Source organism: Ottowia thiooxydans (assembly GCF_040548795.1).
GTDB lineage: Bacteria > Pseudomonadota > Gammaproteobacteria > Burkholderiales > Burkholderiaceae_C > Ottowia > Ottowia thiooxydans_A.
Genome location: NZ_JBEPSH010000014.1, coordinates 57672 through 115342 on the forward strand (window position 1 = coordinate 57672; position 57671 = coordinate 115342).

The 57671-nt window shown below is 57.4% G+C and carries 46 protein-coding genes, 1 other RNA gene and 1 pseudogene (2 of these 48 cut by a window edge); 20 read left to right on the top strand and 28 right to left on the bottom strand.

Features of this window, described 5'->3' with window-relative positions:
- Positions 1 to 286: the 3' end of a bifunctional methylenetetrahydrofolate dehydrogenase/methenyltetrahydrofolate cyclohydrolase FolD gene (gene folD, locus ABIE13_RS25690; protein WP_354448839.1), read on the top strand. It extends 569 nt beyond the left edge of the window; only the last 286 of its 855 coding nucleotides appear in the window; its start codon lies off the left edge, out of view; it ends in the stop codon at positions 284 to 286.
- 57 nt (positions 287 to 343) lie between these two features.
- On the opposite strand, the gene ABIE13_RS25695 is transcribed toward folD, so the two are convergent.
- Positions 344 to 1339, bottom strand: coding sequence for a Bug family tripartite tricarboxylate transporter substrate binding protein (locus ABIE13_RS25695; RefSeq protein WP_354448841.1), 996 nt, complete (start codon positions 1337 to 1339; stop codon positions 344 to 346).
- Positions 1340 to 1423: 84 nt separating this feature from the next.
- Positions 1424 to 2569, bottom strand: a complete 1146-nt coding sequence (locus ABIE13_RS25700) for a M20 aminoacylase family protein (protein WP_354448923.1) — start codon at positions 2567 to 2569, stop codon at positions 1424 to 1426.
- Between the two features lie 167 nt (positions 2570 to 2736).
- Here ABIE13_RS25700 and ABIE13_RS25705 point away from each other — a divergent pair, with 167 nt between their 5' ends.
- Entirely contained in the window at positions 2737 to 3714 is a 978-nt protein-coding gene (locus tag ABIE13_RS25705) for a LysR family transcriptional regulator (protein ID WP_354448843.1), read from the top strand.
- Here the strand turns inward: ABIE13_RS25705 and ABIE13_RS25710 are convergent.
- The 4 genes from ABIE13_RS25710 to ABIE13_RS25725 all read right to left on the bottom strand — a co-directional run bounded on the left by ABIE13_RS25710 (position 3711) and on the right by ABIE13_RS25725 (position 11651).
- Positions 3711 to 6404 carry an ankyrin repeat domain-containing protein gene (locus ABIE13_RS25710; protein ID WP_354448845.1) on the bottom strand — a complete coding sequence of 898 codons (2694 nt, stop codon included), beginning with the start codon at positions 6402 to 6404 and terminating at the stop codon, positions 3711 to 3713. The genes ABIE13_RS25705 and ABIE13_RS25710 overlap by 4 nt on opposite strands.
- Before the next feature lie 577 nt (positions 6405 to 6981).
- A complete protein-coding gene (locus ABIE13_RS25715; RefSeq protein WP_354448847.1) occupies positions 6982 to 8976 on the bottom strand; it encodes a peptidase U32 family protein in 1995 nt (664 codons plus the stop codon).
- Positions 8977 to 9027: 51 nt separating this feature from the next.
- The gene (locus ABIE13_RS25720; protein WP_354448849.1) at positions 9028 to 9984 is read right to left on the bottom strand and encodes a Bug family tripartite tricarboxylate transporter substrate binding protein; all 957 of its coding nucleotides are present in this window, start codon (positions 9982 to 9984) and stop codon (positions 9028 to 9030) included.
- A gap of 695 nt (positions 9985 to 10679) precedes the next feature.
- Positions 10680 to 11651, bottom strand: coding sequence for a hypothetical protein (locus tag ABIE13_RS25725; RefSeq protein WP_354448851.1), 972 nt, complete (start codon positions 11649 to 11651; stop codon positions 10680 to 10682).
- A gap of 487 nt (positions 11652 to 12138) precedes the next feature.
- On the opposite strand from ABIE13_RS25725, the gene ABIE13_RS25730 reads away from it, so the two are divergent.
- Together ABIE13_RS25730 and ABIE13_RS25735 are read left to right on the top strand one after the other, a co-directional pair.
- Entirely contained in the window at positions 12139 to 14169 is a 2031-nt protein-coding gene (locus ABIE13_RS25730) for a M3 family metallopeptidase (protein WP_354448853.1), read from the top strand.
- Between the two features lie 188 nt (positions 14170 to 14357).
- Complete coding sequence (locus ABIE13_RS25735) at positions 14358 to 15071, top strand: glutaredoxin family protein (RefSeq protein WP_354448855.1); 714 nt, start codon at positions 14358 to 14360, stop codon at positions 15069 to 15071.
- Positions 15072 to 15123: 52 nt separating this feature from the next.
- Here ABIE13_RS25735 and rpiA read toward each other — a convergent pair whose 3' ends face one another.
- Complete coding sequence (gene rpiA / locus ABIE13_RS25740) at positions 15124 to 15816, bottom strand: ribose-5-phosphate isomerase RpiA (protein ID WP_354448857.1); 693 nt, start codon at positions 15814 to 15816, stop codon at positions 15124 to 15126.
- Between the two features lie 42 nt (positions 15817 to 15858).
- On the opposite strand from rpiA, the gene ABIE13_RS25745 reads away from it, so the two are divergent.
- From ABIE13_RS25745 to ABIE13_RS25755, 3 genes are all read left to right on the top strand, one after another.
- Positions 15859 to 16920: a quinone-dependent dihydroorotate dehydrogenase gene (locus tag ABIE13_RS25745; protein ID WP_354448859.1), complete on the top strand. Its 1062-nt coding sequence runs from the start codon at positions 15859 to 15861 to the stop codon at positions 16918 to 16920.
- Between the two features lie 96 nt (positions 16921 to 17016).
- Positions 17017 to 17349: a thioredoxin family protein gene (locus ABIE13_RS25750; protein ID WP_354448861.1), complete on the top strand. Its 333-nt coding sequence runs from the start codon at positions 17017 to 17019 to the stop codon at positions 17347 to 17349.
- Between the two features lie 63 nt (positions 17350 to 17412).
- Entirely contained in the window at positions 17413 to 18636 is a 1224-nt protein-coding gene (locus ABIE13_RS25755; RefSeq protein ID WP_354448863.1) for an MFS transporter, read from the top strand.
- Between the two features lie 211 nt (positions 18637 to 18847).
- Here the strand turns inward: ABIE13_RS25755 and ABIE13_RS25760 are convergent, their stop codons facing one another.
- From ABIE13_RS25760 to ABIE13_RS25775, 4 genes are all read right to left on the bottom strand, one after another.
- Positions 18848 to 20293, bottom strand: a complete 1446-nt coding sequence (locus ABIE13_RS25760) for a phenylacetate--CoA ligase family protein (protein WP_354448865.1) — start codon at positions 20291 to 20293, stop codon at positions 18848 to 18850.
- 149 nt (positions 20294 to 20442) lie between these two features.
- Complete coding sequence (gene rnhA / locus ABIE13_RS25765; RefSeq protein WP_354448866.1) at positions 20443 to 20880, bottom strand: ribonuclease HI; 438 nt, start codon at positions 20878 to 20880, stop codon at positions 20443 to 20445.
- Positions 20877 to 21713: a class I SAM-dependent methyltransferase gene (locus tag ABIE13_RS25770; RefSeq protein ID WP_354448925.1), complete on the bottom strand. Its 837-nt coding sequence runs from the start codon at positions 21711 to 21713 to the stop codon at positions 20877 to 20879. The genes rnhA and ABIE13_RS25770 overlap by 4 nt, the downstream gene beginning before the upstream one ends.
- 274 nt (positions 21714 to 21987) lie before the next feature.
- Positions 21988 to 24168 carry a hypothetical protein gene (locus tag ABIE13_RS25775; RefSeq protein WP_354448868.1) on the bottom strand — a complete coding sequence of 727 codons (2181 nt, stop codon included), beginning with the start codon at positions 24166 to 24168 and terminating at the stop codon, positions 21988 to 21990.
- 890 nt (positions 24169 to 25058) lie between these two features.
- Here ABIE13_RS25775 and ABIE13_RS25780 point away from each other — a divergent pair.
- The 6 genes and pseudogenes from ABIE13_RS25780 (at position 25059) to ABIE13_RS25805 (ending at position 32190) form a co-directional block, all read left to right on the top strand.
- Complete coding sequence (locus tag ABIE13_RS25780; RefSeq protein WP_354448870.1) at positions 25059 to 25859, top strand: response regulator transcription factor; 801 nt, start codon at positions 25059 to 25061, stop codon at positions 25857 to 25859.
- A 178-nt stretch (positions 25860 to 26037) separates the two neighbouring features.
- Positions 26038 to 27051, top strand: a pseudogene (locus tag ABIE13_RS25785) (GGDEF domain-containing protein); the annotation flags it as partial.
- Between the two features lie 21 nt (positions 27052 to 27072).
- Entirely contained in the window at positions 27073 to 28083 is a 1011-nt protein-coding gene (locus tag ABIE13_RS25790; protein ID WP_354448927.1) for a sensor histidine kinase, read from the top strand.
- 353 nt (positions 28084 to 28436) lie between these two features.
- Entirely contained in the window at positions 28437 to 29531 is a 1095-nt protein-coding gene (locus ABIE13_RS25795; RefSeq protein WP_354448872.1) for an acyltransferase family protein, read from the top strand.
- Between the two features lie 248 nt (positions 29532 to 29779).
- On the top strand, positions 29780 to 30550 hold the full coding sequence (gloB, locus tag ABIE13_RS25800; RefSeq protein WP_354448874.1) for a hydroxyacylglutathione hydrolase: 771 nt from the start codon (positions 29780 to 29782) through the stop codon (positions 30548 to 30550).
- A complete protein-coding gene (locus tag ABIE13_RS25805; protein ID WP_354448876.1) occupies positions 30547 to 32190 on the top strand; it encodes a transglycosylase SLT domain-containing protein in 1644 nt (547 codons plus the stop codon). The genes gloB and ABIE13_RS25805 overlap by 4 nt, the downstream gene beginning before the upstream one ends.
- A gap of 63 nt (positions 32191 to 32253) precedes the next feature.
- Here the strand turns inward: ABIE13_RS25805 and ABIE13_RS25810 are convergent, their stop codons facing one another.
- The 4 genes from ABIE13_RS25810 to dnaX all read right to left on the bottom strand — a co-directional run bounded on the left by ABIE13_RS25810 (position 32254) and on the right by dnaX (position 36754).
- On the bottom strand, positions 32254 to 33276 hold the full coding sequence (locus ABIE13_RS25810; RefSeq protein ID WP_354448878.1) for an ABC transporter substrate-binding protein: 1023 nt from the start codon (positions 33274 to 33276) through the stop codon (positions 32254 to 32256).
- A 288-nt stretch (positions 33277 to 33564) separates the two neighbouring features.
- Entirely contained in the window at positions 33565 to 34152 is a 588-nt protein-coding gene (recR, locus tag ABIE13_RS25815; protein ID WP_354448880.1) for a recombination mediator RecR, read from the bottom strand.
- Positions 34153 to 34230: 78 nt separating this feature from the next.
- A complete protein-coding gene (locus ABIE13_RS25820; protein WP_354448881.1) occupies positions 34231 to 34563 on the bottom strand; it encodes a YbaB/EbfC family nucleoid-associated protein in 333 nt (110 codons plus the stop codon).
- 43 nt (positions 34564 to 34606) lie between these two features.
- A complete protein-coding gene (dnaX, locus tag ABIE13_RS25825; RefSeq protein ID WP_354448883.1) occupies positions 34607 to 36754 on the bottom strand; it encodes a DNA polymerase III subunit gamma/tau in 2148 nt (715 codons plus the stop codon).
- Positions 36755 to 37373: 619 nt separating this feature from the next.
- On the opposite strand from dnaX, the gene ffs reads away from it, so the two are divergent.
- Positions 37374 to 37470, top strand: an RNA gene (ffs, locus tag ABIE13_RS25830) — signal recognition particle sRNA small type.
- A 91-nt stretch (positions 37471 to 37561) separates the two neighbouring features.
- The gene (locus ABIE13_RS25835; RefSeq protein WP_354448885.1) at positions 37562 to 39001 is read left to right on the top strand and encodes a hypothetical protein; all 1440 of its coding nucleotides are present in this window, start codon (positions 37562 to 37564) and stop codon (positions 38999 to 39001) included.
- 13 nt (positions 39002 to 39014) lie between these two features.
- Here ABIE13_RS25835 and ABIE13_RS25840 read toward each other — a convergent pair whose 3' ends face one another.
- The 9 genes from ABIE13_RS25840 to ABIE13_RS25880 all read right to left on the bottom strand — a co-directional run bounded on the left by ABIE13_RS25840 (position 39015) and on the right by ABIE13_RS25880 (position 47064).
- On the bottom strand, positions 39015 to 39263 hold the full coding sequence (locus tag ABIE13_RS25840) for a hypothetical protein (RefSeq protein ID WP_354448887.1): 249 nt from the start codon (positions 39261 to 39263) through the stop codon (positions 39015 to 39017).
- Positions 39264 to 39292: 29 nt separating this feature from the next.
- The gene (locus ABIE13_RS25845; protein WP_354448889.1) at positions 39293 to 39592 is read right to left on the bottom strand and encodes a nitrogen fixation protein FixH; all 300 of its coding nucleotides are present in this window, start codon (positions 39590 to 39592) and stop codon (positions 39293 to 39295) included.
- 30 nt (positions 39593 to 39622) lie between these two features.
- Complete coding sequence (gene ccoG / locus ABIE13_RS25850) at positions 39623 to 40990, bottom strand: cytochrome c oxidase accessory protein CcoG (protein ID WP_354448929.1); 1368 nt, start codon at positions 40988 to 40990, stop codon at positions 39623 to 39625.
- Positions 40991 to 41183: 193 nt separating this feature from the next.
- Positions 41184 to 42143, bottom strand: a complete 960-nt coding sequence (gene ccoP, locus ABIE13_RS25855) for a cytochrome-c oxidase, cbb3-type subunit III (RefSeq protein ID WP_354448891.1) — start codon at positions 42141 to 42143, stop codon at positions 41184 to 41186.
- Between the two features lie 34 nt (positions 42144 to 42177).
- The gene (locus ABIE13_RS25860; RefSeq protein WP_354448893.1) at positions 42178 to 42315 is read right to left on the bottom strand and encodes a cbb3-type cytochrome oxidase subunit 3; all 138 of its coding nucleotides are present in this window, start codon (positions 42313 to 42315) and stop codon (positions 42178 to 42180) included.
- A gap of 19 nt (positions 42316 to 42334) precedes the next feature.
- On the bottom strand, positions 42335 to 42952 hold the full coding sequence (gene ccoO / locus ABIE13_RS25865; RefSeq protein WP_354448895.1) for a cytochrome-c oxidase, cbb3-type subunit II: 618 nt from the start codon (positions 42950 to 42952) through the stop codon (positions 42335 to 42337).
- Between the two features lie 17 nt (positions 42953 to 42969).
- Positions 42970 to 44406, bottom strand: a complete 1437-nt coding sequence (gene ccoN / locus ABIE13_RS25870; RefSeq protein ID WP_354448896.1) for a cytochrome-c oxidase, cbb3-type subunit I — start codon at positions 44404 to 44406, stop codon at positions 42970 to 42972.
- Positions 44407 to 44472: 66 nt separating this feature from the next.
- Positions 44473 to 44610, bottom strand: a complete 138-nt coding sequence (gene ccoS, locus ABIE13_RS25875; protein ID WP_028605189.1) for a cbb3-type cytochrome oxidase assembly protein CcoS — start codon at positions 44608 to 44610, stop codon at positions 44473 to 44475.
- A 3-nt stretch (positions 44611 to 44613) separates the two neighbouring features.
- Positions 44614 to 47064 carry a heavy metal translocating P-type ATPase gene (locus ABIE13_RS25880; RefSeq protein ID WP_436278487.1) on the bottom strand — a complete coding sequence of 817 codons (2451 nt, stop codon included), beginning with the start codon at positions 47062 to 47064 and terminating at the stop codon, positions 44614 to 44616.
- A gap of 246 nt (positions 47065 to 47310) precedes the next feature.
- Here ABIE13_RS25880 and ABIE13_RS25885 point away from each other — a divergent pair, with 246 nt between their 5' ends.
- Positions 47311 to 47754: a universal stress protein gene (locus tag ABIE13_RS25885; protein ID WP_354448898.1), complete on the top strand. Its 444-nt coding sequence runs from the start codon at positions 47311 to 47313 to the stop codon at positions 47752 to 47754.
- A 97-nt stretch (positions 47755 to 47851) separates the two neighbouring features.
- Here ABIE13_RS25885 and ABIE13_RS25890 read toward each other — a convergent pair whose 3' ends face one another.
- Positions 47852 to 48457, bottom strand: coding sequence for a LapA family protein (locus ABIE13_RS25890; protein WP_354448900.1), 606 nt, complete (start codon positions 48455 to 48457; stop codon positions 47852 to 47854).
- Positions 48458 to 49102: 645 nt separating this feature from the next.
- Between ABIE13_RS25890 and ABIE13_RS25895 the strand changes: the two genes are divergently transcribed.
- From ABIE13_RS25895 to ABIE13_RS25910, 4 genes are all read left to right on the top strand, one after another.
- Positions 49103 to 49621, top strand: a complete 519-nt coding sequence (locus ABIE13_RS25895; RefSeq protein ID WP_354448901.1) for a sigma-70 family RNA polymerase sigma factor — start codon at positions 49103 to 49105, stop codon at positions 49619 to 49621.
- A 10-nt stretch (positions 49622 to 49631) separates the two neighbouring features.
- A complete protein-coding gene (locus ABIE13_RS25900) occupies positions 49632 to 50669 on the top strand; it encodes a FecR domain-containing protein (RefSeq protein WP_354448903.1) in 1038 nt (345 codons plus the stop codon).
- Between the two features lie 119 nt (positions 50670 to 50788).
- Positions 50789 to 53314, top strand: coding sequence for a TonB-dependent receptor (locus ABIE13_RS25905; RefSeq protein WP_354448905.1), 2526 nt, complete (start codon positions 50789 to 50791; stop codon positions 53312 to 53314).
- A 2-nt stretch (positions 53315 to 53316) separates the two neighbouring features.
- Complete coding sequence (locus ABIE13_RS25910) at positions 53317 to 54561, top strand: PepSY-associated TM helix domain-containing protein (RefSeq protein ID WP_354448907.1); 1245 nt, start codon at positions 53317 to 53319, stop codon at positions 54559 to 54561.
- A 40-nt stretch (positions 54562 to 54601) separates the two neighbouring features.
- Here ABIE13_RS25910 and ABIE13_RS25915 read toward each other — a convergent pair whose 3' ends face one another.
- The 3 genes in view from ABIE13_RS25915 to ABIE13_RS25925 are tightly spaced (at most 23 nt apart) and all read right to left on the bottom strand, a layout consistent with a single transcriptional unit that may run on beyond the window.
- Entirely contained in the window at positions 54602 to 56167 is a 1566-nt protein-coding gene (locus ABIE13_RS25915) for a malonate--CoA ligase (RefSeq protein WP_354448933.1), read from the bottom strand.
- A gap of 18 nt (positions 56168 to 56185) precedes the next feature.
- On the bottom strand, positions 56186 to 56977 hold the full coding sequence (locus ABIE13_RS25920) for an enoyl-CoA hydratase/isomerase family protein (RefSeq protein WP_354448909.1): 792 nt from the start codon (positions 56975 to 56977) through the stop codon (positions 56186 to 56188).
- A gap of 23 nt (positions 56978 to 57000) precedes the next feature.
- On the bottom strand, positions 57001 to 57671 hold the 3' portion of the coding sequence (locus tag ABIE13_RS25925) for a Bug family tripartite tricarboxylate transporter substrate binding protein (RefSeq protein WP_354448911.1). 349 nt of this gene lie beyond the right edge of the window; 671 of the gene's 1020 nt are visible here — the last part of the coding sequence; its start codon lies off the right edge, out of view — the gene reads right to left on this strand; the stop codon is at positions 57001 to 57003.

Here is a 57671-nt window from a genome sequence, read left to right on the forward strand (position 1 = left end):
CGCCACGCAAAACCTGAAGGCCCACACACTGCAAGCCGATGTGATCGTGGCCGCAGTGGGTCGGCGAGACACCCTCACGGCCGACATGGTCAAACCCGGTGCGGTGGTGATCGATGTGGGCATGAACCGCAATGACCAGGGCAAACTCTGCGGCGACGTGGACTTTGCCAACGTGAAAGAGGTGGCCGGCTGGATCACCCCGGTGCCGGGTGGTGTGGGCCCCATGACCGTCACCATGCTGCTGGTCAATACCCTGGAAGCGGCCGAGCGCGTAGCCGCCCATTAGGGCGCGTTAACACTAAATTCGCTGCGCTTCGTCTGCGCCGCCTCGCGCGGCGCTATCTCAGTCACGCATGTTCGCGAACTTCACCAATCCAAGGTATTTGTTGGTGTCTTCGCGCATGATGCGCGTGAGATCTTCCTGGCCGGTCGCCGGAATGGAGCCGCCCTCCTCCAGGCGGCGCTGGTAAGCTGGCTCCGCCAGGCCCGCCTTGAGCGCCGCGCTCAGCTTTTGTGCAATTTCGGGTGGCAAACCTTTGGGCGCTGCCAAAGCAAACCAACCGGTCAACTCATAGCCTTTCAACTGCGCGTTTTCACCCAAGGCAGGGACCTGCGGCAGCGTGGGAAAGCGCTTGGCTGAAGTCAAACCCAATGCTGTTATTCGGTTGGACTTGATGAAGGGCGCGGCGGCAGTTGGAGAGATGATGGCGAAATCCAGCGAGCCGCCCACCAGGTCGGTGGTCAGAGCCGCAGTTCCGCGGTAAGGGATATGGGTCATGAAGACCCCCGCACGCTGCTTGATGAGTTCGCCCGCAAAATGCAAGGTGGAGCCGACACCCGAACTACCGTAGCTGTACTTGCCCGGATTGCGTTTGACCAAGGCGATGAATTCATCGACATTCTTGACGGGGACCTTGGGCCCAGCCACTAGCATCACGGGTGCCGTCGCCACCAGACCCAAGGGCGTCAGGTCCACAAGCGCGTTGTACTTTTGCGCCGGGTTTACCAGGCCAGTGGCCGCCATTTCGTTGCTTGAACCTACCAGCAGTGTGTAGCCATCTGCAGGGCTGCTCACCACTCGTTGGGCAGCCAGCACGCCTGCCGCGCCGGGCGCGTTGTCGACCACTACCGCGCCGCCCAGCTTGGCCGTCAGGATGTCAGCCACCACGCGTGCGGCCATATCCACCGAGCCACCAGGCGCGTAGCCCACCACCAGCTTGACTGGTTTGGACGGATACGTTGCCTGGGCCCATGCGGGGACCGCGAACGCTACGGCCGCTGTGCCGCACGCAGCCAGCACCAGACGGCGAGAAAAGGAAGAAAGTCGGCGAGTGGTCATGGTGTGGGTTTGAGGTGAGAGTTGGAAAAAAGCGCCAGGAACGACGAGAGCGCCAGAAACGGCCAACGCTGGAAGTCAGCCTGCTCAGGCAGGAGATACGAGGAATCGCCGCGCCAGTTGCACCCAGTAGCTGGCGGCTACAGGCAAGATGGCGTCATTGAAGTCATAGCCGGGGTTGTGGACCATGCAGCCACCCGTGGCGTGATGATCGCCCTCGCCATTGCCCACAATCAGATAGCTGCCTGGACAATGCTCCAGCATGAAGGAAAAGTCTTCGCTCCCCGTCAGCGGCTGCAAAGGCGGGAGCAAGCCTTCTTCACCCAGCCAATCCAGGGCCACCTGGCGAGCAAACTCGGTGGAAGCCACATCGTTGACGAGAGCGGGATAGCGCCAGTGGTAGTCCACTTCAGCGGTCACGCCTAACGTGGTGGCCTGCGATTGCACCAAGGCTGTGATGCGCTCACGTAACATGGCCCGAATTTCTGGCCGGTAAGCGCGGACAGTCAAGCGCATCAGCACGCTACCAGGTATGACATTGGGCGCATCACCGCCGTGAATCGCCCCGACCGACACCACAGCCATGTCGCGTGGATCCACGTTGCGCGACACAATGGTCTGCAACGCCACAATGATGTGCGCCGCCGCAACAACGGGATCAGCCGCCAGGTGTGGAGAAGAACCATGCCCGCCACGGCCATGTACCGTGACGGTGACGGAATCAGAAGAGGCCATGAACGGGCCTTCCTTGAAGCCAAACTTACCCACGGGAAAGCCAGGCATGTTGTGCAACGCAAAGATGGCATCGCACGGAAACTGATCGAACAGACCGTCTTCCACCATCCGGCGCCCGCCACCCAGGCCCTCTTCTGCGGGTTGGAAGATCAGGTGCAAGGTGCCATCGAACGCGCGCTCCTGTGCGATGCAGCGCGCCGCTGCCAGCAGGATGGCGGTATGGCCATCGTGGCCGCAAGCGTGCATTTTGCCCGGCACCTGGCTGGCATAAGGCAGGCCTGTGGTTTCCTGGATAGGCAGCGCGTCCATATCGGCGCGAATACCCAGCCGGCGTGGTCCATGACCCAGTTTCAGGGTACCGACCACACCAGTGCCGCCCAGGCCACGATGCACCTCATAACCCCAAGCCTTCAGGCGCTCGGCGACCAGATTGCTGGTGTCGAATTCCTCGAACGCCAATTCAGGGTGAGAGTGGATCTGGTGGCGCAGAGCCACCATCTCGGAGGCCGTGCTGGCCACTTCGGGTAACACCTTGTCCACTGCTGCGGCTTGATCGATTGTGAATGTCATATGACACGCAGTCTAGAAACAGCCCGCATGATTCGATAGACAGGCTATACCTTTCAAAGAATGGCGTTACCTTTCACCGAGGGATAATGAAGCGCATGAAAGTTCATCAGCTTCGGTACTTGACCGTTGTGGCTTCGGAGGGCAGCATCCGGGCGGCCGCGCGAACGCTGGGGGTCACCCAAGCCACGGTGACCCAAGGGCTGCGAGAGCTGGAGGCTCATGCGCAGATTGCCTTGCTGACCCGGCACGGAGGTGGCGCCAGCCTCACGCCGGCCGGGCTCGATCTGGTGTCGCACGCACAACGCGTCTTGGCGCAATTGCGTCAGGCCGATGAGACCCTGGCACGCCACCGCGACTCAGCGACTCCGCAGCGGCTTTCTATAGGTATTACGCCCTGGGTGGCCCAAACTCTGATTCCGCTCACAGTCCCCTTGTTTCGCCAGGCGCTGCCGCACGTTCAGTTGGAGATGTTCGACGGTCTTTCCGCGCTGGCCTACCCGCGCCTGCGAGAAGGCAGCCTGGACTTGATGGTTGGGCGTATCGCACCGGATTCCGCTATGCGCGGGCTGCAGGCGCTGCCCTTGTTCAGCTATGAGATGACAGTGGCAGCCAGTAGAACCCACCCTCGCGTAGCAGCGCAGTCGATCGCCGAACTGCTGGAAGATGACTGGATCCTTAACTTTACGCCCAGCGAGCAGCCTACCCTGATGCACAACCTGTTCCGGCAACATGGCCTGGAGCAGCCGTTGCACCGTATCCACCTGGCGCATTCGGCTTCCTTGATGCTCACGCTGGTCAAGCGCACGAACATGCTCACATTCTGCCCCTGGCCATTGGTGGAAACCGACGAGCTTCGACATAGCCTCGCGGCCCTTCAACTCAAAGAGAGTTTCAATACCAACGTGGTCGGGCTCGTGCGCCGAGCCCATGAAGCTCCAAGCCATGCAGCAAGCTTGTTTATCGAGTTTTTCCTTCGCCAAGTCAGCGCTTGGGAAAGCTCACAGGACGCTCAATTACGACGGGTATTGCACACAGTGGACTTGCTGAATAGCTCTGCCTGGACGTCTTATTAGGCTTCGAGCTCCGGAAGGAAACCCAGATAAGAGCCAAGCGCATTCATGGCGTGTTTAATTCTTTGAAGAGGCTCAGATGCGTTAGTCAACTCATACAGGGATTGAACGGATTCATAAACATCAAATACAAAATTTCTCCTCGGTTGAAGTTGAAGGAGCATTTGGATCACAGCGGCGTTATTTTCATGATAGGCGCTGCTCGCAGCTTCCTTCAGGGCAGACTCTATTTGCGTCGGCTTAATGCCCCGCATCCAATCTTCATTCGCAAGAATGAGTTCTACCATTTCCAGATCACCATATGCAGCCGAGGCAATCAATGCCTCTCCAATCCTCCAGTGGTTCGTTTCGAGTCCGATAAGTATTCTGACCAGCTCCCCGTACCCGGCGGAAGCTGCGGTCACCAAGTGCTGATCAAGGTCAACGACAGTTCCCGATTCGACCAGTATTTTTACGATCTCAAAATGATTTGAATATACAAAATGGTCGAATTTTGGCTTAATGCAATCCAAACTGACACCATTTTCATGCAGAAAATGAACAACCCTCCCATGGCCGTTTGTAGCGGCCGCTACCATTGCAGACTCACGCTCTTGTAGAGAAACATCTGGACTGAACAGTATCGAAAGCATTTCGACATGCCCACCGCCCGCGATGACCGCAAAATATGGCAATGCTTCGTCGATGCTCGCGCCATTAGCGCTGAGAATATTCACAAGCTCCCAGTGCCCTTCCCTTGCAGCTGATACAAGAGCAGACTGTAATTTTTCATCACTCGCGTCTGCAATAAGAAAATTCACCATCTCCGTGTGACCACGACCCGCTGCCTCGACAAACTCCGATAGAGCAACACTCCGCTTACACCCTTTTTGAAGAAAGTAGTCCAGCACTTCCACATGCCCAGTTCCCACAGAATACCGAAGGTATTTACTCAGCTCGTTAGGGTAGGATCCACGATCAAACAAGTTCGTCAGCACATCGAGCCGCCCGTGATCAGCGGCAACGCGGAAGCAGAGTTCAAATAGGTCGTAATTGATGGACTTAGCAGATTGAAGCAGTAAATTCAATGCATCCCAGTGAAGGTTCATGCTCGCTGCAGAAATAGCCTGCTCAAGTACGAGTTGAGGGATAGATGCTATTCGGCGGGAATATTCCAGGAGCACGCCCAATATGTCAACATATCCTTTGCCAGCGGCATTTAGTGCAGCGGCCCTCAATAAATTCGGGGACAACCGCAGTTCCTTACTAAAACTCAGGAGCATCCGGAAAGCATCTACTCTATCAAAACTGACGGCGAAAGTAAGAGCTGTGAACCCCTGTGGCGACTCTTGACTGAATCCAGTCACAGGTCTGCCTGAATTCAAATCAGTCAGCACAAGCTCCCTCAAAACAAATTCCAACAAGTCGGACTTTTCATGTTGGATTGCACCTTTAACACAATTCCATACAAAATAATCACGACTTTGATCATCAACCAACTCGGCTAAATGCTTGACAACTTCGATCTGTCCATTTTGAGCCGCATAGTAAGCGCAACTTTCCTTCTGGCAATTTACGCCATTAATATCCGCACCCCTATCTAACAAATGGTTTATCAGATCAATATTTCCGATCTTACAAGCCACCATAATAGGGGCTTCATAAATTCCATTTACCCACACCACACATTCTGGCTTCTCTACCGCCATTATTTTCGCTGCAGCAACCAGATTAAGATCCAGCGCAAGTATCAGCGGATTAATTCGCAACCGCACATCCAGCGGGTCTTCGCCTGTACTCGAATACTTATAAGCTATCGACTCCGGAAAGGGCCGCTTCAGAATATTTTTCTCAATATCATCGTATAACTTGAACCCGAACCTCGAGAGAGTCAGCAAGCCCTCCCATTTATCTGTCTGGATACACTGTTTGATCAGGCGTCTGTCGACAAGGCCGGGCATTGAATTCACATCTGATTCATCTTTGGACACCACTGCTTGAGCCACCAACTCGACCAGTTGCGCGTCATTGGAGTTAAGGGCAATGTCCAGCAAGGACACTCCACGGGGGCCTCGTACATGAGGGTCTGCACCCGCCTCCAAAAGCATTTTTACTACGTTGGTATGCCGCCCCTCGACAGCCAGCATCAGTGCGGTCCGACCCTCCATATTCTTGTTGTTCAGCAAGCTTGAGAGCGTGTGCGAGGACTTTTCATGGGCCAGTAATTTTTCCAGCACTGACGCATGCCCCAGGCGACATGACCAGGTCACCGCTGTATCACCAAAGCTGTCTGCCATATCCCGGTTTGCGCCTTTTTCCAGCAGCAGGCCCAGGGCTGGAAGGTTGTTCCTTTCCGCCGCACAAACCAAAGCAGTCTTCCCCTTGGAATCTTGCGCATCTACGCTTAATCTGTTTTTTTCAGAATTCAATAGCATTTCGGTAATATCTGCATTGTTATACATTACCGAGAAAATCAATGGCGTCAGACCTTCTTTATTTTTCGAATTGACATCAACGCCAGAATTCTCAAGCAGCCTGAACAAATTCCACTTATCATTCCGCTCCAGAACAAAATGCAAATTGACGTCCTCTTGAACATCGTCAAAACCAGGAATTTCTTCTGACACATCAAAAATTGGCACTTGTTTGTATTGCATGAAATCACGCGCCAATGCAAACGGAAACTCGAAATCTGTCTTACCAGGGAGCTGCATAAAAATTGTTTTCTCTAGGGATCGATAAAAATAGAGGAAAGAACCGGATGTCAGAATCTGAAAAACTCACGCGCAGTCAAAGGCTGCACCCGCCAAGGTGCGCACACATTCACTCGTACAAGAGCTCTGTGGTTGGCGCAGGATCCTCGAACGTCCCACGCTGCATGCGGACGTTTTGACGGAAGTCCTGCGGGATCAGGCTGAGTTGTCCTCTGAGAAAGCGGTGCGGCCCGACCCGGGTCTTCAAGTCGCGACCAACGCTTTTCTAGATCTTTAAGGGTACAAAAGACCTAGTTTCAACTAGTCAAGTAGGTAATTTTACCTATATTCCAGAACCGCAACCCGCCACTGGTGAGGTAAGAGGGGCACAGCCGGGCCGTGGCGCGCCCTGGATTGGCCTCAGATAGTGGATTTGTCCCTCGGTCGGGGGGCTGGGCGAGAATACGAAGCGCCCCGCGTGGGATTCGGAGGCACTCAGAACAAGGCGGGGCTGGTGCGGTGGTTGGGCCGGCACCTTGTGCCCAGAGAGGGACGGCACGGCCCCAGCCGGCCAGCCTTGGCTACTAGCGTTGGTCCGTCAGTTCGCTGTGGACTTCTTGTAAAACACCAACGAATGCTCCGCCGCCTCGCGCGCGCCATGAGCCAGAATGCCTCGCTTTATCTTGCCGACCACATGCATCTCGCACGGCTTGCAGTCGAAGCGCAAGGTAAGCTTTTCCTTGCCATTGACCAGCTGCAGCGGTTCTGCCTTGATAGTGCCCTTGACACCGATCACCCCTTTGGCTTGCTTGGGACACAGGCTCAAGGAAAAACGCACGCAGTGCTTGGTGATCATGAGGCTGACTTCGCCCTCTTCCTGCTGACTCTCGTAAGCGGCATCTATCACCTTCACGCCGTGCCGGGAATAGAAGTCGTGTGCCTTGTGGTTGAACACATTGGCGAGGTAGCTCAGTGTGTCGTCCGGGTAAGGCACTGGCGGACTGACGGCCTGCGCACGAGGCAGACGTTCCCATGCCTTGGCTCGCGCAGATTCCAGGGCGCCCACGGCCTCCCGGCGCAAGGCGTTCATGGTGCTGGCAGGAACGAACCAGGGCCGGGACAAAGCCAGTTGAATGTCGAACGGCGCAAAATCCGTCTCGCCCAGGCGGCTGAGAGATTCACGCAGCTTCAAGGACGCACCTGCTTCATCCTTGGGCGCACTCCAGTCCAGTTCCGCGCGAGATTGCCCGGTGTGGCCATCCTCGTCCGTCAGCGCCAGTTGCAAGCCGCCATCGCACTCACTCAAATGCACCCATACGCCCATACGGCGATCAGAAGATTTCTTCTCCAGCGTGCGCACCCAATCCATGCTGCGATTACGGTGAATGACAGTGCCTTTGCGAAGATCTTCAAGCGCAGACATGGCGTCTTTTGGAAAGACGCGCCATAGGCTGCTGGGGCCATCAACGCCCTCTTGCTTAATGTTTTCCACACGGTTCGTCTGCGCGCCCACCAGTTCCTTTTGCTGGTTCCAATAGCAAAGCCCATCGCCGTTGGACAAACGCAGGCCCGGCTCATCGGTATGCATCTCGAAGTGGTCCGCGGCCACCCTGGAAACAAAACCAATCGGTTGGCCCGGATTCTTGGGCGTGTCGAACGCTCCAATATCCTCTTTGCGACCATTCACGAAATAGTCAGTGAATTCGCGGTTGAAGTTTTGCAGGGGGTCCGGTGTGAACCCCAAATTCACCCGTCCGCTGGAGGCCCTTGCCAATTCAGGACGCTCGTCTTGAATGTCATCAAGAAGCTTCCTGTAATGAGCTGTGATGTTCTTCACATAGGCCATATCTTTATAACGGCCTTCAATCTTGAAGCTTCGCACTCCGGCATCAATCAGGGGCCCCAGATTCAAGCTTTGATTGTTGTCCTTCATGGACAACACGTGGGCATCGTGTGCGACAAAGCGCCCCTGCGCGTCCAGGACCTGATAAGGCAGACGACAAGCCTGAGAGCATTCACCCCGGTTTGCACTTCGCCCCGTATGGGCGTGGCTGATGTAGCACTGGCCGCTGAATGCGACGCAGAGTGCGCCGTGAATAAAAAACTCTATGGTGCAGCGGTCTGGATCGAGCGTGTCGCGAACGCCGGCGATTTCGGCCAGCGAGAGTTCCCGCGCCAGAACGATCTGCGAAAAGCCGACGTCTTGCAGGAAACGCGCCTTCTCGGGCGTGCGTATGTCAGTCTGTGTACTGGCATGAAGCTGTATGGGCGGGAGATCCAGCTCCAAGAGCCCCATGTCCTGAATGATGAGGGCATCTGCGCCGGCCTCATACACGTCCCAGGCCATGCGGCGAGCGCCTTCGAGCTCATCGTCACGCAATATCGTGTTCAACGTGACGAAGATGCGCGAGTTGAAGCGGTGCGCGTACTTGGTCAACCGGGCAATATCAGCCACCGAGTTGCCAGCGCTAGCGCGTGCGCCAAAACCGGGGCCGCCAATATAGACGGCATCTGCTCCATGGCGGATAGCTTCGATACCTATATCGGCGTCTCGAGCGGGAGCGAGTAGTTCGAGTTCGTGAGAGTGGGGCATTTGCCCCGATTATCCCAACTCTGCCTGGAAGCATCCAGAGTTGCCTGATGCTTACTCGATCTTGATATTCGCAGCCTTGACAAGAGCGGCCCAGTATGCGCGCCCCTGCGCCACTGTCTTGGCCAGCTCCTGAGGCGACTGGAAGCTGACACTGGCCCCCGCTGCCTTGGCAGATTCGATCGCCTTCGGCTGTGTCAGGCCTTTCTCGAGCGCTGCGGCTAATTTGCGTACTACCGCATCTGGCGTGTCCGCTGGGGCAAAGAGGCCTACCCAGGGGTTCAGTTGGAAATTAGGAAAGCCCTGTTCAACCGAGGTGGGCACCTCAGGCAGCATGGGGTGGCGCTCTGACCCTGCGATGGCCAATGCACGCAACCGGCCTTGCTGCACATAGCCCATGACTGCGGGTGGAGCAGTGATGAAAAACTGCACGCGGCCAGCGACCAGGTCTTGCATGGCGGGGCCGGATCCTTTGTAGGGCACGTGCACCATCTCAATACCGGTATCTTGCTTGAGGAGTTCACTGCCAAGATGCGCAACAGAGCCCGTGCCCTGTGAAGCAAAGCTCACTGCACCCGGGTTTTTCTTGACGTAGTCAACAAACTCCTTGAGTGAATGAACGGGCAAAGAAGGATGCACGACGACCACGGAAGGGGTCACCACTACCCGGCCGATGGGCACAAACGATTCAGGACGCCATTTCAGGTTGTTGAATAAAAGCGGATTGACCTCGTGGTAGAGCGAATAAGAGGCCAGCAAGGTGTAGCCGTCAGGCTTGGCCTGCGCGACATAGGTTGCACCAATATTGGCACTGGCCCCCGCCTTGTTGTCGACCACGACGCTGGATTTAAGCTCGCCTGCCAGCGCTTCTGCAGCCAAGCGCCCGGCCAGGTCGACAACGCCCCCGGGAGGAACGGGCACCACCACGGTGATGGACTTGTTTGGAAAATCCTGAGCCATCACCCCGGTCGCACCAAACAAAGCTGCGACAACCAAAAGGAGTCGAATCATCTTGCACCTTTATAAAAACCAAATCACTGCTTAACAAGGCGTGAATTTGAGTCAAAGAGCATTCATGGCGATTAAAAACTCAAGCCGCATCGCACTTGGAATGCATACACATCACGTCGTGCGAGCCAATAAATACCCAGCACACTCAACGCACCGTATGTATCATATAGATCAGCTTATTTGCTGAAAGCATATAGATAAAATAAAAACGATCAAGCGCTATTGACCGAGTGCAGAGACCTCGCCTCCTCCAACGCCAGTCGATCGCGGAAGCAAAGGCGGCAATGTGATCCTGCGCGTCCTGGAAGTCCCCAAGCAGGTTCCGTGCCCGATATAAGCGCGGGTATGGTTGTGGTTTGGGAAATGTCAAGATGACGAACGACACGCCCCACAAAAGTCCAGCAATGTCCAATCAGGGACGTGAACCTGCTGAAGGCACCCTTCAGAGTGAACTGGAGCATCGCCAAGTTAGGCTGCCATGAAATTGCATTCCCTCCTGGGAGCGCCAAGCTCCAGCTTGGCATTGCGGCGGCAGGAAGACATCAAGATCACAAGCAGGATTCCGGCGGATCCAGGGCTAAAGAACTGCCCCCCAAAAACAGTGCGGTAAAAATAAACCCAGTCCTATTGCCAAGGGAAGCGCCCCTACCACCCACTATGGTTCAAGTGCCAAGTTCGAAAGAACGATCCCCATACTAGTGCATGAATTTTTTTTCATCGCCAGATTTCACCGCCTCAACCATCTCTCGATACAACTCCATAGTGCGATCAAAAGCGCCAGGCCTATTGGCTAATTCATGCCTGACATAGTCCATTCTGCCGCTGTAGCATGCGCCAGTGGCTGCGCATTTAATCGCCAATTTAAATTCATCCTGATCACATTGCATGCCTAACCCGCATGGGAGAAGATAAATTGCCCGAGCGACTTCTTCGCCAGATTCCGGAAAATAAAATTTACCAGAAAATTGATAACCAATTTTACCGGACTCAGGATCTTTCGCCAGAACCATTCTCTTACCCACATCATCGATCAGAAAAGGATCGCCCAGCTTAACTATTTCAGCGACTTGCGACCTCATGGTTTCCATATCGTTGAAGTTATAGTTTGATCCAAGTGCATTCATTGCTGAAATCAATGGGTCAATTTTAGAAAATTCGGAACCAAAAACAGTTAGTATATGATCTTCTGAAATCTCTTCAGGAGTAAACGAAGAACATTTCATCCTCAGCTTTTCTGCAGCCTGGGACATTAACAAGTATTTCCCACCATCCATTTCAGCTTTATGTGGAGTTTGGACTTGTGTACCCAAATCCGTGAACTGCGCGATCTCCATGCACCTAATTGTCATTCTGGTCGCGTAAAAAAGTCCGCCGGACTCGGGAGCTCTTAACGCCATTTCATAAAGAACGCGTTGGTTACTCGGCGAATTTAAGGCATCCCTCATGAACGAGCGAAGTTCTGGCTCTCTCTGGAGTTCCAACACTCCTTCACTCAGCTTCGGCTGCGCCATCTCGCCTATGCGTACGTATTCCGTATAACTCAAGATCCCCGATTGCTGGTTGACTTGCACCGATTCTCGGAAGCTCGATCTCCCGAACAAAGGTACTTCACTAAACAAATAAGCAACTAGAAAAGAAAATAAAACAAAGGCGAAAGATTTTCTCATACAAAATTCACGATCTTTGCAATTTAATCGGCAAGAGGCAAACTAAAATCGCTGTTTCGGTCTGGCTAAATAACCAAGGACATTTAAATCAACAAACAATCCAATAGTGCATGCAGGCATGGTCTGAAATATCAATTCCAAAGAATGAATCAATCAGACTTCAACACATCCATAAACCGGGTTTAAGTTGACGCTGCTTGCCTTCGCCGGTTGGCCTGCGCCCCGCCCAAGCCTCTCGCCAAGGGAGACGAGCACTCGATAAGCCCCACAGCAGCGAGGCATGTGCAACAAACTGCCCATAGTTTATAGATTACTTTTTAGCTACTTTTTTCCTGCTTTGATGCTGCGAATTTCTGCTCCAGCAGGTACGCTGGCTTCGCAGAGCACCCTGAGGCTTGCCACCCTTCTAACGCCCCAATGAACTACGAGCGGATACCATCCACACCAGCCTGTTTACTTTTCCCCATCCGCCCCCAGCTAATTCGCCATGGCAAATCCTCTTCTTGACTTCACCGACCTCCCCCTGTTCGATCAGATCCGCCCTGAGCACATTGCACCGGCGGTGGATCAGTTGCTGGCTGAATCCGAAGCTGCGCTGGAAGCGACCGTAGCGCCGGATTTACCCGCCGACTGGGATACCCTGGCGCGTACGCTGGACGTGGTGACTGAGCGCCTGGGCCGTGCCTGGGGCGTGGTGGGTCACTTGAATGCCGTGGCAGATACGCCTGAGTTGCGGGCTGCGTACAACGCTGAGCTCCCCAAGATCACTGAGTTCTGGACGCGGCTGGGCTCTGACGAGCGTCTGTACGCCAAGTACAAGGCGCTCAATCCCTCTGCACTCAATACTGAGCAACGGCAGGCACTCAAGAACGCGCTGCGCAACTTCGTTTTGGGCGGGGCGGAGCTGCAAGGGGCGGCCAAAGAGCGCTATGCGGAGATTCAGGAACGCATGGCCGCGCTCAGCCAGAAATTCAGTGAGAACGCCCTGGACGCCACGGATGCCTATGCCTACTACGCGAGCGAGGCGGAAGTGGTTGGAGTGCCTGACGATGTCAAAGCAGCTGCCCGCGCAGCGGCCGAGGCCGATGGCAAAACGGGTTACAAACTGACCCTCAAACTGCCCAGCTACCTGCCCGTGATGCAATTTGCGCAAGACCGCACTCTGCGTGAACGCCTGTACCGTGCCTATGCCACCCGCGCCTCAGACCAGGCCGAAGGCGACGCCAAGAAATTCGACAATGCCCCTTTGATCCGCGAAATCCTGGCGTTGCGTCGCGAAGAAGCCCAGTTGCTGGGTTACGCTAATTTTGGCGAAGTCTCCGTAGCTGCCAAGATGGCTGACTCACCTAAAGAGGTGGTCGACTTCCTGCGTGAACTGGCAGTCAAGGCCAAGCCCTTCGCAGAGCGCGACGTGGCTGATCTGCGCGCTTTTGCCAAAGACAGTCTGCAATTGCCAGATCCGCAGAGCTGGGATTGGCCCTACATTGGCGAGAAGCTCAAGGAAGCCCGCTACGCCTTCAGCGAGCAAGAGGTCAAACAATACTTCCAGGCACCCAAGGTGCTGCAGGGATTGTTCAAGATTGTCGAGACGCTCTTTGAGGTGGCCATACGCCGCGACAGCGCGCCTGTCTGGCACCCTTCAGTGGAGTTCTATCGCATCGAACGCGACGGCAGCCTGCTGGGTCAGTTCTACCTGGACCCCGGCGCTCGCGCGGGCAAGCGCGGTGGCGCCTGGATGGACGATGTGCGCGCCCGCTGGTTGCGCCCGGACACAGGGCAGTTGCAAACGCCAGTGGCACAACTGGTGTGCAATTTCGCCGAAGGGGTTGACGGCAAACCGCCGCTGCTCACGCACGATGATGTGACCACCTTGTTCCATGAATTCGGGCACGGTCTGCACCATATGCTGACACAGGTCAGCGAGCATGACGTTTCCGGCATCAGCGGCGTGGAATGGGATGCGGTGGAGCTGCCCAGCCAGTTCATGGAAAACTTCTGCTGGGAATGGGATGTGCTCAAACACATGACGGCCCATGTAGACACCGGCCAGCCTTTGCCGCGCGAGCTTTTTGACAAGATGACCGCAGCCAAGAACTACCAGGCCGGCATGCAGACCGTACGCCAGATCGAGTTTTCGCTGTTCGACATGCTGCTGCACACCGAACATGATCCCCAGCAGGACTTCCAGCCCATGCTGGATGCCGTCCGCCAGGAGGTGGCTGTCACGGTGCCGCCGCCCTTTGCCCGTACCGCACAGACCTTCAGCCACATCTTTGCCGGCGGATACGCCGCAGGCTATTACAGCTACAAGTGGGCAGAGGTTCTTTCTGCAGATGCCTATGCTGCATTCGAGGAAACGGCTTCTGCAGACGGAACGCCCAGCGTGGAGACCGGGCGTAAGTACCGCCGTGAAATCCTGGAAGCCGGTGGCAGCCGCCCCGCGATGGAGTCGTTCAAGGCGTTCCGTGGCCGTGAGCCCAGCATGGACGCCCTACTACGACATCAAGGCATGGCTTGAAAACAGGACGAATGCGCTAGGTTATTGCTGGGAAAAACGTGAAATGAATGCCATCATCGCCAGATAACGGCTCTTCGCGTTAGCGAAGTCGGCCCTGTCATGCCCCGTGGGTGCCTGCTTTTACGGGTGCCCGCCCAACAGGCGCGGTCAGGGGGTTTGTGGTTTTTCCTGGATTGATCCCGTCTTACATGCGTTTCTTGCCCGCTCATTGCCTCGCTGCCGTCCTTGCCGCACTGCTTGTGGGCCACGTTGCGCAAGCCCAGCAGCTCTACCGGTCGGTAGGGCCTGACGGTCGCGTCACCTATTCAGACAAGCCGCCTGCCTCGAACGCGCCCAATAACCGCGCTCCTGCCACGGGCACAACGGGCAGCTCGGCTACAGGGGGAACATCTTCGACCACAGCAGGCGCGCCAGCCGGTGATGCCGCACTGCCTTTTGAACTCAGGCAGACCGCGCAGCGCTATCCGGTGACGCTTTACACGTCTGCAGAGTGTGTTCCGTGCAACAGTGGGCGCAATTTGCTTATCAATCGAGGGGTTCCTTTTACGGAAAAAACCATCTCGACCAGCGACGATCTGGCCGCCTTGCACCGGGCCACCGGCAACAATGAAAACAGCATGCCGCAGCTCACCATTGGTGGCCAACAGCTCAGAGGCTTTTCCGATTCAGACTGGAGCCAGTACCTGGATGCCGCAGGCTATCCAAAGACATCGCAATTGCCGGCGAGCTACCGTCGGCCTGCCGTGACCCCCTTGGTGCCTGTGCAGGTGCGGCCTGTGTCTCCGGGCGCGTCATCGGGCGCGCTACCCGCAGCGTCTGAGCCGAGCGCTGAACAGTCGCCCAGTGCCCCTGAAGTCGCCCCTCAGCCGTCGCCAGCCAATCCATCGGGCATCAGGTTTTGATTCTGAGGGCGTGTCAGGGACGAGGGGTAAGGAGCGTCGGCGATCGGCGGCTCTAGTCGAAACTCAGCGTCCGAACACCGTTCGCAGTTCCGAGCAAGCAGACCGCAGCCTTCTGGTGGGCAAATACGCCCACAGTCACCACGCCGGGCCACTGGTTCACGGCTGACTCAAACGCCAGCGGATCGCCGATGCGCAGGCCGGTGACGTCGAGAATGTGCTGACCGTTGTCGGTCACCAAAGGCGAGCCGTCCTTCATTCGCAAGCTGGCCTGCCCTCCCAACGCGGCAAATTGCCTGACGATGCGCTGGGCAGACATGGGGATGATCTCCACCGGCAGCGGGAAAGCGCCTAAAGCATCCACCAGTTTCGATTCGTCCGCAATGCACACAAATCGGCGCGATTGCGCGGCAACGATTTTTTCCCGGGTCAACGCGGCGCCGCCACCTTTGATCATGCATCCACGGGGGTCGATCTCGTCAGCGCCGTCGATATAGACCGAAATCTCTTCGACTTCGGAAGAATCGAGCACCGGAATGCCCAATGCCTTGAGGCGAGCAGTGGAAGCTTCTGAGCTGGAAACCGCACCGGGAATCTGGTCTTTCATCGTGGCCAGCGCGTCAATGAACTTGTTGACGGTGGAGCCTGTACCCACGCCAACGATCTGTCCGGGCACCACATATTGCAGTGCAGCTTGACCGACCAGAGCCTTGAGTTCGTCCTGGGTGGGAGCAGAGGGTGTAGGCATTTGCGACAATTCCCTAAATTACTTGCAAAGAAGAATTATCCAATGCCGCTGCTCCCTTACGGCTTAGCCCGCCCATTTCTTTTCAATCTGGACCCCGAAACGGCCCATGACCTGACCTTGGACGCCCTGGCGCGCACGCAAGGAACACCGCTCTCATGGGCCTGGTGCAATGGCCGGGTGAATGATCCGGTCACCCTCGCAGGTTTGCACTTTCCCAACCGGGTGGGGCTGGCGGCCGGACTGGACAAGAATGCACGCGCCATAGATGCCTTTGCGTCCATGGGTTTTGGTTTCGTCGAGGTGGGCACGGTCACCCCCCTGGCTCAGCCCGGCAATCCGAAGCCACGCATGTTCCGCTTGCCGCAGGCGAATGCCTTGATCAACCGGCTGGGATTCAACAATGCCGGACTGGATGCCTTTGTCCTCAATGTTCGAAACTCCCGGTTTCAGTCCCAGCGAGACGTCAACCCCGGGCCAGGCCGCATGATCCTGGGCTTGAATATCGGCAAGAACGCCGCCACCCCCATTGAGAAGGCCAATGACGATTACCTCACGTGTCTTGCCGGTGTGTACCCCTATGCCGACTACGTCACGGTGAACATCTCCAGCCCCAACACCAAAAACCTGCGCGACCTGCAAAGCGACGCAGCGCTGGATGCCTTGCTTGCGGCGCTCAAATCACGCCAGACCGAACTGGCCGACCAACATGGCAAGCGTGTGCCGCTCTTTCTCAAGATTGCGCCGGACCTGGAACAAGCACAGGTTCAGGCGATTGCAGACGCGCTGCTGCGCCATGCCATGGATGGGGTCATCGCCACCAACACGACGCTTTCTCGCGACGCGGTCAAAGGCATGGCCCATGCTGAAGAAGCAGGTGGCCTTTCTGGCAGCCCGGTGCTCGAAGCCAGTAATCGGGTCGTGCGAGCGCTGCGGACCGCCTTGGGCAAGGATTTTCCAATCATTGGAGTGGGGGGCATTCTGAGCGCCGCTGATGCGGCATCCAAGATGGAAGCGGGTGCCAATGTCGTGCAGATCTACACCGGCCTGATCTACAAAGGTCCTGCACTGGTCTCCGAAGTAGCGAAAACCTTGGCACGTTCCTGAAGCTTCGGCTTGAGGCCAGATCAGGAACGAATCCAACACCTAACCGGTGTTCGGCGCTCGCCTGCAAGGAAATGGAACAACTGGGACAATAGGACCATGGCTTACACATCCAGCTTCGTGCCCGAGATCCTGACTCCGTCGCCTGCCGACATCGAGGCCATGAAAGGCCCCGTCTTGCTGGAATTTGGCACCGGTTGGTGCGGCTTTTGCCGCGGTGCCCAACCTCTGATAGAGCAAGCCGCAGGGGATTTTCCTCTCGTGCAACATATCAAGGTGGAAGACGGCCCGGGCCGGCCGCTGGGGCGCAGTTTCAAGGTCAAGCTCTGGCCTACGCTGGTGTTTCTGCGGGACGGAAAACCCCTGGCGCAACTGGTACGCCCCACGAAAGCAGACGAGATTCGCGACGCCCTGCGACTCATAGCGCCATAACCATCCTTTCTCCGGCGCATTGACGCCAATCCCACTGCGTCCGCCTACGTCACCAGCCGCTCCATGTTCCGAACTCTCAAAGGCCCGCATGTGCTGGGCATTACGCTGGCTGCGGCCGGCATCATGATGATCACGATGGGCACCCGGCAATCGCTGGGCTTGTTTGTGGGACCTCTCAACACTTCAACCGGCCTGGGCATTGCGACCATCAGTTTTGCCATGGCGATCGGGCAATTTGTTTGGGGCGCAGTCCAGCCCTTCGCAGGTGCCGCAGCTGATCGCTGGGGGCCCAAGCCCGTACTGCTGGCAGGCATTCTGATACTGGCACTGGGGTGTGCCTTGGCCCCCTTCATGAATTCCGGTATGGGCTTGACCATCTCCCTGGGCGTACTGGTCGCCATGGGCGCCGGGGCGGGCAGCTTTTCCGTGCTGATTGGTGCCGCCGCCCAGCGACTGACACCAGAAGCACGAGGCACCGCATCTGGCGTCATCAATGCCGGCGGGTCATTCGGACAATTTGTATTTGCACCTGTGGCTCAGAAACTGATTCAGATGGTGGGCTGGATGGGCGCCATGTGGTCCCTGGCGGTGATCGTCTTGGCCGCCTTGCCCCTTATCGGCAGAGTGACCAAAGGCGGGCCGGCGCCCCAGGTTGCACGTACCCGCGGCGACCAAGGCTTGAAGCAAGCGCTGAAAACCGCGCTGTCGGACCGCAGCTACCTGCTGCTGCATGCCGGCTTCTTCACCTGCGGCTTTCACATTGCATTTTTGGTCACTCACTTGCCAACCGAAGTGAATCTCTGTGGACTTCCGCCTTCCGTGGCCAGTTGGTCCCTGGCCCTGATTGGCTTGTCCAATATCGTGGGCAGCCTGGTAGTGGGCCATCTGGTCGGACAGTACCGCAGCAAGATGATTCTCGCGATCATGTATGGCTCGCGCGCGGTTCTTATTCTTTGGTATTTGATGATGCCGCGAGAGCCATGGGTCTTTTATGTCTTTGCTGTAGGTCTGGGTTTGACCTGGCTGGCTACCGTGCCTCCCACGGCAGGGCTGGTGGGCAAGCTGTTTGGAGTGCGCTATTTGGGCACGCTTTTCGGGCTCACACTCCTTAGCCATCAGGTTGGTGGGTTCCTGGGCGCCTGGCTGGGCGGTGTTGCCATCACTGAACTTGGAAACTATGACCTCATGTGGCAGGCAGACATCGCACTGGCGCTTCTCGCGGCAATCCTGAACCTGCCCATACGCGAGAAAAAATTGAATACCCCGCGCGCAGCGGTCAGTGGCTGATGCCCACCTGAGCCGCATCGTCCGGGCATCGACAAGTTGTCAAAACCGGACGAGCCATGACTTGCCACGCACTGATGTCGGCCCTAAAAGAAGCCATCGCCAACGGATGACGTGTTCATGACGCCATGACTGAGTCCCGGAGCTTGGTCTTTCTGTCCACCGATCGCCATCCTCAAGTCGCATTACTGCCTGGATGGTCTTAGCCTTCTCATCAGGCCCTGTCGCTCAGCAACACGCGGCAGGCTTTGCCACTACGGCCACGGGGAACAGCGCATCCGAGTTCGCCCGTTACCCTGATGGGTTTGGCGCCCTGCGAGATGGCAAAGGCCTTCAAGGCAATCTTGCAGCGCTCCAATGCCGCGAGACCTTCTGGCCCCTCCAAATTTAAACGAACCACCAAGGTACCCGGCGCACGCTGCTCCAGTTGAAAATCGAAGACGCCGCACTCCTCTTCGATCACTGTACACAAGGCCAAAGGAAGCAAGCTGACCATCTGGCCCCGCTGATGTCCTGGCACGCGCATCGTATCGTCGCAGCGGCCCTGTACCTGGATCACGGGCAGTGAAGAGCCGCAGGTGCAACGCTCTTTCTGAATGCTCACCTGATCTCCAAGATCGTAACGGATCAGCGGTTGAACATGGTTGGCGAGATTGGTCAGCAAAACCGAATGTGACAGCTCGCCGAGCGGGACCGGGCGGTAGCGCTCATCTACCGGCTCCAAAAGTACCCAGTCCTCGTTCAAATGCAAGCTTCCCTTGGCGCACTCCCACGCCATGGGCAGAAATTCTGAAGTACCGTAGCTGTTCCTGACGGGTGCCCCAAAGGCCTTGGAGATGCGTGCCCGCGTCGCCGAGCTCAACGCTTCCCCTCCCGTCATGATGCATCGGGGCCGCACTTGCAGTCTGCCCTGTTCAGCTTCTTCTGCCAGCAGGGCCGCAGCACTGGGGTAGGTCGCCAACACGATGGGCGCGTAATCATTGAGCTGCTGCACCAACTTGTCTGCGGACTGCTGAATGCTGAAGCTGCAGGCATTCGCCTCTATCCACGGATTGATGCTGCGCAGGCGATCAAGGCAGCACACACTGGCGAAATGTCCTCCGGTCGCGGTTACCAGCGCATAGCGGTCTTGCAGCCCCATGAAGTCAAGAGGTGCAAACGCACCAAACATGCTCTTGCGGCCCCCGGGTGGCCGGTGGCGCACCGCTTCGAGTGCGTCGTAGACCGCCATGGCCTGCGAATCCTGCACAAAGATGCCTGGTCTGCCACTGGTGCCGGAGCTTTCCCACACCATGTATTTGCCAAGCCAGGGTTCACCTACGCGCTGCGGGTCAGCAGTAAAAGCCCGCAATTCCTGCAGATTGAGTTCGGGATCGGTCACCCATTCGGAAAACCGATCCATCAGCTCGGCGCGGGACACCGGCGCTAGACGCAACCAGTCGCTTTGTCGCAAGGAGCTCTTTCCCAGCCGCTCCCGGTACAAAGCAGAGTCTGCATAGGCCACCTCCACAAGGCGTGCAAGCCTCTGCTGCTGGCGCACAGCCATCAATGATGAGGGCGCGTGGCTACCTGCCATGACATCGAGCGTCACAGCCTGCAAATGCAGCGGGTCAAAGACGGGCCTGGGCCTTGTTTTTACAACGGTGCGGTGATGATGCATTCATTCGTCTCCAAGTCAGTTCCCCGCATCTCCAGCGCTATCTTGCCTCCAATCACGCCCATTGCGTTGATTTGTGGCAATTTTTCATGCTGGAGGGAGGTTATTTGCGAACTCGGAGAAGCACGGCGGTCATCGTCTCGCACCTCAGCCTATCTTTTCGGAACCCCTCGATTGGCCAAGGAGTCGGCGCGTTCATTGCCCTCATGGCCGGCGTGACCCTTGACCCAGTGCCATTGAATCTGATGCCCACTGGTGCTCACCACGGCGTCAAGCTTCTGCCAGAGATCCGCATTCTTGACGGGCTGCTTGGTCGAAGTGCGCCATCCCTTGGCTTTCCAGCCATGAATCCACTCGGTGATTCCTTGGCGGACATATTGGCTGTCAAGATATAAATCGACGTGACAGGGGCGCTTGAGGGCGCTCAGCCCTTCAATCACGGCGGTCAACTCCATGCGGTTATTGGTTGTCAGCGCTTCGCCGCCAAACAATTCTTTTTCATGGCTGCCCGAGCGTAGCAATGCGCCCCAGCCTCCAGGACCCGGATTGCCCTTACAGGCGCCATCAGTGAAAACTTCTATCTTATTCAAGGTCTCTTTTCCGTAAGTGTGGGTGCAGGGGAGCGATTGGCTATGGAGACCGGCGCGCCCACCACGGCAGGCGTTTTCTTCCAGTGCTGCCCTACGAGTTTGGCGCCCTGGGTACGCTTGACTGCCATGATGAAGTAACCCGCACCAAAAATGGGCCACCAACGCTGGCCCAGCTTTTCCATCCATCGAAAGCGCGCTAGTGTGCCAGCACCCCGCACGGCAGGAAGATAGCAGCCAAAGCTGATCGATTCCAGGTCGAACTCAAGCAATCGCAGCCAATCGCGCAAGCGCCAATGGCCTATGAACTGCCCGGCGTCTGGCAGGTAGAGCCGCTCGTGGCCAAAGCGGCCGTAAAACCTTTCGCGATGCTGCCGAAACCCCCACAGGCTGGCGGGATTGAGCCCTGTGATGGCCACCTTGCCTTCGTGCACGAGCACGCGCTGAACCTCTCGCAAAGCCGCGTGAGGATCGCGGCTCAACTCCAAGGTGTGTGGCAGCACCACCAGGTCAAGGCTGTTTTCCGCAAAAGGCAGGGCTGTGGCATCAGCCACCATGGCCCACCGGGGATACGCTGATGGCTCTGATGGGACAGGAGGCGTGCGGGGCACTGGCCCAGAGCCTATGGCGGGGAAAGCTTGCGTCGCTCCTCCTATAGCAGAAGACTCTACCGCCAGCCACCGATGCGGCATGCGGTTGGCATGCAGGGCATCTATATCAATGAGTCCCAACTGCAATGCGTGATAGCCGAAAACATCCGTCAAGGCTTCGTCGAACCGCGCTTGCTCCCAAGCCAGAAGGTATTGGCCGGGCGGTGTTTGGAACCAGTCATGCAAGCCATTCATGGCGATTTTTTCGGGCAACAGAGGAAATTACTAACTGATTGATGATGTCTTCGCATTCTGCGGCATCCAGCTTGGGGGCCATCAGCAGATGCCTGATTGATCCACGTGATCGGCTCCAGAAGCCCACTTTCCTGTGAAAAGCTTGATTGAACCGCGCATGCATTCTAGGGCGTGGCACAAAGAAAAACCGCGTTGCCCCCTTTATGGAGGCAACGCGGTTCAGCGAGTCGCGCTTGGCGAACTAAGCAGCGGGCCTATCGGTCCATCACTCGGCGCGTTTGCGACGGCGCAGCGCCAAGGCACCCATGCCGGCACTCAGCAGCCCCAGCAAGCCCAGGCCAGCTACTTCCAACGTAGGCACCGGGGCAACAATGGCAGGCACAGAACCCGTCAAGGCGATGGAGCGGGACACCCTTGTCGCGGCTGCGTATTCCTGGTTTCCAGGCTGATCTGCGGCAATGGTGCACGTACCCGCCCGGTAAGGAGTCACGGTGCCGCCCGAAACCGCGCAGATTGTGGGGGTCAGGCTGGTGTAGGTCACAGGAAGCCCGGACGAAGAAACAGCAGCTGGATCAATGGCAAAAGCGCCATCTGCCACATCGCGGCCCTCCTGGTCGAGGAAAGTGATGAGCTGGTCCTTCAGAAGCGTGATCTGCATAGTGCGCTGAACAGGCGGGGCTGCTGCAACGTTGTACTCAATACCGTCAATCGTACGTGTGCCCGCAGCGGCATTGGCCTCTATCGTGCAGTTACCTGCCACGGCGGGGCTGACCAAGGTTACCACTCCGGTGCTGGCGTTCACTGTGCAAACCGACGGAGTAGTGCTCGTGTAGGTGACAGGGAGGTTGGCCGTGCTAAAGAGTGGCGGAGTTGGACCCCATGCAACCGTCGACCCGTTCATTGCCGAATACACCCCAGGGTTGGGTTGGCGGAAGTTGATGGTCTGCTGTTCGGGATCCACTGGTGGCGGCTCCTGGCATTTGGCCACGACCGTGAAGTCTGCAATGGCCGCCAAGGCACAAACGCCAGTCGAGCAGTCATTTTCAAACTGCCCACCGTCAAGCACCAAACCAATAGTGTTCGAACCTACTTCAAAGCCGGGAATCGCCGGCGTGGTTTGGCTTGTGAAACCACCGTAGCCGTCTTGCAAGAGATTCGGTGCAAAAGGCCTGTACGCCGGCTTTCCTGCAGGCTGTACAAACACGCTGTCGCCCGTATCATCAAACCCGAAGCGGCCTTTGAGCTTGATGCTGTCGAGATCCACGTTGTCGCTCACCGTAATCGGATGATTCATCGTGAAGACAGAGCCGTACCAGAAGGCCTTGGCCTGGCCAGTGGCTTTAGGATAGGGCACACCAGGAAGGTCGCCTGCGCCAGGACTTGTCGTGCCCGGGCTGATCCAGCGGGCTACAGTAGGTGCCTGCGGAGCAGGCAAGGTCCTCGGATTGAAATAGCTGCGGTACTTGTAATCGTCGAACAGAGGTTGCGTGACTTCTTCAATTTCCCGAGGGGCGAGCTCCCTGGTGCGCCATGTCCAACTCCAGTCGCGAGCATTGGTCGTGAAGGGACCGATTTCAAATTCATCACCTGGCAGCTTGCCCACTGGGCAGCTCAACGCGGTAGTTGCAGGCGTCGGTGCGGGCGGCAGCTCAGGGAGGCAGTCAGCCGTAATCTGGAAATCCGCGAAGAGACCGGTGGGGTTGTCCGCGCTGGTCGTGGGCGCGTAGCCAGTGTTCACAACCGCAAAACCAATGGTGTTGTCACCATAGTAGAAACCCATGCCGGTGTTGGCGCCATTCACGTTGATGAGCGAAGGGCTGCCAAAGTTAGCAAACGATGCGGAGGTGTTAATCCAATTATTGGTATTAGCGCCGGAAGGGATGTTGTCGGGTTTGACCAACAACAGCGTGCTATCGTCAAATCCACCCGAACCAATGAGTTTGATGGTGGATAGATCAACGTTACTGGGAATGGTGATTTTTTCGTTGTACGTGAAGGACACACGCCGCGCCACCAGCGCCCCGTTGGCTACCACGCCGTCCGTAATCACAGCAGGATAAGGGCCGGTACCTGTGTTTCCACCAGCGCTAGTGGGATATTGCGCGTCACCAAATGACAACCAATCGCCTTGCACTGGCTGCCCAGCCAGAGCTCCCGCGCTGCTTGGATGAACGGCGGTAGTTTTGTTGAACCAGCCACGCCATTTGTAATTGTCCACGATGGTGGCGGCAGCGCCCGTTGGCGCACTGACATAGCGCGCGTCAGTGGACCAGGTGGCCTTGGCCGTACTGATGCGCAAGGGCGTGCTTGCAGGACCACAGGTTAGCTGAGCCGCTTGCACACTACCTAGAGTGCACATGCCCATCAACACTATGGAAATTAACGATCCTTTCCGAACCGCACGCTGAAAAGCAGTGCGCCGGATAGACGGTGAAACAAGCTTCATAAGTTACCCTCTAGATATTAATAATAATTAACAGCAAATAAACGCTTTAGTGGCGTAATGGCGCATCATCAACCGCTAAAAATAGCTTATGTTAATAAAAAATCTCTTAGACCAGCCACAATCCTTCTCCTATTTACTCATTTATATTTTTATTTTCAATACAAAATTCAGATTATTTTTTGTCGGCGCTCACGGTATTTTTATATCAACTTAAAGCTAAAAACGGCGGACAATACACGTGCGGAGGCATCATAAGATGCATTCTGAATTTCAGTCAGATAGCACGCGACCCCTCAGTCCAACAAAAACACCAATCCGTACGGTTGCCTGTCAAATCCGCACAACACCTCAAGATGCGGCCTCCGGCTCACTGCCTAGCCGCTTCAGCTGCCAGGCCCATTGCTCACTATCCGCCCCGCATCCTCCGTGCTCTGGGCATTGTGGTTCGCCCATCTCCCAATGGCACGAAGAAATCCTCAATCCGTATGCGCAAAAATTCAAAGAGTTATACAGAAATATCACCTTCAGATTGTTTGCTTTTCTTCAATTTCATTTGCAATTCATCCTATTGAAAAGAAATTTCGAAAAAATCTTTATGTAACTTTGTTCAAACACTTTCGGACGAGACTTTAAACCTTGACTTCCCTCGCAGATAAGCCACGTTCCAGGGGTTTTCCACAAAAACCACATTTAAATCAAGGTTAAGGAACCACCTAAAAATCCAACCAAGTAGCTCAGAACTTTTGCTTTTTACCAATGAAAACAAACAAAAGTGCAAAAAAACAAACAGACTTCATCGCGGATATGTGACAATCGCGAACCGTAAAAATGCAATAACCCCCGGTGTGCCTATGAGCAATAGCGAAGTACAGTCTCCGCACATACTAATAATGGACGATGATCCTGATCAGCTTCGTCTATTAGTGGCAGCACTGCGCAATGCCTCGTACCGGGTCAGCGTCGCGCTCAATGGGGACCAGGGATACGCCAGAGCAACGGTGTTGCTTCCTGACCTTATTTTTTTGGATGTACGTATGCCTGGGCGCAATGGCATCACCATTGCCCGGTTGCTAAAAGGAAATCCCGCGACTCAGGATATTCCTATCATTTTCATATCCGCATTAATTAACCAAGATGAACGGTTGGCGGGGCTCCGCGCGGGTGCGGTAGACTATATTTGCAAGCCATTTCATGTCGACGAGATATTGGAGCGAACACGCATTCACCTTTCGCTCTCTCAAAGAAAATCAACACTCCCGCCAGACACCGCCGAAAAAAATATAGTTTTAGAGGGCAAAACGCCAACAGCGTCACTGCCCACGAACTTGCTCTTAAGACAAATAGCGTCTGAATATATTTTCAGCCACATCCACGAGCCTTCACTGAAGAGCTCGGATGTCGCGTCCAGCATGCAAGTTCCGATGCGACGACTGAACGCTTTATTCGAAACCAGCGATGGGACTTCTGTATTTGAGTTCATACGCCAGGAGCGCATGCGCAGAGCTGCGCTCATGCTCGGCCAAAGTACATTGACAATTGCCGAAATTGCCATAGAAGTTGGTTATCCAAATCCTGCCAATTTTTCTACCGAATTTAAAAAATTCTGGAAAAAATCTCCGACTCAATTCAGGAATGAATCACAAATTAACCCCAACATACTGCGAGGAATCATCCCCACAAAGCCTGTCTAGCAGACGCTTGGGTAGCCATGCCTTGACGCCCTGAAATAAGCAGCCCCCTACAAGCCCCTCAGTCCGAAAGGAAAGCCGTTTGGAACAGTCTCTCGCCAGCGAGAACAGCACCGCCGGCTTTGCGTCACCATCTGCTCGCAACCCCGGGCATTTGCCGAGGGTGATACGCCAGGTCACCATGGGACTGATCGCACTCTGGTTGGCCCTGGTAGCAGGCCTGGGTTGGTGGATATCACAACAAATCGAACACGCCTGGCTGGACAGCTTGACTGCCAGCACCGAGTACGAAGCTCAAACCACCGCGCGTGTTGTGGACAGGCTCTTCACAGAGATGTTCAGCGTGGCCAATATGGTGGCCAGTCAAGCGCAGGTCATTCAACTCGCAACCGCCTACCAAACAGATCCACCTGAGTTGGCAAAGTTGACTCGAGAAGAACGTGCGGCGCAGTTCACAAGTGACCCGCTGGTGCGCAAAGTTGGTGACTTTATGAATGCGCTGTCCACCGATCTGCGCTACGCACGCATCTATATGAACAACCTGTCGGACGACACGGTCACGGCCAGTAACTGGAACCAGTCCGACAGCATCGTAGGAATGATCTATTCAGGAAGGCCGTACCTGATGGACGCATTGCGAACGGGCAACGGGCATTCTTTCGGTATTGCCCGTTTGAACAAAAGCCACTCGTATTTTGTCTCCAGCCGAATAGACGACGCGAACGACGTTGCGCAGGGATCGGTCACCGTGAAATTTGACGCACCGGAAATGGCGCTTTTTTTGACGGGGAGGCATATTTCCATGATCGTGAACCGCCAGGGACGCGTGACGACCACATCTTCCGCGCCGTTTGTGCTGAGAAACGTGGCCGCGCTGCTTCCACCGGAGCTCATCAGTGTTTCTGAAGATGATGAGGATCCTGGAGCCCCCATGGATATCCAGGCCTTACCCGATGAGAGCCATCCGGGCCAATGGCTTATCAACGGCAAAGCGTATCTGCTGCAGCGCCAGCCGTTATCCAACACACAGTACCAGTTGCTTACGCTAGCCCCGCTGGACGAATTGCTCCCCATGCGCAGGCAGCACCTGATCACGGGTGCCTTGGTGGCTGCACTCGGCGTAGCCTTGATAGTGCTGTCGAGTCAAGCCGCACGGCAGTTTTTCATGCGACGCCAGGAAGAGAGGAATGCAGCGCTCCGCACTTCCGCATTGAATATGGATCTCAGTGCAGCACTCACCGACGCCAAAACCAAGGACCGGCAGAAAGTTGAAGTTCTAGGGTACATCGGCCATGACTTGCGCGCGCCGCTTGCCACCATAAGTGGGTACTCTGCTCTACTGCTTGCCAATGCAGACGAAAAACAGCACAAAATTCTGGAGACTATCCAGCGAAGCGTGAAGTATCAGCTCGACCTGATTGACGAGCTCCTGGAGTACGCCAAGGCTGAGTTACAGCCGCTCACTGTGCAGCCCGGCACAACCGATTTGCCACGTCTGCTGGACGAGATTTCCGAGTATGCAATAGCCCTGTGCTCTCAGCAAAGCAACCGTTTCAGTTACCGACCTTCTGACCGCCTGCCTAGGCAAGTGATCCTGGACGGGAAGCGTTTACAGCAGGTTCTGCTCAACCTGCTCTCCAATGCAGCCAAATTTACGCGCGATGGTGTCGTTACCCTGTCGGTGACTGCTCAGTCGCAAGACAAGACGTGCGCCCTGCACTTTGCTGTGAGCGACACAGGTATAGGCATTGACCTGAACAAGAATGCCGATATCTTCGGCGCCTTCCAACATATTCAGTCGGCAAGTGGAAGCACGGGATTGGGCCTGTTCATTGCCCAGCGCATAGTCTCGGCCATGGGGGGCACCCTGAGCGTCACCAGCATTGCCGAGCAGGGAACCACATTCTCATTCGTGCTCTCGGCGCCCATAGTCGACCCATCTGACTCAAACTGGTCCAGCGCTCGGCAGCGACAGATAGACCCCCCTGCGCGTCGAGGCGAGAATTCCCAGTATTCAGGTGCCGAATTGGACGATCAGGCTCTGGATGAGCTCGCTACCTTGGCGCTTCTCGGGCGGCTTACGGACATTGAACGCTGGATAGAGCTCCATTCCGAAGGATCCGCTCCAACACCGTTCATGACCCACTTGCGCGGGCTGCTAGAGCAATTTGACTTCACGGCGATAGAAGAGCTGGCACTGACCAGCAGAGGTCAATCAACTGTCTGAAATTGTTCCTGTGAGCGCTGTGACTTGCGTGTGCTCACTGGATTCAACTTTCTGTTACGGGACGCGGTCGACTGGGCTCAATACTAAAGGCTCACTCTGCAAAGCCGCTTGAATGTCGAACCGTTCAAGTATGAAGAATTGCAGTGATCGGCATCGCTGGCAGAGGCTGGTTCAAGACGTTTGCCGCCCGGCCGATGAGATGCCGTCAGTTGCTTTGCAGCTTTGTCGAAGCCGCACGTCTTCTCAGGTCGATTTTGCAGAGTTCTCCCGGGCAAGCCTTAGAGGGTTGCTTTGTTCAGTTGTGGACGCAGGCCATTGAGCGCTCCACACTTTCAGAAGCGAGGCGTTCAGGTTTGGAGATCAAAGAATTTAGTTTGCGCTACAACCCCGCGCTTGATGGATTGCGCGGATTGGCGATTTTGCTCGTCATCCTCTCTCACGCCCATGTACCTTTGTTCGATGGTGCGTTCTTCGGAGTGGATCTGTTTTTTGTATTGAGCGGCTTTTTGATTACATCCTTGCTGCTCATGGAGTGGAAAGCCCACGGACAGTTGGATTTTTGGCGCTTCTACCGCCGCCGCTTCTATCGGTTGATGCCTGCGCTCCTGCTGTTCCTGGGCGTTTATGCGTTGGCAGCGCCCCTGCTGTGGCCAGATCTGGACGATGTCTACTCTGACGTCGTGTGGTCAGCCCTGTATCTGGCAGATTACGGCATTGCATTTTTCGACCGACCGGGCACCTTGCTGCACATGTGGTCGTTATCGGTGGAAGAACACTTCTACCTGGTATGGCCGGTGCTCCTGGTGTTTTTTCTGCGAAGAGCCAATTCGGGTGCCCAGTCGACAGGCTCGGTCTGGAAACCGCTTGCCGCGCTGTGGGTGGCTGCGACGTTGTGGCGCGTTTTCTGGGTCGGCCAAGAACAAGCGTTCTACGCCATCTTCTTCCGGTTCGACACACGTGCCTCAGGCTTGTTGGCAGGCGCTCTGCTTGCCGCGCTGGTGATAGAAAAACCGGGGTTCATTCAATCTCTCGCCAGAAGAATGCGTTATGCGCTCTGGCTGCCCCTTTCAATTCCGCTGCTGATGGCTCTGGCCTGGGACGACTACAACGCCCTTCTATGGGGCATGACCGTCGTGGAACTGGCCACGGTGGTGGTGCTTGTAGCGGTGCTACCGCAAGTTCGGCAAAACGGCCTGGTGGCCGACATGCTGAGTGCCCCCGCACTCGTGCGATTGGGCCAACTGTCTTACGGTGTCTACCTTTGGCATTACCCAGTCGTGCGCTATCTGCGAGCTGACTACAGCTGGCCGACCGTGGTGGTGGCGGGCACTGTCATATCGCTTGCCCTGGCAGCGCTGTCTTACTATACCGTCGAGCGCTGGGCTCTGAAAAAGCGCGATGGTTCGGCCACCGAACGTAAAGTAAAGCCAACTACAGTGAACGCTTGAGGCTTTTCTCGATCATAGACAGTGATCGAGCTAACCTCACCCCACCTCACCTTACCCCACTAATCATCTACCCTACCCCCGACCTTTGCGTCGACTCGGGGGCAATTCCTTCGCTCGCCTATCGTCTTGTGTGGATGGCTTTGCGAAAGACCTGCCTGGCAAATGATTCGAGGCGGGCTGCATTAATTCACCTGCTTACGAAAAACACCTGATCGCTGACTTCATCAGCTTTTTATAATCCGTCGGTTATGAATTTGCTCGCCCTGCCCGCTTTCAGCGATAACTACCTGTGGCTGCTGCATGACGGCGTCCGCGCACTGGTGGTGGATCCAGGTGATGCGGAGCCTGTGTCTGCAGCGCTCAGGCAGAACAAGCTGCAACTTGCCGCCATCCTCGTCACGCACCACCATGCGGATCACGTGGGGGGTGTAGCGGCGTTGCGGGAAGCCACCGGGGCAGTCGTCTACGGACCAGCGCGTGAGCGCATCCCTGAGCCCTTTGTACCGGTTTCAGATGGCGATGAGGTGCAGGCTTTGGGCATGTCGTTTCGGGTCATGGACGTGCCCGGCCACACGGCCGGTCATATTGCCTACTTTGCAGATGAGATGAATGGCGCCCCGCTCCTGTTTTGCGGAGACACGCTTTTTTCAGGCGGGTGCGGGCGGCTTTTCGAAGGTACGCCGGCACAGATGCTGGCATCGCTGGATTCGCTGGCTGCGTTGCCATCGGCTACGCGGGTCTGCTGCGCCCACGAATACACCATGGCCAATCTGCGTTTTGCCAGTGCGGTCGAGCCGGGCAATGAGGTGCTGGCAGAGTATTATCAAAAATGCGAAGCGTTGCGCGCAGCAGGCACACCCACACTGCCTTCGTCCATAGGCGTCGAGCGCGCAATCAATCCCTTTCTCCGCAGCCGCGAAACTGCCATCACGCAAGCCGTGCAGGCTCACGCGGCCACCACAACCGACGAAGTCGCGGTATTTGCCGCGCTTCGCGAATGGAAGAATAATTTCAGATGAAATGGTTTCATGTGGCGGCGTTGGCCGCAAGCGTCTGGTTGGCTGGCTGCGCGGCACCCGGCACAAACCCCGCTTCGGACCCCGCTTCTGGGATGCCCTCGACAGACGCGACGCCCGTCAATGAGCGCCCAGTGGTATCCATGCGTCGCCAGGCTCCCGTAGCCGGAGACATGCCTCCTGTCCCTGTAAGTGAATTGCACTCACAGGCGGTCGCTGAACTCCAACCACCAGCCGATCTTTGGGAGCGCATTCGCCGCGGTTTCGCCATGCCAGATCTGGATACAGATCTCGTTGAGAATCGCGAGCAGTACTACGTCACCCGACCCGACTATCTCCAGCGCATGACCGAGCGCTCACGCATGTATCTTTTCCATATCGTGGAAGAGCTGGAACTGCGTGGCATGCCGACCGAACTGGCGCTCTTGCCTTATATTGAGTCGGCCTTCAACCCTCAGGCTGTTTCAAGTGCCAAAGCAGCAGGCATGTGGCAGTTCATGCCGGCCACCGGGCGTGATTTCGATCTGCAGCAAAATCTTTTCCGAGATGACAGACGCGACGTGCTGGGGTCTACGCGCGCGGCGTTGGATTACCTTCAAAAGCTCTACAACATGTTTGGCGACTGGCATTTGGCTCTGGCTGCCTACAACTGGGGGGAAGGAAGCGTTGGGCGCGCCATCGCACGCAACAAGGCCGCGGGCCTGGGCACAGGGTATCTCGATCTGAAGATGCCTAACGAAACACGTTATTACGTGCCCAAGCTGCAAGCGGTCAAGAACATCGTGGCGCGGCCTGAGTCGTTCGGTACAGCGTTGCCGCTGATCGAAAACCACCCCTTCTTCGACACCGTGGAGATCACCCGCGACATCGACATTGATGTAGCAGCCAGATTGGCGGAAGTGCGCGTGGAAGACTTCAAAGCGCTCAACCCTTCACAGCGCAAATCCATTATCTTCGCCACGGGTACGCCGCAAATACTGCTGCCCTGGGAGAACGCGTCAAAATTCAAACGCAATCTGGAAAGCCACGACCCCGCCAAATTGGCATCGTGGACCGCTTGGGTGGCCCCTTCCAACATCTCTGCGGGCGAAGCTGCTCGGCGTGTTGGTATGGAAGAAGCCGAGTTTCGCGCTGTCAACGCAATCCCATCCGGCATGTTGGTCAGAGCGGGCTCCACCTTGCTCGTGCCCCGCGGCGATAGTGCACCCCAAGCCGTTCCAAGCCATGTATTGAACAATGCTCAGGTCGCCTATGCACCAGAGGTTGTACTCAAGCGTTTCGCAGTGCGCGCCCGCAAAGGCGACTCGATTGCCCGCCTGGCTGCCCGCTATGACCTGCCAGCTGCGACCGTCGCTGGGTGGAACAACACCAGCGCCAATGCCGGACTCAAGGCCGGACAGACGATCACCGTGTTCCTGCCCGTTCGCGCGGGCGCATCCGCCGCCGCCGATGCCGTGCGCCATGGGCGGCGCGCCAACAACAGCGCTGCGCGGACCAAGGCCACTTCCACTGCGCGCGCGCGTTCAAGCAACAAAGCGGCGCCTTCTGCACGCGCTCGCTCAAGCAAAGCTGCACCTGCCGCAACGGCTCGTTCAACCAAGAAAGCAGCCCCAACAGCACGACCCCGGAAAACAGCAAAGTGATGCACCGTCAGGGCTCCGAAGTTGGCGGGGGCAACCCATCCGTTTGCCAGTCGCTCCTGAAATTCAAGCTTGAAAGCGGCGCTTGGCTCGCCGGGCAAATTCATTGTTGAATGTTGCCGCTGGTGATGGAGGTCGCACCATGGATCGAGTGCTCATGTATTTCGCCATCACGCGATGGGTGGTCTCCACGCAATCTTCAGAGACCAGCCCATCAGGCGAGAGGGCTTCCCTGGCCTTCCCCAGGGCAGCAAGGTAGACCGCACGATCGCCGTACATGAAAGATTCCGGCACGGCTTTCACAATGTCGCTGGGACCAGCAGTCTGGAGCCATTTCAACGCGCGCACGACAGCGTTGGTCAGGGCTTGAACGGTCTGCGGGTAACGTACGACGAAGTCCTGTGACGCATACAGGCAGCCAGAGCCCATGGGGCCGCCGTAGAGATCATGCGTGCCTCGCAGAGAGCGGGTGTCCCATAGAACGCGAATCTCGCCTCGAAATTCCAGCAGGCTGATCACAGGATCTATGTTGGCGATGGCGTCAATGCGGCCGTCGCGGATCGCCATGGCGGCAGCAGTCGAATTGCCGACGCTGACATACTCCACATCCCCAGGTTGCATGCCTGCGCGCGCCAGCAGGTATTTGGCAAACCAGTGCGTCGCAGAATCGGTGTCTGTCGTTCCCACGCGCCGGCCCTTCAATTGTGCTGGCTCCTTGAACTGGGCAAATGTGCGCGTGGAGACACCAAAAACCTGTTGCGGCGCTCTCCCCGTGAACACAAAAGCCAGACAATTGAAGCCACGGGCGCGCAGATCTACCACATGCTCATAACTTCCCGCCGTGACATTCGCGAATCCTTTGATCATGGATTGCAGTGCCAGGCTATCTGATGCGTGGTCCTGCAATTCCACGTGCAGACCTTCATCCTTGAAGTAGCCAAGTTGCTCTGCAATAGTCAAAGGCAGGTAATAAATGGCGGTCCGGCCACCGACTGCCAACGTCACTTCCGATCGCTCTGGCTTGCTAGCTGATGTCTGCGCCCATGAGTGTCCAGCCGCGATCAATGGCAGAGCCGGCGCAGTCAGCAAGAGACGGCGCCTTTGTTCTCCGAAGACAGAGCCGGGGCGTGAGATAGACACAATGGGTAAGTCAAATAACTACTTCCCAAAGGTATCCCATCAAAGGCACAGGCGTCATCGGTAAAGCCCCCGATCGGGTTTTCCTTGATAGCGGCTTGTGACCAGTGATGATGCACTCATTCGCCCGGAACACATTACATTCAGAAGCGTGTGAAAGATGTATCCGAATGCACTGAAGTCACTGAAGCGGTCAACTCACAAGTAACCCCGACTGCGCACGGACTTCAGACATTGGCCCTAGCGCCGGTCCACCAACGCGTGGGCGATGGTGCCCAGATCGACATACTCCAGCTCGCTACCCGCGGGCACACCACGCGCCAGGCGAGTAACGGACAGACCACGGCTCTTGAGAGCCTGGGCAATGACATGCGCAGTAGCCTCGCCTTCAGCGGTGAAGTTGGTTGCCAAGATCACCTCCTGCACCACGCCGTCGCTGATGCGTTCGATGAGCTTGCCCAAACCAATATCACGCGGGCCGACTCCGTCCAGAGGGCTCAGCCGCCCCATGAGAACAAAGTACATGCCCTTGAAAGCCGCAGTCCGCTCCAGTGCAGCCTGGTCAGCAGGAGTCTCGACCACACACAGCTTGCTGGCATCGCGCCGCGGGTCTGAGCAGGTCACGCAGATCTCATCTTCGGTGAAGGTATGGCAGCGCACACAATGACGAACCTGCGACACTGCCGCCTCTAGTGATCGTGCCAGCAAGACAGCGCCTTCGCGGTCGTGCTGCAGCAAGTGAAATGCCATGCGCTGCGCTGAGCGAACCCCAACTCCTGGCAGGCGGCGCAATGCCTGAACCAGAGCATCAAAACTATGGGCGCTCATTTTTTTGCAGCAAAGTCAGCATGGCATGTTGAGCACTCGCCATGAGAGGCGAACCCTCTTCATGCTGAGCGGGCCTTCTTAGAAAGGAAACTTCATACCTCCTGGCAGACCGGGCATGCCAGCCGTCAGCTTGCCCATCTTCTCGGTGGAAAGCTCCTCGGCCTTTCGCACAGCTGCATTGAACGCAGCCGCCACCAGATCCTCAAGCATGTCCTTGTCATCGGCCAGCAGGCTGGGGTCGATGGTGACGCGCTTGACGTCGTGTTTGGCGGTCATGAGCACCTTCACCAGACCCGCACCGGATTCGCCTTCCACTTCCATCAGCGCCAACTCATCTTGCGCTTTTTTCAGGTTTTCCTGCATCGACTGGGCCTGCTTCATGAGACCGGCGAGTTGTCCTTTATTGAACATGGGTTTCCTCTACTAAATAAATGGGGATTTAAAGCGTGGGGGTTTAAAGCGGCTTAATGCTTCCAGTCACGATCTTCGCGCCAAACTCGCGCATCATCTCCTGCACGAAGGGATCCGCCATCAACAGTTCTTGCGCGGCCTTTTGGCGGCTGGCTGCGACTATAGCGTTACGGCGGGATGGGCTGTCTGAAACGGTGCCGACCTCGACCACCAGCCTGACATTGTGCCCAGCTTCCACCAAGGCAGCTTGCAGTCGGTCGCGTGTGGCCGCGTAGGTCAGGGATTCGCTTTCAACATTCAATGTCCACTGGTTTTCAGTGCGCGCCACCAATTCTGATTGCAGTGCCAACTCGCGCACCAACGCAGCGATCAATTCACGCGAGACCAGATCTTGGACCAAGGTATGCCAGAAGTCACCTTCCGCGGTCCTTTGCACAGGACGGGGTGGTGCAGGCGAAAGCTCGCCTCGCTCTTCGCGCATGGGCCGCTCTTTGACGGCGTAACCCACAATCTCAGTCTCTTCAGGACTTTGCGCAGCGGCCGTTGCGGGTGCCTGATTTCCTTGTGCTGCAACCGGCCTTGCAGACCATTCCCGCACCGGTACTGCGGGGGTCGGCGGCTGTGGCGGGCGCCGAGCCGGGGAAGGCGGCAAAGAGTTGGGCTCGTCGTCCCAAGGTGGCGCCTCGCTACTCCAGTCTGGCATGGCCTCGTCGGCATCCAGAGCGTCTGGTGGCGCAAAGCCGCCGGAGTCCGGTGAAGAGTCCGACGTTGGAGGATTCGCTGGCGTAAGCGCTGGTTCCGGTGCTGGCGCTGGTGACTGCTCAGCAGTGGGGGGGTGTACTGGTGGGGACTCGGACGAAGGGCTCGCAGGCTCCGGCTGTGAGACTGCACTCAGTGTGCCGACGCCCGGACCAGGACGCGCCATCGGGCTCGGAGCGGGGAATGTAGCGGGCGGTGTAGTGTCAGCTGGAGGCTCTTCGCGCCCCGCGCCGTCAGCGGGCCGTTCATGAACGGGGGCCGCTGTTTTCAGAGTTTTTTTTTCTGCCTCTGCCTGTGCAGTCGGTGATGCTTTTACCGTCGTGCCACCTCCCGCTGCCTTGAATGGAAGCAGGCGCAGCAGCACCATGGTCATACCGGCGTATTCATCCGGTGCAAGCCCCAGTTCAGCCCTGCCGTGGATGCACAGGCTATAGAGAAGCTGGGTTTCGTCGGCAGGCATGAGCCCCGCCAGACGAGCAGTTTCCTGTGCATCCGGATCGGTTTCATCGATCGCCATGTCCGCAACCGCCTGCTGCACAGCCATACGCTGAAGCACGGTCGCCATGTCTTCCAAGGTTGTGGCGGCCGACAAACCGTTGGAGCGCAATTGCTCGGAGAGCTCCACCACCGCCTTGCCATCACCGGCCGCCAGGGCGGCTATCAGTTGGAAGACCACGCCGCGGTCCACGCTGCCAAGCATTTGACGCACGCCGGCTTCTTGCAACTGACCACTGCCGAACGCGATCGCCTGGTCTGTCAGGCTCAGTGCATCGCGCATGGAGCCGCGAGCGGCGCGTGCCAAAAGCCTCAAGGCCGGCAGTTCCGCAGGCACGTTTTCCTGTGCCAGCACGCGTCCCAGATGATCGAGAACAACCTCTGGCGCCATGGGACGCAAATTGAACTGCAAACACCGGCTGAGTACCGTAACAGGCACCTTCTGCGGATCCGTCGTGGCAATCACGAACTTGAGATATTCAGGGGGCTCCTCCAGCGTCTTCAACATGGCGTTGAAGGCTGTATTAGTGAGCATGTGCACTTCGTCGATCATGAAGACCTTGAAGCGTCCCTGAACAGGCTTGTAGACGGCTTGCTCCAGCAGTTGCTGCACTTCGTCGACGCCCCGATTGCTGGCGGCATCCAGTTCCGTGTAGTCCACGAAGCGGCCGGCATCAATTTCCGTGCAGGCTGAACACACACCACAGGGCGTAGCGGTAATACCGCCCTGCCCGTCCGCTCCCACGCAATTAAGCGACTTGGCAAGAATGCGCGACACCGTGGTTTTGCCCACGCCCCGCGTTCCCGTAAACAGGTACGCGTGGTGCAGGCGTTGCTGAGTCAGAGCATTGGTCAAGGCCTGCACGACGTGCTCCTGACCAACCATCTCCGAGAAATTACGAGGCCTGTATTTCCGGGCCAGCACCATATAAGACATCCGCTGATTCTACGGGGGGACATCTCAGAACTTCACATGGATCTGAATTGTGTGTGCCTATCTCGCCCTTGCGCCGCCCACTCACCTCAAAAACAAGGCTCATTAGCCGGCACTTCTGTGATCGGCGACACCAACAGAACTTAACTATTTTGAATTACATCGACATAACAACGTCATCAACCTGGTGTAGCGCAGGCCCAAAAAAACCGTAACCGCGCTCCAAAACTGACGTATTGAGGCAACGACCTCAAGCACAAATGGCAAATCAACGATATGCTGCATCGCAATAGAAACGCTTGTAGTCCCTTCGACCTTCACGAAACACCACTTTCGTGAAAAGTCGTGAAATATGTTTCACACGCATGCTTCAACTCGTAGAAAGTCCTGACTTTTCTGATAGCGACACCGCGCTAGCTTCAGCCAGCCCCGAAGCGGCTACCCTGGTGTTGGCGCTCAATGGCTGTTGCCACCCCCGCGTGGGCCGTTTGATGGCACGGCTGCGCGATTGCGAATGCTCGAACCAGCTCGATCTCCTGAGAGGCGAGGTTTTCAACGTTTTAGCACTTAGTTTTGGCCCTACGGAAGCCCAACGGCGTCTCCTGCCACTACAATAGCCAGTGACGGGCCTTCCCGCATGGTGAAGCGGCCAACCGGGTCAGGTGGGGAACCAAGCAGCCCTAACTGTGAAGTCAGTGCCGGGGTCAAGGCTCGTCACCTTTTTGTATAATTGAAAACTTTTCAATTACTCGCTTCCAGCACTCCTTAGGATCGTCTCCTTGCTCGGGGCGAAAATACGAGAGTCTTTGAATGAAGCGACGTTACGTACTGAGGTCTTTTGGCTTAATCGCCCTGCCAGGCCTCCTGGCTGCGTGCGGCCCTGGCGATGGCTCGTCGTCTCCCACACCTCCTCCAGCGCCGCCTTCTCCTGCCGACAAATGGACACCCGGCGTGTTCCTTAACGCCAGCAGCTTCGGATCTGGCACCCCTGCATTAACGCTCCAGCCCAACGGGGCCGGCAAAGTACTGGCCGTGCTTGGCCCTGCGGCGGAAGCACTGGCATTCACCGCCAGCTCATTGGACAGTTCCACCCTGTCGATGCAAAGGCCCGGCGGCACCCCCAGCGTCCTGGCAACAGCAGCTGACATGCGCGCAGGAGCCCTCTGGCTTTGGCGCCAGTCTTCCGACACTTCGGTGGCTCAATCGCTGTTCTATGCCGTGAGCAGTGCTTCAAATGGACAGATCGGCGCTTCACGCACCCTGCCTCTCTCGGCCGCGGTATCACTGCAGGCCTGGATCATGGCGCAAGATGCTGATGGCAATGCGCTCGTACGTTGGTCAAGCGGGCCACTGGACAGCACAGGCCAGCCCAGTCAGGCAGGCCTGCTGCGGTTCACTGCGTCGACTCAGGTCTGGAGTGCCCTGTCATCTCCCAACTCGCTGATCAGTCCCAATCTGCTCGGAGCTGCGCGCGCAGTGTTTGATTCCAGCGGGCGAGCCTGGCTGATCCAGCCCACGCCCGGCACCGTCGCTGGCGAATGGTCGCTGGCGCTCTTCACTCTGAACGCAGGCGCCAGCAACTGGGTGGCCATCGCACCTGTTCCTGCGACCACCGCACGCTCTTCAACTTTCCAGATGAGCATGGACGCGAGCAACAGATTATTGGTAGCCCATACGGTCTCCGGTGACGCCAGCTCTGCGCCTCTCTCCCTTTCCCGCTTTGATCCCAACGGTTCCGGCTGGACTGCCATCGCTGCGCCCACCCTTGCAAGCAATGCCTATCGCGTGAACACCGATCCTGTGGGCAACATCTGGGCAGTAGGCTCTGGCTCCATCGCACGCTATGACAATGCCGCAGCGAACTGGACCGGCCCGAAATCGCTTGATTTCGCCCCGACCGATGCCCAGCAGGGTGACGGCACATGGCCCCTCGCGTTGACCTCGGACAGCAAAGGTAACACCTGGGCCGTGGGCGTGCGGCGCAAGGCTGCCGGACAAGATCTGCCGGTTCTCTGGATCAATCTCTTTGATGCCACTACCCGTCAGTGGGCCCAAGCGGGCAGTCTCGCTGTGGCAGACGGCACCAACAGCAGTTTTGTCCAACCCACACAGGGCGAAGGAACTCGCTTTTTAGTGGCTTTGACGCTGGACTCCCAAGGCCGGCCTGTAGCCGCGTTGAAGGAAATGCTCACCTCCGCCTCGCAGTCTTACCAAAGTCGCTCGTGGATAGCTCGGGGGCAAGCGGCCTAGGTGCATTGACGGTTCAACGAGAGGCGCGCCGATTGATTACCCGGGAAGACAGGGAAAGCAGCAACGTCAACGCGCTTGAGGTCATCATCATCGCCCAGAAGATGAAGAAGGTGACTGTGTAGACCGCCTCACGTGACCAATCAAGGCGCAAGCCCATGAGACTGAGCGACTCTGGATCCAGCACCGCAAATACCAGCATCTCCAGCACGGCCGCGGCCAGAAAGGCCGGCCAGGCAATCCACATAAGTCGTTTGTAAGGCATATGGGTTTCAACCTAGAGACGGTAGTGAGTCAAGGGTGGCCGGGCTGGCGCGCTGGAGCTGTGCCCGCCAAAGCTTTCGCTGAGGCAGGAGATGCCGCATGGTTGCGACCTTGCATGGCCGGTGTGAGCGCCGGATCATTCTCGTCTGCCGGCTGCACCTGGACGCCGCGAGGTGCGTCGGCATACACTGGATCTGGCCTGGTCACCGCCAGATAAAGGGTGATGAACGATGCCACCACAACGACGGCCGGCCCACCCACAACGAGCCACATATGCCCGTATTTCCACCAGGGTCCTGAAGAAATTCTCTGTGTCTGTATAGAGCTCATATAAGTCACCTTGGTAATGGATCTGGCTATTCACCTTGGCACGATGAAAACGGATTTCTCGCTCACCTGACCGGTCTGTTCCGACTTCACGTCAATATGAATTTCGTGAGAACCAGGCTTTGCACCTTCGTAGGGCAGCTGTAGCCTCACAGGCACCCACAGCCCCTCGGCCGCAGCTACCGTGACCCGGGGCTCTGTCACCAGTTGAATTCCCTGGAGACCGGAAACCGAGATCTGGTAAGTCTGCGGTTTTTCCGTGGCATTCATGATCTGCACGCGATAGACGTTTTCGATCTTGCTGCCATCGACAATACGTGCCAGCGTGGCGCGATCACGTACGATGTCCACCTTGAACGGTGTCCGCAAAATGAGGCTGGAAAACAGTGCGATCGTGAGCGCAGCCAGAATCCCGCTGTAGATCAATACACGGGGGCGCAGCACATGCCGCAGTATCTGACGGCCGCTCCAACCTTGTGCCAGTGCGTTCTCAGTGGAATAGCGAATCAGCCCCCGCGGATAACCTACCTTGTCCATGACGCCGTTGCACACGTCGATGCAAGCCGCGCAGCTGATACATTCATATTGCAGGCCCTCTCGGATGTCGATGCCGGTAGGACATACCTGAACGCACAAGGTGCAGTCCACGCAGTCTCCAAGGCCAGCAGCGCGATGATCCGTCTTGCGCGAGCGCGCGCCGCGAGGCTCACCCCGAGCCGTGTCGTAGGTGACAATCAGAGTGTCCTTGTCGAACATGGCACTCTGGAAGCGCGCATAGGGACACATGTACTTGCACACTTGCTCGCGCATGTACCCAGCATTGCCGTAAGTGGCAAACCCATAGAAAAAGATCCAGAAGAGCTCCCATGGCCCCAGCGTCCATTGAACGAAGTGAAGCGCCAGTTCATGGATGGGCGTGAAATACCCCACAAAGGTAAAGCCTGTCCATAAGCCTACCGCTATCCATGCCAGTTGCTTGAGTGCCTTGCGTGTGAACTTGGCTGCAGACATGGGCGCTGCGTCCAGCCTCATGCGTGCGGAACGATCACCTTCAATCTTCTTTTCAATCCACAGGTAGATTTCGGTGTAGACCGTTTGCGGACACGCATACCCGCACCATTGCCGTCCGGCCACTGCGGTAAAGAGAAACAGCAGCATGGCGGAGATGATGAGAATGCCGGACAGGTAGATGACATCCTGCGGATACAGCACCAGGCCAAATATGTAGAAGCGCCTGGTGTCCAGATCGAACAGCACGGCCTGGCGCTCACCCCACTGCAGCCAGGGCAAGCCATAGAAAAAAATCTGCGTGGCATAGACGAAGAACCAGCGCCATTTGGCAAACAGGCCCGTTACGCTGCGCGGATATATTTTCTTTTGCGCCTGGTAGAGCGAGACCATGACTTCGTCAGCGGGCACAGCTCCAGCAGCCACCGCTGCCGCGGTTGTTTTTTTGGAGTGGGTTGTAGTAGGCAAGGCAACTCAATTCATCGAACGCAAGATGGCGGCTCGTGTGCGAGGCTTGAAATCTGTGACTGGCCAACCCGCCCCGCACGCAGGTCGGCCCACATTCAATCGGAATCTAAAAAGGCTCCTATTTGGACGCGGTCTCCACAGGTGCCACAGCCACCGGAGCAGGCGCTGGATTGCGCACTCCGCCGCCCAAGCCCCACACGTAGGCCGTCAACACATTCATCTGCTCGGGTGTGAATTTGCTGGACCATGCAGGCATGACATTGGTCTTGCCGTTGTTGATCATGCTGACAATGTGAGACTCCACACCGGCACCGTCGACCCAGATGTTGTCAGTGAGGTTAGGAGCACCGAGGGCCTGGTTTCCCTTTCCATCTGCTCCGTGACAGGCCGCGCAAACTGTGAACTTGGACTTGCCCAGATTGGACCGAACGGAATCGTTGGGAGAGCTCGAGAGGCTGAGCACGTAGTGCGCGAGATTGCGCACATCTTCGGGAGAACCTACCGCAGCGGCCATCGGCGGCATCACGCCGGTGCGGCCACTGGCAATGGTCTCATGGATCTTGTCGGGCGTGCCGCCCCACATCCAGTCGCCATCAGCCAGGTTGGGAAAACCCTTTCCACCACGGGCGTCAGAACCATGGCATTGCGCGCAGTTGTTCATGAAAAGGCGATCACCAATGGCCATGGCCTTGGCATCCTTGGCGAGCGCTTCTGTGCTCATTCCGGAGAAAGCGGCATAGATAGGTGCCGCCTGCTCATTACCTCTGGAGACTTCCCGGTCAAACTGACCGGTTTGCGACCACTTGAGCGATCCTTCATAGGTGCCCAATCCGGGATAGAGATAGAGATACACCAGAGAGAACACCACGGTGATGATGAACAGGCCCACCCACCAGCGCGGGAGCGGGTTATTCATTTCACGCAGGTCCTCATCCCAGACGTGACCGGTGGTGTTGTCGCTCAGAGTCATGGCCTTGGTCTTGCCACTGATCCATAGCAACGCCAGGCATGCCAGGATCCCTCCGATGGTGATGACCGAAATGAATATCGACCAGAAGTTGCTAGTAAAGTCACTCATTTTCTTGTTCCTTGTGGGACCACTTCAGCGCCTGTCAATCCTGTTCGAAAGGCAGGTTCGCCGCTTCGTCGAAGCGCTCCTTGTTCTTGCCGGACCATGCCCACCACACGATGCCCAGAAAGACAACGAGGGCAGTGACAGTGACCATGCTGCGCAATGTGTTGATGTCCATGACTTGATCCTCCGAATGCTTATTTGCGGTGAATGCCCAGCACTTGCAGGTAGGCAATGACGGCATCGAGCTCGGTCTTGCCCTTGAGGTCCTCAGGTGCTTTGGCGATTTCCTCGTCCGAGTAGGGTGCGCCCAGAGTGCGCAGGCCTCTCATGTGTGTCTGAATGGAGCCGGCGTCGGCAGGTGTCTTCTCAAGCCAGGGATAGGCCGGCATGTTCGATTCCGGGACGACGTCACGAGGATTGATCAGATGAACGCGATGCCAGTCGTCGCTGTACCGTCCGCCCACGCGAGCCAGGTCAGGGCCGGTTCGCTTGCTACCCCATTGGAAGGGGCGGTCATAGACGAACTCGCCTGCCACCGAATAAGGGCCATAGCGCAGCGCTTCTGCCTGGAAGGGGCGGATCATCTGAGAATGGCAGTTGTAGCAGCCTTCGCGGACGTAGATATCACGGCCCACGACCTGCAGCGATGTGTAGGGCTTGAGCCCCTCAATCGGCTGAGTGGTGGATTTCTGGAAAAACAGCGGAAGTATTTCAACCAGACCGCCGACGGAGACCACGATCAGGATCAACACGATCATGAGAAAGTTGTTGGTCTCGATCTTGGCGTGGCCGGTGATTTTTTCTTTAGCCATGTGGGGTACTCCTAACTTCAGGCGTGTGCAACCGCAGCAGGAATCCGAACCGGAACCGCGCGGCCAGCAGTTGCCGTTTTCACCGTGTTCCACAACATAATGACCATGCCGCCGAGGTAGAGCAGCCCCCCCAGCAGACGCAGTACATAGAAGGGATAGGTTGCTTTGACGGACTCGACAAAGGTATAGGTCAAGGTGCCATCCGGATTGACAGCGCGCCACATCAGGCCCTGCATGACGCCGGCAATCCACATCGCAGCGATGTAGACCACGATGCCGATGGTGGCGATCCAGAAATGCGCCTCGATGGCCTTGGTGCTGTACATCTGCGTGCGCCCATACAGGCGGGGAATCATGTAGTACATGGAGCCCATGGTGATCAGGCCCACCCAGCCGAGAGCGCCGGAGTGCACGTGGCCCACGGTCCAGTCGGTGTAGTGACTGAGGGCGTTGACGGTCTTGATCGACATCATGGGGCCCTCGAAGGTGGACATGCCGTAGAACGACAGCGCGACGATCAGGAACCTCAAGATAGGATCGTCACGCAATTTGTGCCAGGCACCAGAAAGCGTCATGACGCCATTGATCATGCCGCCCCAACTGGGCGCCAGCAGAATCAGCGAGAACACCATGCCCACGCTCTGCGCCCAATCTGGCAAGGCGGTGTAGTGCAGGTGGTGAGGACCCGCCCACATGTAGGTGAAGATCAGAGCCCAGAAGTGCACGATGGACAGCCGATAGCTGTACACCGGCCGCTCGGCCTGCTTCGGAATGAAGTAATACATCATGCCCAGAAAGCCGGCGGTGAGGAAAAAGCCCACTGCGTTATGCCCATACCACCACTGCACCATGGCGTCCTGGACACCGGCGTAGGCCGAATAGGACTTCATGGGACCGACGGGAAGCGCCGCGCTGTTGACCAGATGCAGTAGCGCCACGGCCAGAATGAAGCCGCCGTAGAACCAGTTGGCCACATAGATGTGCTTGACCTTGCGAGTGCCCACCGTGCCGAAGAAGACGACCGCATAAGCCACCCAGACCAGCGTGATCAGGATGTCGATGGGCCATTCGAGTTCTGCATATTCCTTGCCACTGGTGTGCCCCATGGGCAGAGTGAAGACTGCAGCCACGATGACCAGCTGCCACCCCCAGAAAGTGAACGCCGCCAGCTTGTCTGAAAACAAGCGCACCTGGCATGTACGCTGCACCACATAGTAGGAAGTGGCCATGAGACCGCACCCACCAAAGGCGAAGATCACTGCATTGGTATGCAGCGGCCGCAACCGGCCGTAACTGAGCCATGAAATGCCCAGATTCAGCTCCGGCCAAGTCAGCTGTGCGGCGATGATCACGCCCACGAGCATCCCTATCACACCCCAGACCACCGTCATGATGGCGAACTGCCTGACCACCTTGTCGTTATAGACCGTGGCCTGCGCATTGGCGAATGTCATTTTCACCCCTTCCTATTGAACCTGATTTAGTGTCCTGGAACCCCACATGCTCGAACTTGATCTGCGTCAATCGTGTTCGAAAATGCGTTCTCCCTCGCGATCGATTTCGTCAAATTGCCCACGGTAGATAGCCCACCACAAGGCGCCGAGGATGAAAAAAATCAACACCACCGAGAGCGGTATCAGCAAATAAAGAATGTCCATCAGCTACGCTCCCAACGATGGCAAGTGCGCAAGCGGTTCATCCCGCGTCCGATCAGGCGGCTGCTTGGGTGACCGATCAAGTGGAATTTCCAGGTCTCGCTCCAGCGGTGCCGTGGCTGACAGACGCAGCGCATTGAGTACCACCAGCAAAGAACTGGCAGCCATGCCCAAGCCAGCCAGCCAGGCAGGCATCCAACCCATGACCGCAAGCGGAATACCTACCGCGTTGTAGGCAGCTGCCCAGGCGAGGTTCTGCTTGACGATGCGCATGGTGCGGCGCGCTCTGTGGACAGCGGCCGGGATGGAAAGCAGCCGTTCTCCGAGCACCACAAAATCTGATTGAGCCTGTGCCAATGGCACTGAGCGTCCAAACGCAAACGACACATTGGCTCCCGCGAGAACAGGCCCATCGTTCAGGCCGTCGCCCACCATGGCCACAACGGCGCCGGCCTGCTGCGCCTGCTGCATGGCGTTCAATTTGTCAGACGGCGAACAGCCGCCCCGCACGTCATCGATTCCCGCCAGTTGCCCCACTCGCGCCGCCGCTTGAGGGCGGTCTCCGGAAAGCAGGTGCACCTTGATACCTTGCGCCTTCAAGGCTGCAACGGTCTGGGCGGCATCCTCACGCAGATCCTCGCGCCACTCGAAACTGGCCAGCCACCCCGTCGCGTCACTCAAGTGGGAACTCAAAGCTTCGCCTGCGCCAATGTCCGCGCCTGCAGCAGCGTTTGAAGACCAATCTGGCCCCATGCAGAAAGCCTGAGAACCCAGGCGCACATGGCGCCAAACGTTATCGGGAGAACCCAGCTCCGCCATGACGCCTTGGCCAGGTACTTCCCTGGACTCGCGAACCAGCCAGGCTTCAGACACCATCCCTGAGCGATCGGCTTGTGCCACCAAGGCTCGGGAAACCGGGTGCAAACTGTCTCGCGCCAGGGCGGCGCCCATGGAGAGAGCCTCTTCGCTCGTCACACCCGGGCGCGTTCGAATCCGCTCCAGAATAAAAGCATCTCGCGTCAAGGTGCCAGTCTTGTCAAACACAACCGTGTCCACAGACGCCAGGACTTCCAGCGCCTGCAGCCGACGCACCAGGACCCCGCGCTTGGCCAGGCTCCCTGCGCTTGCCAACATAGCTGCCGGGGTTGCAAGAGAAAGCGCACATGGGCAGGTCACGATGAGGATGGCCACGGCAATCATCAAGGCGTGGCCAGGATCACTTGGCCACCACCAGGCGCATGCCAGCCCCGCTGCCAATAACACCAGCATCAAAAACGGCTTGGCAAGACGGTCAGCCAACTGAGCAATGCGTGGCTTGCTGGTGGATGCCGCCTCCATGAGGCGCACGATCTGTGCATAGCGCGTCTGCGACCCCACATGGAGCACTTGAACTTCCACCACCGATGTCAGGTTGTGGCTGCCGGCGATGACCTTCGACCCCAGCCCCCGCGCCAGCGGCGTCGACTCTCCCGTCAACAGCGCCTCGTCCGCTGTGGTCTCGCCCTTGCACACCATGCCGTCCGCGGGGAAGGCTTGGCCTGGAAGCACCCTCACCACGTCGCCCACACGCACACGGCGAGCCGCCACGCGCTCCCACGTGCCATCAGCGCGCTGCCTTTCCACGCTTTCGGGCAGGCGGTGCATCAGATTCTCCAGGGCGCCCGCCGTGCGATCACGCAAGCGCAACTCAAACCAGCGCCCAGTGAGCAGAAAAAACACGAACATGGTCAGCGAGTCGAAAAACACTTCGCGACCGAACACGCCCGTTGGCTCGAAAGTACCCAGCGTACTGACCACAAAAGTGATGACCATGCCCAGAGACACGGGCAGATCCATGCTGACACGGCGAAGCTTGAGGTCGAGCAGCGCGTTCCGAAAGAAGGGCTGGCAGCAAAAAAGCATCACCGGAATCGAGAGAACCCAGGAGGCCCAACGAAGCAGGTGGACGATGTCTGGCTCAATCTCACCTGGCGCCGTAAAGTAAGCCGGTGTGGCGTACATCATCACTTGCATCATGCACAGGCAAGCCACCCCCAGGCGCCACATCATGGTCCGGGTTTCGTGAACCCGGCGCTCAGCTGCGAACGCGTCGTGCGCGGGCAATGGGCGGTAGCCGACTTTGAGCGCGGCCTGCATCCAGGTGGAGGGCCGTGTTGCGCCCTCTTCCCAAACCACACGGCCCCGGTGACTTGCCGCACCCACCTCGACGGAGCGCACACCGGGCGTGGCTCGCAGCGCGTCTTCAATGGTGACCGCGCATGCCGCACAATGCATGCCGTCAAACACAACCGTCGACTCCCAGCACACGCGTGCATCACCTTCCGGCCCTTGCACCCGGCGACTGAACTCCATCCACTCGTCTGGCTCGTCAAGCAGCTCCCACCTCTGCGCCTGAGGCAGCCATTCAGCTCGCACGGGTTCCCCTTGCGGGGAATTGAGGGCGGCGGCAGTTTCCATGAAATGGAATGTAGGCGTAATACTTTTCAATGACCTTGACATAAGTCAAGACAACGATGAGCAATGCCTTTATGGTTACGGTGTGCTCAGCCAATTCATCCCTGGCGCAACCAAGCCAAGTGAATCTGAGGTCTGGACACCGTGAAAACCGCTCAAGGAGCCACTGCAACCCCGGGAGGGGCAAGCAACCGGCATCCGCGACAGGTTTTGTAGAGGTTCGTTAACCAACCCTATAGGAGATTGACCATGTACCAACGCATTCTTGTAGCCAGCGATGGCTCGCCACTATCGAAGAAAGCTGTCAGCAGCGCCATTTCGCTCGCTGTGACTTGTGGTGCCGAGCTCATTGCATTGAAGGTCGTGCCGCGCTATCCCCAGAGCTATTTCGAAGGATCGATCGGCATGTCCGCCGAAGATTCGAAAAGGATTGAAGCTGGCTGGATGGAAGAAAGCCAGAAAATCGTCGACGCCATCAAGAAATCCGGCGAATCCAAAGGCTTGAAGGTCAAAGCCTTGCTGGTCAAGTCAGATATGGTGTCTGACGCGCTGATCTCGACCGCCAAGAAGCACAAGGCCGATCTGATCGTCATGGCATCGCACGGACGCAAAGGGATGAAAAGGCTGCTACTGGGCAGCGAAACTCAACAAGTGCTCACGCACTCTGAGATCCCGGTGTTGGTCTTGCGTTAAGCAGGCTTCACGGTCTCATCAACAAAAAACCGGCCAAGGCCGGTTTTTTGTTCCGTTAGACAGCACGAGCTCTTCATTCAGCCCATCATGCAGCCCATCAGCTCGGCACCACTTTGCCAATATCCTCCTGCGGCGGCGCTGCCAGCGTGGCGGGGCTCGATGGAAGCACCGAAGAAGGCGCAGGCGTATAGCCAGCCAAGCCTTCGCGCAGGCCCATCTCCAGACGGTCCACTCTCGAATGCAGATCACGGTTGTGGTTTTCGACCGCCTGCACCAGACGGGAAATTTCGGCGTCTACCGGACGCTCGCGAAGCCCCATTTCTGCCCGATCCACGCGAGACAGGGTCTCCCGGCTCTGGTTGTTGATGACTTCGGAAAGCCTGGCGACTTCGCGATCGAGGTGGGCCCTGAGATCAGTGAAACGCGATGCTTCTGCCTTGTCGGCCAAATCCCGCTGAACCGAGAGTTCCTTGGCGTGACGGCGAGTCTCGAACAGCACCGTGGCTTGCATGTAAGCAATGAGCGCCACGAATACCGCTGCCAGCAATGCCATCAATCCCAGCAGAATCAAACCCAGCGGCGCGCGAATATCTGTATAGATCAAAGACAGATCAGTAGGCGTTGTCATCTGAGTCCAGTTGACACCTACAAACACCACAATGACTGCCCCCACTAGCAGGAGGAACAGAGATCTGAAGGACATGTCGGATACCTTACGAATGAATTTGGATTTCAACGGCACACATTCGCGCCGCCCTATCTGCCAAGTGTAACGGCCCCACTGCGCTGCGCGTGTCAGACGGCATCGCCCCTGGAACCTGACGGTCTATCCTCTGCCGACTCGCTAGCGGCCGCAAGATCGCTTGAATGGCAAATGTAACGAGCCATGAAGTTGCGCCTGCGCTCAGGGGGTGCAAAAGCTTCACTCTCATTGTGGGAAACCGCTTCAAACACTTGATTTCAAAGCGCTTTACGAGTCATCCAGAATTTCTGTGGATAACTTTGTTGATATTTCTTTGAAAAACCTTCCCGCGCCTTACGGGACAAGGCTTTGTCTGGAATGCCCGCAAAAACGGCAGCCGCTTAAGTTCAATAAAATCAATAACTTACGTTTCCTCCGGTTTCGTCGGCCGAAGCCCGGCTCCAACAGGATCTTGATGCGCCGCAGCATGCATTTTGTGCATAAGCCAGCTGGCGAAAGCTTCCACAGTGAGAAAACCGTGTTAGCCGGAAAAGTAAAAGCCTGCACAATCAAGAACGAGTAAGGGCAATTTATTGATCACTTTAGTATTTATTTTAACTATCCGCATAGAATACGAATTATTCTCATTAGCAAAACTACGCGAAAATGGCAGACACTCTCATGCTGTCAGGCGATACAACTTTGAGCATCCACGCGTTGTATTGCAACCACCACCGGTGGCTGCAGAGCTGGTTGAACCGCAGATTGGGCAATGCGTTCGATGCGGCGGACCTTGCGCAAGATACTTTTGTGCGCATTCTCGTCTCGGGGCGCACTCCCGAGGCCGAACAGTCGCGTGCGCACCTCACGAAGATCGCCAAAGGTTTGGTCATCGATCTTCACCGCCGGCGAGTGCTCGAAGCGGCCTACCTGCAAGCCTTGGCCCATCTTCCTTCGGCTGTTTCGCTGTCAGAAGAAGAGCGAGCCCTGGTGCTGGAAGATCTGTTGCGGGTCGATGCGGCCTTGCATGCCTTGACACCCAAAGCAAGAGAGGCTTTTTTGCTGTCCCAACTCGACGGACTCACCTATTCGGAGATCGCCCAGCGCATGGGTGTTTCGTTCGGATCAGTACGCAAATACATGCTGCGTGCCGCCCAGGCTCTTCAGTCCATAGACTGGACTTGACGCTCGCGCCATGGCAAAAGCCACTACAACCGGGTTCAAGGCTGCTGGCTCGCACTCGCCCTCTCCGACACCTTCGGTGGAGAGGGCCATGCAACAGGCACTGGAATGGCAGGTCACGTTCTGGTCCGGAGAAGTTACCGCGGCCGATCGTGAAAGCTTTGAGCGTTGGGTGACGCAAGATTCGGATCATGCTCGCGCGTGGGGGAAAATCCAGCGTACTGACGCGAAACTGCAATCTCTTTCGAGCCCTGGAGCAGGGACTGCATTGCGCGTAGCTCATGCCCCCAAGATGTCGAGCTCGCGCCGTACGGCACTGCGCGTCATCGGGATCGCTGCAGGCGCTGGCCTAGGAGCCTATGCCATGCGCCAGGCCCCAGATTGGCAACACATCACGGCTGATTTCCGGACCGGCCACGGAGAGCAGCGTGACATCAGCCTGCCTGATGGAACCCGTCTGGTACTCAATACCGCCAGCGCGATTGACGTGCAGTTTGACTCAGAGGGCCGACGGGTGTTGTTGCGGGCGGGAGAGATATTTGTCGCCACAGCCGCCGATCCACAGACCTTGCACGGCTTGCCCTCGCGACCCTTCACTGTGCACACGGCACAAGGGGCTGTGCGCGCCATCGGCACTCGCTTCACCGTACGACAACTGCAGAAAACTTCGCAAGCAATGGTTGAGGAAGGCGCTGTGGAAATCCGCCCTCAGGCAAGTCCGTCCCATGTCAGGCGGGTGGACGCCGGACAGCGCGCGCTTTTCTCCAGCGACTCAGTGGAAACATTGCCTGCATCTGTGGCTGCCCAGACAGCCTGGACGCGCGGCTTGCTCGTGGCCGAGCGCATGCGCATGGAGGACTTCCTGGCCGAATTGGGCCGCTACCGTGGAGGCTTGTTGCGGTGCGACCCCGCTGTGCGCAACTTGATCGTCTCCGGCGTCTATCCGCTCAGTGACACCGATCTGGCGCTTTCCACACTCGCGCAAGCCTTGCCAGTCAGAGTGGACAAACTTACCCGCTACTGGGTCACAGTGCGGTCACGGGGTGCATAGGCAAGGGACAACAAAAAAATTCGGTAGGCGGTAGCACTTTTTCCTTTTCGTTCGGGAAACAAAGGAAGGCCCATCACCCATGTGAGGTTGGCCACTGCAACCATCGAAAAGGAAAGTTGATGCACCCGAGCCGCCCTGAACGACCCCGCCTGCTCTCGCGCCCAACGGCCGCGACATCTCCTCTGGCGTACGCCACGCTGCTGCTGTGCATGGGTGCGGGCAGTCTGAGCATGCCATCCATGGGCTTCGCCCAAGGCGTGCAGCGTGCAGCATCTGTGGTCCGGCATGACATTGCGTCTGGCTCGCTGGATCAAGCGCTCAACAGCTTCGCAGCCACAGCTGGCGTGGTGCTATCGATCGACGGATCACTGACTGCGGGCAAAACCAGCCGCGGGCTCACCGGCAACTTCAGCGTGAACGATGGCTTTGCATCATTGCTGGACGGTTCAGGCCTGGAAGCGGTTCAAAGCGTCGGTGGCGGTTTCGTGTTGCGCAGATCGGCGGCTAAGCCGAAGTCATCGGAAGCTGCAGCACGGGACGCAGGGGTCACGACTTTGCAGACGGTCACCGTCACCGCACGCAGCGAGTCCGCTGAAAGCACTCCTGCGCCCTACTCAGGCGGACAGCTTGCCCGTGGAGGACGGCTTGGACTGCTGGGCAACAAGGACGTCATGGACACGCCCTTCAGCATTGCCAACTACACCAGTGAACTGATCCAGAACCAGCAAGCCGCCACACTCGCTGATGTTCTGGACAATGATCCAGCTGTTCGCATGAGTTCCCGAGGACGCAACACCAGCGTGGGTGGTGGCGACAATTTCTTTCTGCGAGGCTTCGGTCTGGCCAACCGCGACATTTCGTTCAACGGCCTCTACGGCGTTCTGCCTTATGGCAGCCTCTCGCTGGAAACAGTGGAGCGTGTGGAAGTTCTCAAGGGTCCTAGCGCGTTATTGACCGGCATGGCACCCAGCGGTGGCGTCGGGGGAGCCATCAACGTCGTGCCCAAGCGTGCGACAGATAAGCCCATCACCCGCTTCACGGCCGGCTACGCGTCTGACTCTCAATGGGGCGGGCATATCGATGTGGGTCGGCGATGGGGCGAAGACAACCAGTTTGGTGTGCGAGCCAATGGTGTCTACCGCGATGGCCATACGTCCACCTCCGGTCAGAGCGTCGCGCTCGCTGCAGGCGCCATAGGGCTCGACTACCGTAGTGACCAACTTCGTGCATCGTTCGATCTGGGCTATCAGTCTGACGATGCCAAGGCGGCTGCAGTGGGTTATCGACTGGCGCCCACCTTGACGGCCATTCCCCTGCCACCAAAAGCTGGGGAAAGATTCGCCCAGAACTGGGAACGCAGGACTTACAAGGACGATTATTACGTCGCACAGGCGGAATACGACGTATCGCCTGTCTGGTCGCTCTATGGAGCAGCGGGGGCTAGAAATCACCACCACACGAACTTCCGCACCGAATCACGCATTCTCAACCCCGCTGGCGATACCACCACCTCGCCCGTCAACTATCCGGAGTCGTCCAAGTCGAAGTCCTATCTTTTGGGCACCAGGGTGAAGTTCGGCGCCCTGAATGCTTGGCATGAGCTGAACATAGCCGCGTCTTCCATGGATATTGAAGCGGGCTATGCCTTCGCACAGTGGCAAGGTTTCGCGTCGAACCTCTATCGCCCGGTGTTGGTGGAAAACCCCTTCCAGACCGGCGCGCCTTTTGCTGGCTTCATGGATACCCGCCAAGCATCCCAGACCAAGCTTTCATCGGTGGGTATCTCGGACACCATGGCCTGGCATGACGGTGCCGTTCAGCTTACGCTTGGCCTGCGGCGCCAGAAGATCACGGTTGACAACTACGCGGGCACTGCACCAGTGAACAATTGGATTTCCGGCTATGGAAAATCCGTCAACTCGCCAGCCGTGGGCCTGGTGTTGAAGCCGTGGGACCACGTATCCATCTACGCCAACTACATCGAAGGACTGAGCGCAGGTGCGACGGCACCGGCTGATGCAGAAAACGCGGGCCAAGCCTTCCCGCCAGTCAAGACCAAGCAAAAGGAGTTAGGCGTCAAGGTCGATTTCGGACATGTCATTGGCACCATCGCACTCTTTGAGCTGCAGCAACCCAATGCGATCACGGTACCCGGCAACGCGCCCAATCGATACCGCTATGTGATGGATGGCGAACAGCGCAACCGGGGAATGGAAATCAGTGCGTTCGGTGAGGTGATGCGCGGCCTGCGGGTTCTGGGCGGGGTGACTTACATGCAAGCCCAGCAGGTACGCACGCAAGGGGGCATCAACGATGGCAAGAGTGCCATTGTCGCGCCGCGGTGGATCAGCAACGCCGGCGTCGAGTGGGACACGCCATTCCTGCCAGGCCTGACGTTGACAGCACGCACCTTGTTGACAGGGTCGCAGTACGTGAATGCACAGAACACACTCCAGTTGCCAGGATGGGCCCGCTGGGATGTGGGTGCGCGCTACCTTACCCGCTCGTTCGGACGCCCCCTCACCCTTCGAGCCAACGTCCTGAATGTGGCTAACCGCAGCTATTGGGAAGGCAGCGCAGGCTCAGGCGGAATCGTGCTATCTGCACCTCGTACCTTCAGTATTTCCGCGACCATGGAATTTTGACGGTGCGCCTGCGACCGGCAGTCACGCGCCTGCATCGCTGGTTCGGCTTGAGCATGGCGGGGTTTCTGTTTCTTGCAGGGTTGAGCGGCGCATTCCTGGCCTGGTATGAAGAGCTGGACGCTTGGCTAAGTCCTGCGCTTTTGAAGGCCCAACCTGTGACCGGTCATGAACACGTGCTCGCACCTTTGGTGCTTCGCGCGCAGGTAGAAAGAGCGTACCCTGACAAGCTGGTCAACCACATTCCACTCAGTCAGCCGGCTGGTCGCTCGGCAGTGTTCTATGTAGTGGCTCGGCCAGGTCAGCCGGGAACGCCTGAGGCTCCAGTCCTTCAGGTTCTCGTTCACCCCTACACCGGTCAGGTACTAGGCGAGAGGGTGCTGGGAGAAATCGGATTCGACCCCAAACATGTCATGCCTTTCATCTACCGCCTGCACCATTCGCTGGCGCTCGGCACGGCAGGAATCATCCTGCTTGGTGCGATGGCAATACTGTGGACAGTGGACTGCTTTCTGGGTTTCTGGCTCACCCTGCCTGCCCCTCGCCGAAGGCTTGAATCAGCTGTTCCTGGCCAATTGACTGGCAAACCGTGGCTCGTCAAATGGAAGCATTCCTGGTCGATCCGGTGGCACAACGGAGCCTACAAGCGGAACTTCGACTTGCACCGCGCCGGGGGGCTCTGGATCTGGCCCATGTTGGTGGTCCTGGCGTGGAGCAGCGTGGCTTTCAACCTCTCGCCTGTCTACTACAGCACGATGAAATCAGCAGGCTTGCCGTTTCAGGGGACAGCGAAGTCACTGCAGGCGAGTGGCGTCCCTCAGTTCGAGCCCGGTCTCGATTGGAGCCAGGCTCTCAAAACCGGGCGTGAGCTGATGTCCGCTCAAGCCTTGGCACGAGACTTCAAGACCGAGCGCGAAGACCTGCTCTATTACGACGTGCGCAAAGCGACCTTCAGTTACTACGTACGCAGCAGCCTGGATGTGCGAGAAAAGGTTGGCCGCACCCATGTGGTCTTCGACGCCCATACTGGCGCACTTCGCAGCACATGGATTCCGACGGGTGCAGCCGCTGGCGATACGCTCACCAGTTGGATCACGGCCCTGCACATCGCGGGAATGTGGGGCCAACCGTTTCAGATTTTTGTCACTCTGATGGGTGTGCTGGTCGCGATGCTGAGCCTCACCGGCCTGGTCATCTGGCAAAAGAAGCGACTGCTTCGCAGGAAAGCCGATCAAGCACGCCGGCACTGAGCCAGCGAGTGAGCGGTCTGCCTGTTTTGTGTGGCCAAACCTACGCGGCCCCTGCGAAGAGACCTTTATGCTGATCCCTCAGCAGATTCTTCTGCACCTTGCCCATCGTGTTGCGAGGCAGTTCCGTTTCAATGAAACAGCGCTTGGGAATCTTGAAGTTGGCAAGGCGGGCCTTGAGCTCGGCCAGCAGGTCCTCACCATTTAACTTCGCGCCTGGTTTGGCGATCACCACCGCAACGCCTACCTCGCCAAAATCGGGATGAGGCACGCCAACCAAGGCACTCTCAGCCACACCCGGCAACTCGTTCAGATAGCCTTCGATCTCCGCCGGATAGACGTTGTAGCCTCCGCTGATGATGAGGTCTTTGCTCCGTCCCACAATGGTCACGTAGCCGTTCTTGGCCTGCTGACCGACATCACCTGTCTTGAAGAACCCATCAGCAGAGAATTCCTCTGCGGTTTTTTCGGGCATGCGCCAATAGCCGGCAAAGACGCCTTCGCCTCTGACTTGAATACCCCCAATTTCCCCGACAGGGACTGGCTTTCCGTCATCGCCCAGCACCCGCAGTTCGACCCCTGGCAGAGGGAAGCCGACCGTTCCCCCGCGCCGCTCGCTCTGGTTATCGTGGCGAGCGTCGGCGCGATAGGGGTTGCTGGTGAGCATGGTGGTCTCACTCATGCCATAGCGCTCGAGGATAGTGTGGCCTGTGCGCTCGCGCCAGTCGTTGAAGGTCTCCAGAAGCAACGGGGCAGAGCCGCTGATGAAAAGACGCATGTGCGACGCTTGCTCTCGATTCAGAGAGGGCTCTGCCAGCATGCGGACATAAAGCGTGGGTACCCCCATGAAGACCGTCGCGCGGGACATGTCAGCTATGGCGCGGCGGGGGTCGAATTTGCCCATCCACAGCATCTTGCTGCCGTTAAGCAGCGCGCCATGGATGGCTACAAACAACCCGTGTACATGGAAAATGGGCAGGGCGTGAATGAGAACGTCGTTCTTTTCCCAGCCCCAGTAGTCCTTGAGCACGCGCGCGTTGGACAGCAGGTTTCCATGCGAGAGCATGGCACCCTTGCTACGGCCGGTGGTGCCGCTGGTGTAGAGAATGGCAGCCAATTCGTCTGCGCGGCGATTCGCCGGCTTTTGCTGGTCGCTGCAGTGCACTGCGCGCTCAAGAAGGCTGCCTGTACGGTCGTCGTCCAAAGTGAACACATGGCGTGCGCCGGCCTTGAAGGAAAGCTTGCTCACCCAGTTGAAGTTCTTGCTCGAACAGACCACCACCGCTGGCTCGGCATTGCCGATGAAATACTCCATCTCGGCACTTTGATAGGCGGTGTTGAGCGGCAGAAATACAAAGCCCGCGCGCAGAGTTGCCAAATACAACAGCATCGCCTCGACCGACTTTTCCACCTGCACCGCCACCCGCGGAGGAACACCGTCTGCCGAGGGCGCAATATCGAGCGATTGCAGCAGGTTGGCGATCATGGCGGTGGCCCGGTCCAGATCACGCCAGGAGTAGCAAAGCCCGTCATCCGTTTCGACGGCAATACCGTCCAGATCGGCAGGGAAACCGGCGCGCAGCGCCACAAATAGGTTGTGGTTGGTCATCATGCTTAAAGCAAAAAATCAATGAAACTTGGGCGGTCTCTTCTCTATGAATGCAGAGATACCTTCACGGTGTTCAGCACTTTCGGCATAGGTATAGGCCTCTGGCAGCAACACTTCAACCGCCATCATTGAACTGGCAGCAAGCTCCCGTAAAGCCTGCTTGTTCATTCGCGCAGCTTCAGGTGCGAGGCTGGCGATGCGGCGCGCGCGCGAGTCTGCACGCGGCATCAATTGTGCATCTTCCTCCACCGCATGCAGAAAGCCTCGCGTCTTCATTTCCCTGGCGTCCAGTACGGCAGCTTCGAGGAGCATTTCACGGGCAGTCGCTTCACCGGCCACGCGCATCACCAATTGCGCTTCGCGCGGCGCCATCGGAAAGCCCAAGCGCGCAATAGGTGCACCAAACCTGGACGAATTGGAGGCCACACGGATGTCACAGCAGCTCGCGATTTCCACACCGGCGCCCATGCAATTGCCTTCGATGGCGGCCACGATGGGCACGTCACAGGCCAGCATGGCACCAAGGCCGCCCCAGACGTCGTCCTCATGGAAGGCGCGCAACTGGACTGGATCAAATCGAAAATCGGGGTATTCGGAGATGTCGCCCCCAGAGCAGAAGTTGCCGTCTTCTCCACGGATCAACACGCAGCGCCATTGGCGGCCAGAGTGCACCCGCGTGAAGACATCACGCAGCTGTCGCCACATGGAACGCGACATCGCATTGAACTTTCCGGGGTGCGAAAGGGTGACGATGGCTACACCCTCTTGCTCACTCAAGGAAACCTGACCACCTACAACTGGACTTGACACTCCGAAAACCACCTTCTACGTAATTAATCAAGCTTGGCGCCAGAGGCCTTGACGACCTGCGCCCAACGTTGGATTTCAGAGGATATCAATGATGCGAACTGCGGTCCTTCCACATCCGGAAAAAGAGCGCCCTGCCCGGCCCAAACTGCCTTCGCCTCATCCGTCTGGCAAGCTTTCCGAATGCTCTCAATGGCCGCTTTCTGCATATCTGTGGGCATTCCTTTGGGGCCCCAAATACCGTACCAGGTGCTCACGTTGTAATCAGGCAAGCCGAGCTCAGCCGCACACGGGACATCGGGGAAGGCTGGATTGCGCTGTTTACCTGCGACCATCATGGCCTTGATCCGGCCGCCCTTGATATGAGCGGCAGACGAGCCGAGTCCATCAAAGTTCATATCGACGTTGCCAGCAATGAGATCCTGAAGGGCCGGGCCAGCACCGCGATAGGGGATGTGCGTGATAAATGTCTTGGTCTGAATCTTGAACAACTCGCCCGCCAGATGGTGCACCGAACCGGCGCCGGCAGATGCATAGTTCATCTTGCCAGGGCTTTTTCGAATCTGGGCGAGCAGTTCTTTGAATGTGGCGGCAGTGGTGTGCTTTGGGTTCACGACCAGCACCTGCGGCACGCTTGCCACTTGTATCAAAGGTACGAAATCCTTCTCGATGTCGTAGTCGAGCTTGGGATACATGC

Coding starts and splice junctions, on each gene's coding strand:
- ABIE13_RS25705 (WP_354448843.1), top strand. CDS start 2,737: ATGAAAGTTCATCAGCTTCGGTACTTGACCGTTGTGGCTTCGGAGGGC.
- ABIE13_RS25840 (WP_354448887.1), bottom strand. CDS start 39,263: ATGCCTTACAAACGACTTATGTGGATTGCCTGGCCGGCCTTTCTGGCC.
- ABIE13_RS25750 (WP_354448861.1), top strand. CDS start 17,017: ATGGCTTACACATCCAGCTTCGTGCCCGAGATCCTGACTCCGTCGCCT.
- ABIE13_RS25780 (WP_354448870.1), top strand. CDS start 25,059: ATGGACGATGATCCTGATCAGCTTCGTCTATTAGTGGCAGCACTGCGC.
- ABIE13_RS25805 (WP_354448876.1), top strand. CDS start 30,547: ATGAAATGGTTTCATGTGGCGGCGTTGGCCGCAAGCGTCTGGTTGGCT.
- ABIE13_RS25890 (WP_354448900.1), bottom strand. CDS start 48,457: ATGTCCTTCAGATCTCTGTTCCTCCTGCTAGTGGGGGCAGTCATTGTG.
- gloB (WP_354448874.1), top strand. CDS start 29,780: ATGAATTTGCTCGCCCTGCCCGCTTTCAGCGATAACTACCTGTGGCTG.
- ABIE13_RS25745 (WP_354448859.1), top strand. CDS start 15,859: ATGCCGCTGCTCCCTTACGGCTTAGCCCGCCCATTTCTTTTCAATCTG.
- dnaX (WP_354448883.1), bottom strand. CDS start 36,754: ATGTCTTATATGGTGCTGGCCCGGAAATACAGGCCTCGTAATTTCTCG.
- ABIE13_RS25755 (WP_354448863.1), top strand. CDS start 17,413: ATGTTCCGAACTCTCAAAGGCCCGCATGTGCTGGGCATTACGCTGGCT.
- ABIE13_RS25760 (WP_354448865.1), bottom strand. CDS start 20,293: ATGCATCATCACCGCACCGTTGTAAAAACAAGGCCCAGGCCCGTCTTT.
- ABIE13_RS25700 (WP_354448923.1), bottom strand. CDS start 2,569: ATGGTGGCTCTGCGCCACCAGATCCACTCTCACCCTGAATTGGCGTTC.
- ccoG (WP_354448929.1), bottom strand. CDS start 40,990: ATGGTCTCGCTCTACCAGGCGCAAAAGAAAATATATCCGCGCAGCGTA.
- ABIE13_RS25835 (WP_354448885.1), top strand. CDS start 37,562: ATGAAGCGACGTTACGTACTGAGGTCTTTTGGCTTAATCGCCCTGCCA.
- recR (WP_354448880.1), bottom strand. CDS start 34,152: ATGAGCGCCCATAGTTTTGATGCTCTGGTTCAGGCATTGCGCCGCCTG.
- ABIE13_RS25915 (WP_354448933.1), bottom strand. CDS start 56,167: ATGACCAACCACAACCTATTTGTGGCGCTGCGCGCCGGTTTCCCTGCC.
- ABIE13_RS25895 (WP_354448901.1), top strand. CDS start 49,103: ATGGCAGACACTCTCATGCTGTCAGGCGATACAACTTTGAGCATCCAC.
- ABIE13_RS25725 (WP_354448851.1), bottom strand. CDS start 11,651: ATGAGAAAATCTTTCGCCTTTGTTTTATTTTCTTTTCTAGTTGCTTAT.
- ABIE13_RS25775 (WP_354448868.1), bottom strand. CDS start 24,168: ATGAAGCTTGTTTCACCGTCTATCCGGCGCACTGCTTTTCAGCGTGCG.
- ABIE13_RS25885 (WP_354448898.1), top strand. CDS start 47,311: ATGTACCAACGCATTCTTGTAGCCAGCGATGGCTCGCCACTATCGAAG.
- ccoP (WP_354448891.1), bottom strand. CDS start 42,143: ATGAGTGACTTTACTAGCAACTTCTGGTCGATATTCATTTCGGTCATC.
- ABIE13_RS25720 (WP_354448849.1), bottom strand. CDS start 9,984: ATGATTCGACTCCTTTTGGTTGTCGCAGCTTTGTTTGGTGCGACCGGG.
- ABIE13_RS25695 (WP_354448841.1), bottom strand. CDS start 1,339: ATGACCACTCGCCGACTTTCTTCCTTTTCTCGCCGTCTGGTGCTGGCT.
- ABIE13_RS25790 (WP_354448927.1), top strand. CDS start 27,073: ATGGATCTCAGTGCAGCACTCACCGACGCCAAAACCAAGGACCGGCAG.
- ccoN (WP_354448896.1), bottom strand. CDS start 44,406: ATGACATTCGCCAATGCGCAGGCCACGGTCTATAACGACAAGGTGGTC.
- ABIE13_RS25900 (WP_354448903.1), top strand. CDS start 49,632: ATGGCAAAAGCCACTACAACCGGGTTCAAGGCTGCTGGCTCGCACTCG.
- ABIE13_RS25715 (WP_354448847.1), bottom strand. CDS start 8,976: ATGCCCCACTCTCACGAACTCGAACTACTCGCTCCCGCTCGAGACGCC.
- ABIE13_RS25860 (WP_354448893.1), bottom strand. CDS start 42,315: ATGGACATCAACACATTGCGCAGCATGGTCACTGTCACTGCCCTCGTT.
- rpiA (WP_354448857.1), bottom strand. CDS start 15,816: ATGCCTACACCCTCTGCTCCCACCCAGGACGAACTCAAGGCTCTGGTC.
- ABIE13_RS25820 (WP_354448881.1), bottom strand. CDS start 34,563: ATGTTCAATAAAGGACAACTCGCCGGTCTCATGAAGCAGGCCCAGTCG.
- ABIE13_RS25905 (WP_354448905.1), top strand. CDS start 50,789: ATGCACCCGAGCCGCCCTGAACGACCCCGCCTGCTCTCGCGCCCAACG.
- ABIE13_RS25710 (WP_354448845.1), bottom strand. CDS start 6,404: ATGCAGCTCCCTGGTAAGACAGATTTCGAGTTTCCGTTTGCATTGGCG.
- ABIE13_RS25735 (WP_354448855.1), top strand. CDS start 14,358: ATGCGTTTCTTGCCCGCTCATTGCCTCGCTGCCGTCCTTGCCGCACTG.
- ccoO (WP_354448895.1), bottom strand. CDS start 42,952: ATGGCTAAAGAAAAAATCACCGGCCACGCCAAGATCGAGACCAACAAC.
- ABIE13_RS25845 (WP_354448889.1), bottom strand. CDS start 39,592: ATGAGCTCTATACAGACACAGAGAATTTCTTCAGGACCCTGGTGGAAA.
- ABIE13_RS25880 (WP_436278487.1), bottom strand. CDS start 47,064: ATGGAAACTGCCGCCGCCCTCAATTCCCCGCAAGGGGAACCCGTGCGA.
- ccoS (WP_028605189.1), bottom strand. CDS start 44,610: ATGGACATTCTTTATTTGCTGATACCGCTCTCGGTGGTGTTGATTTTT.
- ABIE13_RS25730 (WP_354448853.1), top strand. CDS start 12,139: ATGGCAAATCCTCTTCTTGACTTCACCGACCTCCCCCTGTTCGATCAG.